Consider the following 57671-nt stretch of genomic DNA (forward strand, 5'->3'; position numbering starts at 1 on the left):
GCGGCGGATCCAACGCGATCGGCATGTTCGACGCGTTCCTGGACGACGAGGGCGTGCGCCTGTACGGCGTGGAGGCGGCCGGCGACGGCGTCGACACCGACAAGCACGCCGCCTCGATCGAGCGCGGCCGCCCCGGCGTGCTGCACGGCGCGAAGACGTACGTGCTGCAGGACGAAGACGGCCAGACCGTCGAATCGCACTCGATCTCCGCCGGTCTCGACTACCCGGGCGTGGGCCCCGAGCACTCGTGGCTGGCCGACATCGGCCGCGCCGAGTACATCCCGGCGACGGACGACGAGGCGATGCAGGCGCTGCGGCTGCTGAGCCGGACCGAGGGCATCATCCCCGCGATCGAGTCGGCTCATGCCCTCGCCGGCGCCCTGCGGATCGGCCGCGAGCTCGGCCCGGACGGCCTGATCGCCATCTGCCTCTCCGGCCGCGGGGATAAGGACATGGACACCGCCGCCCGCTACTTCGAGCTCTACGACGAGGACGCCCTCGCGCACGACGTGTCCGAGGAGAGCGCCGCCGAGGACGCGGCCTCGAAGGGAGAGCCGCAGCTGTGAGCCGCGTCGAACAGGCCATTCAGCGCGCGCACGACGCCGGCCGCAGCGCCTTCGTCGGCTACCTGCCCGTCGGCTTCCCCGACCTGGAGACGAGCATCCAGGCCGCGATCGCCCTCGCCGAGAACGGCGTGGACATCATCGAGCTCGGGCCGCCCTACAGCGATCCCGTCATGGACGGCGCCATCATCCAGGAGGCGACGACCAAGGCCCTCGCCGCGGGCTTCCGGATGAAGGACCTCTTCACCGCCATCCGCGCGATCACCGCCGCGACCGACGTCCCCGTCCTCGTGATGACCTACTGGAATCCCGTGCTGCAGCACGGGGTGGACCGGTATGCCGAGGACCTGCTCGCCGCGGGCGGCGCGGGTCTCATCACCCCGGACATCACCCCGGAGGCCGCCGGCGAGTGGATCGCGGCCAGCGAGCGGCTCGGTCTCGACCGGGTCTTCCTCGCAGCTCCGACCTCGTCGGACGAGCGCCTCGACCTCGTCGTGCGGTCCTCGACGGGCTTCGTCTACACCGTCTCGACCATGGGCATCACGGGGGAGCGGGCCGAGCTCGACCGTGCGGCACGCACCCTCGTGTCGCGGCTCCGCGACCACGGTGCCCATCGCGCCTGCGTGGGCATCGGCATCTCGACCCCGGAGCAGATCGCCGGCGTCTCCGAGTACGCCGACGGCGCCATCGTGGGCACCGCCCTCGTCCGCGCCCTCCGCGACGGCGGTGTGCCCGCTCTCGCCGAAGTCACCCGAACCCTGGCCGCCGGCACCGCGTCGGCGCGCTTCGCCTCAGAGAAGTAGGATCGCACTCATGTCCTCCGCGCTCCACAGCACCGCCGCCGGCGTGCTCGCCAGCATCCCGAGCCCGCCCGTGTCGTACGTCGACCTCGGTCCGCTCCGGATCCACTTCTACGCGCTCTGCATCATCGCCGGCATCATCGTCGCCGTCCTGATGACCAATCACCGCCTCACCAAGCGGGGCGCGGAGCCGTGGGTGGTCATCGACATCGCGATCCTCGCGGTGCCGCTCGCGATCATCGGCGCGCGCATCTTCCACGTCCTCACCCACCCGAACTTCTACTTCGGCGAGGGCAAGAACACCTGGAACCCCTTCGAGCCGGGCTCGGTCTGGGCGATCTGGGAGGGTGGCATCGCGATCTTCGGCGCCCTCATCGGCGGCGCCGTCGGCGCCTACCTCGGCTGCCGGTGGACCGGCATCCGCTTCTGGACGTTCGCGGACGCGCTCGCGCCAGGGCTGCTTCTCGCGCAGGCGATGGGACGTTTCGGCAACTGGTTCAACCACGAGCTCTTCGGCCTGCCGACTTCGCTCCCGTGGGGCCTGGAGATCGAGTCCACGAACTCGGCCTTCCCTCCCGGTCTCCCCGAGGGCACCCTCTTCCACCCGACCTTCCTGTACGAGGTCATCTGGAACGGCCTCGGCGTCCTCGTGCTGCTGTGGCTCGGACGCAAGCTGTTCTTCCAGTGGGGGCGCCTCTTCGCGATCTACCTCATCTGGTACAGCGCCGGACGCATCCTGTGGGAGTCGATCCGCATCGACCCGAGCGAGATCGTCCTCGGCCTGCGCAGCAACGTCTGGGCCGCCATCATCGGCGTCGTCCTCGGCCTCGTCATCCTCGTGGTGCAGACGCGCCGTCACCCCGGTCTCGAGCCCTCGCCGTACCAGCCGGGCCGCGGACGGAAGGACGTGGACGCTGATGTACAATCGCAGGACAATCCCTCTGATTTCGTGGACGTGAGCGAGCCTCCGGCCGAAGAAGTCGCCGCCGGAGCCACTGCCACAAGCGCTGCTCCCTCGAGCGGGGACGGCTCCCGATAACGCCGACTCGCGGCGGGAGAACCATTGCACTGAACGAGCGGGCCGACGACGTCCCCGGGTTTCACTGAAGATCTGAGGACGGTAACTGGTGTACTTCCAGCCCCCTTACGGCGCCTCCGGCGCATACCCCCCGAAGCAGGGCATGTACAACCCGGCGTTCGAGAAGGACGCCTGCGGCCTGGCCATGGTCGCAACGCTGCGCGGCGAAGCCGGGCACGACATCATCGCGCTGGCCCTCGAGGCCCTGCGCAACCTGGAGCACCGCGGGGCCATCGGGTCCGACGCGGGCACCGGGGACGGAGCCGGCATCCTCACCCAGATGCCGGACGAATTCCTCCGCGCGGTCACCGGCTTCGAACTGCCGCCCGTGGGGGAGTACGCGGCCGGGCTGGCCTTCCTGCCTCGCGATTCGAGCGAGCGCCGCCAGCAGAAGGCAGGGATCGAGAAGATCGCCCGCGCGGAGGGGCTCCGCGTCCTCGGCTGGCGCGAGGTCCCCACGGCCAACGAGAACCTCGGCAAGCTCGCCGACGAGGCCCGTCCCGCGTTCGAGCAGCTCTTCGTGAGCGCCGGCGGCGCCACTCTCGCCGATGCGCCGCTGACCGGCATCGCGCTCGACCGCGTCGCCTATCGCCTCCGCAAGCGCGCGGGCCACGAGCTCGGCGCCTACTTCGTCTCCCTGTCCAGCCGCACGCTCGGCTACAAGGGCATGGTCACCACGCTCCAGCTCGAGCCGTTCTACCCGGATCTCCAGGACGAGCGCTTCGCCTCCGAGCTCGCCGTCGTGCACTCGCGGTACTCGACGAACACGTTCCCCTCGTGGCCGCTCGCGCAGCCGCTGCGGATGCTGGCCCACAACGGCGAGATCAACACCGTCGGCGGCAACCGCAACTGGATGCGCGCCCGCCAGTCGCAGCTCGAGTCCGAGCTCCTCGGCGACATCTCGCCCCTGCTGCCCATCTGCACCGACGGCGCCAGCGACTCCGCCTCGTTCGACGAGGTGCTGGAGCTGCTCACCCTCACCGGCCGCAGCCTGCCGCACGCGATCATGATGATGGTGCCGGAGGCCTACGAGAAGCAGGCCGACATCTCGCCGGAGCTGCGCGCGTTCTACGAGTACCACTCCAACCAGATGGAGCCGTGGGACGGCCCGGCCGCCCTCATCTTCACCGACGGCACGCTCGTCGGCGCGACCCTGGACCGCAACGGCCTGCGCCCCGGACGCTGGACGGAGACCACCGACGGGCTCGTCGTCATCGGCTCCGAGACCGGCGTCCTGCACTTCGAGCCGGAGCGCATCAAGCGCCGCGGCCGGCTGCAGCCCGGCAAGATGTTCCTCGTCGACACAGCCCAGCGCCGGATCGTCGAGGATGAGGAGATCAAGCACGATCTCGCGACGATGCACCCGTGGCAGGAGTGGCTCGACGCCGGTTCCGTCCGCCTGGCCGACCTCCCCGAGCGCGAGCACATCGTGCACCCGCCGGCCTCGATCACCCGGCGGCAGCGCACCTTCGGGTACACGGAGGAGGAGGTCCGCATCCTCCTCACCCCGATGGGCCAGACGGGTGTCGAGCCGCTGGGCGCCATGGGATCGGACACCCCGATCGCCGTGCTCAGCAAGCGCCCGCGGCTGCTCTTCGACTACTTCACGCAGCAGTTCGCGCAGGTGACCAACCCGCCGCTCGACTCGATCCGCGAAGAGGTTGTCACGAGTCTCAAGCTCGGTCTGGGCCCTGAGGTCAATCTGCTGACCTGGGGTCCGGAGCACACCCGCACGGTGTCGCTCGACTTCCCGGTCATCGACAACGACGAGCTCGCGAAGATCCGGCACATCGACAAGGCCCTGCCCGGGCGTTCGAGCGCCACGATCCGCGGCCTGTACCACTTCGACGCGGGACCCCACACCCTCGCCGAGCGCCTCACCGAGATGTGCGCCGAGGTCGATCGGGCCATCGAGGACGGCGCGGAGTTCATCATCCTGTCCGACCGCGACTCGAACAAGGATCTCGTCCCGATCCCGTCGCTGCTCATGGTGTCGGCGATCCACCACCACCTCATCCGGCGCGAGAACCGGATGAAGGTCGGTCTGATCGTCGAGGCCGGCGACGTTCGCGAGGTGCACCACGTCGCGACGCTTATCGGCTACGGTGCCTCGGCGATCAACCCCTACCTGGCCATGGAGACGGTCGAGCACCTCGTGCGGACCGGCTACATCACGGGCATCTCCCCGGAGAAGGCCGTGAAGAACCTCATCTACGCGCTCGGCAAGGGCGTGCTGAAGATCATGTCGAAGATGGGCATCTCCACGGTGTCGTCCTATGCGGGCGCGCAGGTGTTCGAGGCGGTCGGCCTCAGCCAGGAGTTCATCGACGCCTACTTCACGCGTACCGAGTCGAAGCTGGGCGGCATCGGGATCGAGGAGATCTTCGCCGAGAACCAGGCCCGCCACGACTACGCCTACCCGGAGGATGCCGCGGCCCGTGCTCACGAGCGGCTGTGGACCGGAGGAGAGTACCAGTGGCGACGCGACGGCTCTCCGCACCTCTTCAACCCGGAGACGGTGTTCAAGCTCCAGCACTCCACGCGGACCCGCCGTTACGACATCTTCCGCGAGTACACGAAGCTCGTCGACGACCAGGCGGCTGAGCTGAAGACGCTGCGTGGCCTGTTCTCGCTGCGGACCGGCACGCGCAAGCCCGTGCCGCTGGACGAGGTCGAGCCCGTCTCGGCGATCGTCAAGCGCTTCTCCACGGGGGCGATGAGCTACGGCTCCATCTCCAAGGAGGCGCACGAGACGCTCGCGATCGCGATGAACCGGATCGGCGGCAAGTCGAACACGGGGGAGGGCGGGGAAGACCCCGACCGTCTCGTCGACCCCGAGCGGCGCAGTGCGATCAAGCAGGTGGCCTCGGGTCGATTCGGTGTCACGAGCCTCTACCTCACCGAGGCCGACGACATCCAGATCAAGCTCGCCCAGGGCGCCAAGCCCGGTGAGGGCGGTCAGCTCCCGCCGACCAAGGTGTACCCCTGGGTCGCGCGGACCCGCCACGCCACCGCGGGGGTCGGCCTCATCTCGCCGCCGCCGCATCACGACATCTACTCGATCGAAGACCTCAAGCAGCTCATCTTCGACCTGAAGCGGGCCAACCCCGAGGCGCGCATCCACACGAAGCTCGTCAGCCAGTCCGGCATCGGCGCGGTCTCGGCCGGTGTCGCCAAGGCGCTCAGCGATGTCATCCTCGTGTCCGGTCACGACGGCGGTACGGGCGCGAGCCCGCTGAACTCGCTGAAGCACGCGGGAACGCCGTGGGAGCTCGGCCTCGCGGAGACGCAGCAGACGCTCATGCTCAACGGCATGCGCGATCGCGTCGTCGTGCAGGTCGACGGGCAGCTCAAGACCGGACGGGACGTCATCATCGGCGCCCTGCTCGGTGCCGAGGAGTTCGGCTTCGCCACCGCGCCCCTCGTGGTCAGCGGCTGCATCATGATGCGCGTCTGCCACCTCGACACCTGTCCGGTGGGCGTCGCGACGCAGAACCCCGTCCTGCGCGACCGGTTCACCGGCAAGCCCGAGTTCGTCGTGAACTTCATGGAGTTCATCGCCGAGGAGGTGCGCGAGCTGCTCGCCGAACTCGGCTACCGCTCGATCGACGAGATCGTCGGTCGCACCGAGCTCCTGGAGACCAACGCGGCGATCGCGCACTGGAAGGCCGAGGGACTCGACCTCAGCCCGGTGCTGGAGGGACCGGCGTTCCCCGCGGGCGAGCCGCGTCGCAGCGGCCGCGCCCAGGACCACGAACTCGACAAGCACTTCGACGTGCAGCTCATCGACATCGCGAAGGGAGCGCTGCTGAACGGCGACCCCGTCGTGGTGGAGCTCCCGATCGCCAATACCGAGCGCGCGGTGGGCACGATGCTCGGACACCAGGTGACCTCGCGTCACGGCGCCACCGGTCTGCCGAAGGAGACCATCGACGTCACCCTCACCGGCACGGCGGGGCAGTCGCTCGGGGCGTTCCTTCCGCCGGGCATCATCCTCCGGCTGGAGGGCGACGCGAACGACTACGTCGGCAAGGGACTCTCCGGTGGGGACATCACGATCCGGCCGCCCCGCGGCTCCGCGATCGCCCCGCACGAGAACGTCATCGCGGGCAACGTGATCGGGTACGGCGCCACGTCCGGCACCATGTTCATCTCCGGTGTGGTGGGCGAGCGCTTCCTCGTCCGCAACTCCGGTGCGACCGCGGTGGTCGAGGGCGTGGGCGACCACGCGCTCGAGTACATGACCGGCGGCCTCGCGGTGATCCTCGGATCGACCGGCCGCAACTTCGGCGCCGGCATGTCCGGGGGAGTGGCCTACGTGCACGCTCTGGACACCGCGAAGGTCAACGCGGAGTCGCTCGGCAGCGGCGAGCTGCGGCTCGAGCCGCTGGACCGCGCCGACCTCGAAGTGCTGCGCGGGCTGCTCGTGGAGCATGTGGAGCGCACGGCGTCCCCGCGCGCCGCCGCCCTGCTGGAGGACTTCGACGCCAGCGCGGCGGAGTTCGTGAAGGTGCTCCCGCGCGACTTCGCCGCCGTGCGCAGCATGCGCGAGGAGGCACTGGCCGAGGGGATCGACCCCGACGGCGACATCGTCTGGAACCGCATCCTGGAGGTGACCGGTGGCTGACCCCAAAGGCTTTCTGAAGGTGACCGAGCGGGAACTTCCCGCTCGCCGTCCGGTGCCCGTGCGCATCATGGACTGGAAAGAGGTGTACGAGCCCGGCGACAAGGCGGTGCTCCGTCGCCAGGCCAGTCGCTGCATGGACTGCGGCGTGCCCTTCTGCCACTCCGGCTGCCCCCTGGGCAACCTCATCCCGGAGTGGAACGACCTCACCTGGCGCGGGGAGGGCCGCGCGGCGATCGAGCGGCTGCACGCGACGAACAACTTCCCGGAGTTCACCGGACGGCTCTGCCCGGCCCCGTGCGAGAGCTCGTGCGTCCTCGGCATCAACCAGCCGGCCGTGACCATCAAGCAGATCGAGGTCTCCATCATCGACGAGGCCTTCGCCAAGGGCTGGGTCGAGCCGGAGCCGCCGGAGCGTCTGACGGGCAAGACCGTTGCCGTCGTGGGCTCGGGCCCCGCCGGTCTCGCCGCCGCCCAGCAGCTCACCCGCGCCGGCCACACCGTCGCCGTCTTCGAGCGGGACGACCGCATCGGCGGCCTGCTGCGCTACGGCATCCCGGACTTCAAGATGGAGAAGAGCCAGCTCGAGGCCCGCCTGCGCCAGATGCAGGAGGAGGGCACGCGGTTCCGCGCCGGCGTCGAGATCGGCAAGGACATCTCCTGGGCCGACCTGCGCGCCCGGTACGACGCGGTCGTGATCGCCACCGGCGCCACGGTCCCGCGCGACCTGCCGATCCCCGGTCGCGACCTCGACGGCGTCCACTTCGCGATGGAGTACCTCGTCGAGTCGAACCACGCGGTCGCCGGCGACACCGTCCCGGACCAGATCACCGCCGAGGGCAAGCACGTCATCGTCATCGGCGGCGGCGACACGGGCGCCGACTGCATCGGCACCGCGCACCGCCAGGGCGCGCTCAGCGTCACCAACCTCGCCATCGGCAAGCAGCCGAGCGAGACGCGGCCGGATCACCAGCCGTGGCCGATGATGCCGACGATCTTCGAGGTGGCCTCGGCTCACGAGGAGGGCGGAGAGCGGGTCTTCCTCGCCTCGACCGTGGAGTTCCTGTCGAACGACGTCGGCGAGGTCCGCGCGCTGCGCGTGGCCGAGACCGAGTACATCGACGGCCGCCGCGTGCCCAAGAGCGGCACGGAGCGGGAGATCCCCGCCGATCTCGTGCTCATCGCGATGGGCTTCACCGGGCCGGAGCAGGACGGCTACACCGAGGACACCCGGCCGGAGGTGACCGAGCGCGGCGCCTTCCGTCGCGCCGCGAGCTACGAGTCGTCGATCCCCGGCGTGTTCGTCGCCGGGGACGCGGGGCGCGGGCAGTCGCTCATCGTCTGGGCGATCGCGGAGGGCCGGGCGGCGGCGGCGAACGTCGACCGCTTCCTCATGGGCACCACCGTGCTGCCGGAGCCGGTGCGCCCGAGCGATGTCGCGATCGGCCTCCAGCCCGCGTAGGCTGAGGCCGGCAGTGTCGCCTGTTTGTAATCCCCCACTTCTACCCTGGAGACATGTTGAGACGCGCGAAAATCGTCGCCACCCTGGGCCCCGCCACTTCCACGTATGAGACGGTGCGCGCACTGATCGATGCGGGTGTGGACGTCGCCCGACTGAACCTCAGCCACGGTGACTACTCCGTGCACGAGAACAACTACGCGAACGTGCGCCGTGCGGCGGAGGACTCCGGTCGTGCCGTCGCCATCCTCGTGGACCTCCAGGGTCCGAAGATCCGTCTGGGCCGCTTCGAGGACGGACCCTACGAGCTCGCCAAGGGCGACATCTTCAAGATCACCACCGAGGACATCATCGGCAACAAGGAGATCTGCGGCACGACGTTCAAGGGCCTTCCTCAGGACGTCAAGCCCGGCGACTTCCTGCTGATCGACGACGGCAAGGTGCGCGTCGAGGTCGTCGAGACCGACGGCGTGACCGTCACCACGCGTGTCGTCGTCGCCGGCGCCGTCTCGAACAACAAGGGCATCAACCTGCCCGGCGTCGCCGTCAACGTCCCCGCGCTCAGCGAGAAGGACGAGGAGGACCTCCGCTGGGGCCTCCGGACCGGTGCCGACCTCATCGCGCTGTCGTTCGTGCGCAACGCCTCGGACGTGACCCGCGTGCACGAGATCATGGCGGAGGAGGGCGTCCGCGTCCCGGTCATCGCCAAGATCGAGAAGCCGCAGGCCGTCGACGCGCTCGAAGAGATCGTCGACGCGTTCGACGGCATCATGGTCGCCCGTGGCGACCTCGGCGTGGAGCTGCCCCTCGAAGCCGTCCCGATCGTGCAGAAGCGCGCCGTCGAGCTGGCCCGTCGCAACGCGAAGCCCGTGATCGTGGCGACGCAGATGCTCGAGTCGATGATCAACAGCCCGGTGCCGACCCGTGCCGAGACCTCCGATGTCGCCAACGCCGTCCTCGACGGTGCCGACGCGGTCATGCTCTCCGGCGAGACCAGCGTGGGCGACTACCCGGTCGTCGTCGTCGAGACGATGGCCCGGATCATCGAGTCGACGGAGGAGCACGGTCTGGAGCGCATCCTGCCGCTCACGACGAAGCCCCGCACGCAGGGTGGTGCCATCACGCTCGCGGCCCTCGAGGTCGCGGAGTTCGTGGACGCGAAGTTCCTGTGCGTGTTCACGCAGTCGGGCGACTCGGCGCGCCGCCTGTCCCGTCTGCGCTCCCGCATCCCGATGCTGGCCTTCACGCCGGAGCCCGGCATCCGTCGTCGTATGGCGCTGACCTGGGGTCTCCGATCCACCCTCGTCGACATGGTGCAGCACACCGACCTCATGTACCACCAGGTCGACGAGTACCTCCTCGGGAACGGCCTCGCCGTCGAGGGGGACAAGGTCGTCGTCATCTCCGGGTCCCCTCCCGGGATCATCGGTTCCACGAACGACCTGCGCGTGCACAAGGTCGGCGATGCGCTCCGCGGCGCCGCGCCGATCTACAAGGCCGGCGTCTGACGCAGGGCGTTCCGGGAGGGGCGGGGCTTCGGCCTCGCCCCTCTCTGTCATCTCCGGGCCGGTGCGTCAAGCCTCTCGGCCGTGACGGCGGCCTCGGTTAGCGTGCTGCCATGGTCCTCCGTCGTCTCCTCGTCACCTCCGGGCTGACGTTCCGCATCCTGGAGAGTCCGCGGCCCGCCGGCAGCACCGCCCCGACCGTGGTCCTCGTGCACGGGATCGGGATGTCGCATCGGTACCTGTCGCGGCTGCACGCCGTGCTCGCCGACACCACCAGGGTGGTCTCCGTCGACCTCCCGGGCTTCGGCGGCCTGCCCAAGCCGCGGTTCGACGTCTCCATCCCGCAGATGGCGGCAGGCCTGGCTCAGGTGGTGGCGAGCCTCGACGACGATCGCGTCGTGCTCGTCGGGCACTCGATGGGCGTGCAGTGGGCCGTGGAGACGGCGCTGCGGCATCCCGAGTATGTCCGGACCGTCGTGACGATCGGACCCGTCACCGACGACGCCCACCGGACTCTCGGCGCGCAGGCCCGGGCCCTGGCCGTCGACACCGTCGGCGAGACCCCGGCGATCAACACGGTCGTCTTCACCGACTATCTGCGCTGCGGCGTGCGGTGGTATCTCCGCCAGGTCCGGCACATGCTCGCGTATCCCCTGGAGGAGAGGGTTGCGGCTCTGACCATGCCGGTGCTCGTCGTCCGGGGGAGCGACGATCCGATCGCAGGACGCGCGTGGTGCCGGCGGCTGCGCGACGCGGCGGCCGTCTCGCGATTGGTGGAGATCCCCGGTCACCATCATGTCGCGCAGCAGTCCGCGCCCCGGGCGGTGGCTTCCGCGATCCTGGCCCACACGACGGGAGCACGGCCGACGGCGGTGCCGGCCGCACCCATCCGACGGGGGAGGGCACGATCAGCGTCCTGAGGATCCTGGGCTGGTGGGCCGCGGACTACGCCTACGCGGGGTTCTGGCAGGTCCGCTCGTTCTTCGGCCGTGACCAGGCGGACGACTTCACCACCGGAGACCGCGCCCCGCTCGTGGTGCTCGCCGGTGTCTACGAGACCTGGCGCTTCCTGGAGCCGCTCATCGTCGCGCTGCACGAGCGGGGGCACCCGGTCCATGTCGTGGATGCGCTGCGCCGCAACCAGTTCCCGGTGCAGGATGAGGCCGATCAGGTGGCCGATTACCTGCGAACCCACGACCTCTCCGGCGTGTTCCTCGTCGCCCACAGCAAGGGCGGTCTCGCCGGGAAGCTGGTGATGACCGGCCCGGAGGGTGCGCGGATCCGCGGCATGCTCGCCATCGCGACGCCGTTCGGAGGCTCCCGCTACGCGCGGCTCCTGCCCGGACGGGTGCTGCGGGCCTTCGCGCCCGACGACCCCTCGATCGTCGCGCTGGGGCGGGAGCTCGACGTGAACGCGCGCATCGTCTCGATCTACGCCGCGTTCGATCCGCACATCCCCGAGGGGAGCGAGCTCGCCGGGGCCAAGAACGTCGTCCTGGAGACGGGCGGACACTTCCGCATCCTCGCCCACCCCCGCGTGATGGCCGAACTCGCCGCACTCGCCGAGTGACGGGGCGAGCGGTCCGCGATGCTGGTGCCGGCGGTGGGACTCGAACCCACACGCCCTATCGGACAAAGCATTTTGAGTGCTCCGCGTCTGCCATTCCGCCACGCCGGCCCGTGTCTCGCGACTTCGACTGTAGCGCAGACGACGGACGGTTCCCCGCGCGCCCGCCGTCTTCAGCCGGCGGTGGGGACCTCTCCGTTAGGATGGAGGGGTGACCGAGCAAGAACAGGCTGAGCAGCCCACGGCATCCGCACCCCGACGCGTCGTCGTCGCCGAAGACGAGTCGCTGATCCGTCTCGACATCGTCGAGATCCTCCGCGACAACGGCTTCGATGTCGTCGGCGAGGCCGGCGACGGCGAGACGGCGGTGGCCCTCGCCACCGAGCTGCGTCCCGACCTCGTCATCATGGACGTGAAGATGCCCCAGCTCGACGGCATCAGCGCTGCCGAGAAGCTCCACAAGGGCAACATCGCCCCGGTCGTGCTGCTGACCGCGTTCAGCCAGAAGGAGCTCGTGGAGCGCGCGAGCGAGGCCGGAGCCCTGGCCTACGTCGTGAAGCCCTTCACCCCGAACGATCTCCTCCCCGCGATCGAGATCGCCCTGGCCCGCCACGAGCAGATCATCACCCTCGAGGCTGAGGTCGCCGACATGGTCGAGCGCTTCGAGACCCGCAAGCTCGTCGACCGCGCGAAGGGCCTCCTCAACGAGAAGATGGGCCTGAGCGAGCCCGAGGCGTTCCGCTGGATCCAGAAGGCATCGATGGATCGCCGCCTGACGATGCAGGACGTCGCCAAGGCGATCATCGAGCAGCTCGCTCCCAAGAAGTAAGGCACTCCGGTGCTCCGGCTGGACGCAGAGCACGTTCTGCGGCCGGTCCGCGCCGGCGACGGTGCGGCGCTCGCGCACGCGTATCTCGCGAACAGAGAGCACCTCGCCCCGTGGGAGCCGGAGCGCTCCGAGGCGTTCTTCACCGAGGACTGGCAGGAGCAGAACGCGCAGCAGTGCGTCGCGGAGGCCGCCCTCGGCCGGAGCTCCCGGTTCGTGATCCTCTCGGACGACGGCGAGATCCGCGGCCGGGTCAACCTCAACACCATCGTGCGCGGTGCGTTCTGGAGCGCCGATCTCGGGTACTGGATCGATTCCACCCGGCTGCGCCGCGGGCTCGCCGGGCGCGCGGTCGCCCTCGTGGCGGAGCACGCGCGGGACGAGCTGCGGCTGCACCGCCTCCAGGCGTCGACGCTGCTCCACAACGTCGCCTCGCAGCGGGTCCTCGCCGCCACCGGCTTCGAGCGCATCGGCATCGCCCCGAAGTACCTGCGGATCGCGGGGGAGTGGCAGGACCACATCCTGTTCCAGCTGCTGCTGGAGGAGCCGCTCAGTCCGCGGCGGGAGCGTCCTTGATCATGTTGGTGATGCGGATCGTCGAGCAGCGCCGGCCCTGATCGTCGGTCACGACGATCTCGTGCACCGTGATGCTGCGCCCCAGGTGCACGGGCGTGCAGACTCCGGTGACCACGCCCGAGGTGGCCGACCGGGTGTGCGTGGCGTTGATGTCGACGCCGACAGCGAGGCGGCCGGCGCCCGCGTGCAGGTTGGCCGCCATGGAGCCGAGCGATTCGCCGAGCACGACGTAGGCGCCGCCGTGCATGAGACCGACCGGCTGGGTGTTGCCCTCCACCGGCATCGTCGCCACACAGCGGTCGATGCCGAACTCGACGAACTCCATGCCCATCTTCTCGGCCAGCGCTCCCATGCCGCGGGCGGCCGCCCACTCGAGTCCCTCGCTGGTGGCGACCTCGCTCATGCATCCTCCTCTGCGGGTGTCCGTGCTCCTCGTTAGGCTGACAGGGTGACGGACTCCGCAAAGCCTACCCTCATGGTCGTCGACGGCCACTCGCTCGCCTACCGGGCCTTCTTCGCCCTCCCGGTCGACAACTTCACCACCAAGGACAACCAGCACACGAACGCCATCTACGGCTTCCTGTCCATGCTGGTCAACCTGATCAAGGCCGAGCAGCCCACGCATCTCGCGATCGCCTTCGACACCTCCCGCCACTCGTTCCGCACCGACGAGTACCCGGAGTACAAGGCCACCCGGTCCGAGACGCCACAGGAGTTCAAGGGCCAGATCCCGCTGCTGCAGGACTGCCTCGCGGCGATGTCGATCCCGGTGCTGACGCAGGAGGGCATCGAGGCCGACGACATCCTCGCCACCCTCTCCACGCAGGGGGCGGCCCAGGGCTACGACGTGCTCGTGGTCTCGGGAGACCGCGACACCATCCAGCTCGTCACCGACGACGTCACGCTGCTGTATCCGTCCGTCCAGGGGGTCTCACAGCTCAAGCGCTACGACCCGGCGACCGTGCAGGAGCGCTACGGCGTCCGTCCCGAGCAGTACCCCGACATCGCCGCCCTCGTGGGTGAGACCAGCGACAACCTCCCCGGCGTGCCGAAGGTGGGGGAGAAGACGGCCGTCAAGTGGCTCACGCAGTTCGGCTCCCTCGACGAGCTGCTCGAGCGTGCCGGTGAGATCAAGGGCGTGGTCGGCGGCAACCTCCGCGACCACATCGAAGACGTCCGCCGCAACCGCAAGCTCAACCGCCTGCTGACCGACGTGGAGCTGCCGGTCGCCCCGGCCGACCTCGCCGTCGCCCCGATCGACGCCGAGGCCGTCCGCGACATCTTCGCCCGGCTGGAGTTCCGCACGCTGCTGCCCCGGGTCTTCGAGGCCGTCGGAGCGGGCGAGGTCGCCGACGACCCGGCCTCCGTCGTCGAGATGCCCACGCCGGCACAGGTGTCCGCCCCGGATCTGGCCGCCTGGGCCGCGGCGCAGGACGGAGACGTCGCTCTCCGGGTCGTGGTGCAGTCGGGCGCACCTGTGCGCGTCGGCGTCGCCACCGGGAGCGAGCTGCGCGAGCTCGACTGGTCGGAGGAGGCGTCCGCGGCGCTGCGCCCGTGGCTGGAGTCCGACGCGCCGAAGGTGCTGCACGATGCCAAGCCGCAGGTGAAGGCGTTGCTCCGTCAGGGCATCCGTCTGGACGGGCTCGCCTACGACACGAGCCTCGCGGGCTGGCTGCTGCGCCCCAGCTTCCCCGACAAGACGCTGTCCGACCTCGTGCAGCGCTACCTGGGGGAGAAGCTCCCCGAGGCCGATCCGTCGCAGCTCGTGCCGGAGACCGAGGGCGCCACCCCCTCACAGGAGGCATGGTTCATCCTCCGGGTGGCCGAGGCGCTGCGGAACGATCTGCCGGAGCCGGTCGACGCCGTGCTCCGCGACATCGAGCTGCCGACGCTCCGCACGCTCGCCGACATGGAGCTCGCCGGTGTCGCCGTGTCGCACGAGGTGCTGTCGACGTTCTCGGCCGAACTCGCGACGCGGGCGGACGCCCTGGCCCAGGAAGCTTTCTCGGTCGTCGGTCGCGAGTTCAATCTCGGGTCGCCGAAGCAGCTCCAGGAGGTGCTGTTCGAAGACCTGCAGCTCCCGAAGACGCGCAAGACGAAGACCGGGTACTCGACCGATGCCGCGGTGCTCGCCGACCTGCAGGAGTCGCACCCGCACCCGTTCCTCAGCCTGCTGCTGCAGCACCGCGAGGCGACGAAGCTGCGGCAGATCATCGAGTCCCTCGACACTGCCATCCGCGAGGACCACCGGGTCCACACGACCTATGTGCAGACGGGCAGCCAGACCGGGCGCCTGTCCAGCACCGATCCGAACCTGCAGAACATCCCCGTCCGCACCGAGGAGTCGCGGCGCATCCGCAGCGCCTTCGAGGTCGGCGAGGGGTACGAGACCCTGCTCACCGCCGACTACTCGCAGATCGAGATGCGGATCATGGCGCACCTCTCGGGCGACGAGGGGCTGATCGAGGCGTTCAACAGTGGTGAAGACCTCCACCGCTTCGTCGGCGCCCGCGTGTTCGGCGTCGATCCGTCCGAGGTCACGCCGGCGATGCGCACCAAGGTGAAGGCGATGTCGTACGGACTCGTCTACGGCCTCTCCGCATTCGGGCTCTCGAAGCAGCTGCGCATCGAGCAGTCCGAGGCCAAGCAGCTCATGGTCGAGTACTTCGCACGGTTCGGCGCGGTCCGCGACTACCTGCGGGCCTCGGTGATGAAGGCCAAGGAGGTCGGCTACACCGAGACGATCTTCGGGCGTCGGCGGCCGTTCCCCGATCTCGCGAGCCCCAACCGGGTGCTGCGGGAGAACGCCGAGCGGGCGGCGCTCAACGCCCCGATCCAGGGCAGCGCGGCCGACATCATGAAGATCGCGCTGTTCCACATCCACGACGACCTCCACGCCGCCAAGCTCGAGTCGCGCGTGCTGCTGCAGATCCACGACGAACTCGTCGTCGAGGTCGCAGCAGGGGAATGGGATGCGGTGGAGCAGATCGTCCGCACACGGATGGGGGATGCCGCGCAGCTCTCCGTGCCGCTCGACGTGCAGGTGGGCCGCGGTCGGGACTGGAACGAAGCCGCGCACTGATCCCGGTGGCGGACGGGGGCGGGGATTAGGCTGGAAGGTATGACTTCAGCACCCCGCACCCCCTCCGCCATCGACAAGGTCGCCGATGAATGGGTCGACACGATCGCCGTTCTGGCGCCGACTCTCGGCACCTACATCGGCCGGTCCGAGGTCAACGACCGGTTCGGCGATCTGAGCCCGGAAGGTCATGAGGAGATCGCCGCGGCGACGCGGGCCACGCTCGACACGCTCTCCGCGCTGGAGCCCGTCGATGCGATCGACGAGGTGACCAAGACCGACCTCAGTGCGGAGCTGCGCCTCGACCTGGAGCTGCACGAGGCGAAGTGGCACCTGCGAGATCTGAACGTCATCGCCTCCGCCGCGCAGGACGTCCGCTCCGCCTTCGACCTGATGCCCACCGCGACGGTCGAGGACTGGGAAGTCATCTCCACCCGGCTCTCCGCGGTTCCCGCGGCGCTGCGCGGATACGTCGAGACGCTGCGCCTGGGCATCGCCGAGGGTGTGACGCCCGCACGACGCCAGGTCGCGGAGGTCGCGACGCAGATCGACCGCTACATCGCCGACGACGGCTTCTTCGCGGCCTTCGTCGCGCACGCCGATCCCGAGGAAGGCCAGCTTCCCGCCTCTCTCGCCCGCACCCTCGCGGACAACTCCGCGGCTGCGCGGGTCGCGTACGGGGAGCTGCGGCGCTTCCTCGCCGAGGAGCTCGCGCCCGAGGCCGGTGAGACGGACGCCGTGGGGCGCGACCTCTACGCCCTCAACTCCCGTCGATTCCTCGGCGCCACCATCGACCTCGACGAGACCTACGAGTGGGGTCGCGAAGAGCTCGCTCGCATGGTGGCCGAGCAGACGGCGATCGCGAACGAGATCCTCCCCGGCGCCTCCGTGGAGGAGGCCGTCGCGCATCTGGAATCGGACCCCGCCCGCAAGCTCGTCGGCACCGAGGCGCTCCAGCGGTGGATGCAGGAGACCAGCGACCGCGCGGTCGCCGAGCTCGGCGCCTCGCACTTCGACATCCCGGAGGCCATCCGCACCCTGGAGTGCATGATCGCGCCGACGCAGGAGGGCGGGATCTACTACACCGGCCCCACCGACGACTTCTCGCGCCCCGGCCGCATGTGGTGGTCGGTCCCGGAGGGCGTCACCGAGTTCGACACGTGGCGCGAGCTCACCACCGTGTACCACGAGGGTGTGCCGGGGCATCACCTGCAGATCGCCCAGGCCGTGTACAACCGCGCCGAGCTCAACTCGTGGCGACGGCTGCTGGCCGGCACCTCCGGTCACGCGGAGGGCTGGGCGCTGTATGCGGAGCGACTGATGGAGCAGCTCGGTTACCTGGACGACCCGGCGGATCGCCTCGGCATGCTGGACGGGCAGCGGATGCGGGCGGCGCGCGTGGTCCTCGACATCGGCGTGCACCTCGGCAAGCCCCGTCTCGACGGTGACGGCGTCTGGGATGCCGACTACGCGCTCGATTTCCTCCGTCGCAACGTCAACATGTCGGACCAGTTCGTGCAGTTCGAGGTCAACCGGTACCTCGGCTGGCCGGGTCAGGCGCCGTCGTACAAGGTCGGTCAGCGCATCTGGGAGCAGGTCCGCGACGCCGTCCAGCAGGCGGAGGGCGACGCGTTCAGCTTCAAGGGCTTCCACAAGCGCGCCCTGGATCTGGGCGGCGTCGGGCTGGACACCCTGCGGAGCGCTCTGCTGCCTCGGTGATGGGAATGCCCGCCTCCCGCCGCGCGTTCCATTCACCTGAATAGGAAGGTGTGACATGGACATCGAGTTCGGGCTGGACACGTTCGGCGACATCACCCGGGATCGGGACGGCGAGCTGCTCAGCGGCGCGCAGACCATCCGGAACGTCGTCGCCCAGGCGAAGCTGGCCGATACGGTCGGCGTGGACTTCTTCGGCGTGGGGGAGCACCATCGTCGCGAGTTCGCGGTCTCATCTCCGGAGATCGTGCTCGCGGCGATCGCCGCCCGTACCGAACGGATCCGGCTGGGAACCGCCGTGACCGTGCTGTCCTCGGACGACCCGGTGCGCGTGTTCGAGCGCTTCTCGACTCTCGACGCCCTGTCCGGAGGGCGGGCGGAGGTCGTGCTCGGGCGCGGTTCGTTCATCGAGTCCTTCCCGCTGTTCGGCTACGACCTGCGCGATTACGACCGGCTCTTCGAGGAGAAGCTGGAGCTGTTCGTCGAGCTCCTCAAGGAGGAGCCCGTGACGTGGTCCGGGTCGCTGCGGCCGTCGCTCGACAACGCGGACGTCTTCCCGAAGACCGAGAAGGGTCTGCGCACGTGGGTCGGCGTGGGCGGTAGCCCCGAGTCCGTCGTGCGTGTCGCGCGTCACGGTCTCGGTCTCATGCTGGCGATCATCGGCGGCCCGGCCGGGCGATTCAAGCCGTTCGTCGACCTGTACCACCGCTCGGTCGCCTCCTTCGGGACGACCCCTCACCCGGTGGCCGTGCACTCGCCGGGACACATTGCGCCCACCGACGCGGAGGCATGGGACGAGGCCTACCCGGGCTTCGAGGCGATGAACAACACCATCGGTCGCGAGCGCGGCTGGCCGCCCTACAGCCGCGCGCGTTTCCAGAACGACATCGGTCCCGAGGGCTCCCTCTATGCTGGCTCGCCGGAGCGCGTCGCCGCGAAGATCGCCGACACGATCACGACCCTCGGGCTCGGCCGCTTCGACCTCAAGTACGCGACGGGAACCCTCTCGCACGAGTCGATGATGCGCAGCATCGAGCTGTACGGCACCGAGGTGATCCCTCGGGTGCGGAAGCTCCTCGCCGACCGGAACTGAGCGGGCGTCATCTCGCGGCTCGGCGGGACGGGCGGCCCTACGATGAGAATCATGGCCGATACCGCCCTGCCGAGCCGCACCTCGCTCGCCGAGCGCCTCGACGTCCTCCCGTTCACCCGCCGGCACCTGCGCCTGCTCACGGGCTCCGGCGTCGGCTGGGCGCTCGACGCGATGGACGTCGGACTCATCTCCTTCATCATCGCGGCGCTCTCACAGCAGTGGGATCTCACGAAGGGGGAGGCCGGCTGGATCGCCTCGCTCGGCTTCGTCGGCATGGCGGTCGGCGCGACCCTCGGCGGTCTTCTTGCGGACCGCTTCGGCCGTCGGCAGGTGTTCGCCCTCACGCTGCTCATCTACGGTGTGGCCACCGGAGCGAGTGCTCTGGTCGGGGGAGTGGCGGCCCTGCTCGTGCTGCGTTTCTTCGTCGGCCTCGGTCTCGGCGCGGAGCTGCCGGTCGCATCGACCTACGTAAGCGAGTTCGCTCCCGCGCGCATCCGCGGACGGCTGATCGTCATCCTGGAAGCGTTCTGGGCCGTCGGCTGGACGGCCTCCGCGCTCATCGGGTTCTTCGTCATCCCCGCCTCCGAGGCGGGCTGGCGATGGGCCTTCGCGCTCGGCGCGATCCCCGCGGTCTACGCCCTCGTCGTGCGGTGGGGTCTGCCCGAGTCGCCGCGCTGGCTGGCGTCCCGCGGACGCATCGCGGAAGCGGATCGCATCGTGGCGGCCTTCGAGGCCGATGCGGGAGTCGAGTACACCCCGCCCCTCCGGAAGGAACCGGCGTCGCGGGCCATCGCGAAGACGGCACGGGCACGGCTCGCGACCCTCTGGAACGCGGAGTTCCGCGTGCGGACGGCGTGTCTCTGGCTCGTGTGGCTGGCCGTGAACTTCGCCTACTACGGGGCCTTCATCTGGATCCCCAGCATTCTCGTGGATGCCGGATTCGACCTCGTCCGTTCGTTCGGGTTCACCCTCGTCATCACGCTCGCGCAGCTCCCGGGCTACGCCGTGGCGGCCTGGCTCATCGAGGTGTGGGGACGCCGCATCACTCTGTCGGTCTTCCTGCTGGGGGCGACCGCGTCGGCCGTCGTCTTCGGCACCGCTACGACCGTGCCGATGATCATCGGCGCCGGCATGGCCCTGTCGTTCTTCACCCTCGGCGCGTGGGGCGCGCTGTACGCGGTGACGCCCGAGATCTACCCGACCTCGCTGCGCGGCACCGGGGCGGGCTGGGCCGCGGGGGTCGGACGCATCGCCTCCATCGTGGCGCCCCTCGCCGTTCCTGTCCTCCTCGTCGCCGGCGGCGCTCCTCTGCTGTTCGTCGTGTTCGCGGCCTGCTTCCTCGTCGCGGCGGCCGCCGCCTGGGGACTCGTCGACCGGAGCGGAGCGGCGCTGGACGACCGGTGACGTCCGGGACCGGGAATAGGCTGGGCGCGTGGCTGATGTACGTTTCGTCGCGATAGGCGACTCCTTCACCGAAGGCGTGGGCGATGTGCTCCCCGATGGGCGCGAGCGCGGCTGGGCCGACATCGCCGCGCAGGGATGGGCGGATGCCGCGAGGCACCCCATCCAGTACGCGAACCTGGCGATCCGAGGGAAGCTGGCCTGGCCGATCGTCGAGGAGCAGCTCGAACCCGCGCTGGCCCTCCGTCCCACGCACCTGTCGTTCAACGGCGGCGGCAACGACATGCTGCGGCCACGGACCGACGTGGAGCACATCGCCGATGCGTTCAGCCGAGTGCTGCGACGGTGTGACGAGGAGGGCGTGACGATGATCCTGCTCTCCGGTGCCAACCCCAGCGGGCAGCTTCCGATGGGCTCTCTCGTGCAGCGCCGAGGCGACCTGCTCTCCGAGGCGGTCCTGCGGCGGATCGAGGATCGCCCCGACGTGATCCGCGCCCTCAACTGGCCGGACACGGAGCTCTCGAAGCCCGCGTACTGGTCGGAGGACCGGCTTCATATGAACGCGGCCGGACACCATCGTGTCGCGGCCCGCGTGCTGCATGGACTCGGCTTCGAGCCGCCGGCAGCCTGGTGGGCGCCGCTCGATCGCTGGACCGCCGGCCCCGCGGGTCTGGCCTACTACCGGGAGTTCGTCGGGCCCTGGGTGCGTCGACGCGTGACGAGGACCTCGTCCGGAGACGGCCGCGCAGCGAAGTACCCCACCTGGGTCGAACGGTCTCCGGCGTGAGCGTCGCCGTACCCCGCGCATGAGCGATATCGAGCTCGTCCGTCTCGCCGCCGGCACGGTGACGCTGCACGACGCCCGGCGACGCACGCGCCGCACCGTGGAACTCGAACCCTTCGCCCTCGGTGTCTTCCCGGTGACCGAAGAACAGGTCACCGAGGTCCTGGGCACCCCGTCACGGCATCCTCGTCGCCCGGTCGCCGACGTGAGCTGGCTGCGGGCCGTCCACTTCTGCAACGCCGCCTCGGAGTGGGAGGGGCTCGATCCCGTCTACCACTTCGAGGGTGAGGATGTGGCCTGGGACACCACGGCGGACGGCTACCGCCTGCCGACCGAGGCCGAGTGGGAGTACGCCTGCCGCGCCGGTTCCACCGGGCCGCACTACGCCCCGCTGGCCGAGGCCGCGTGGACCGCCGCCGACGGAGTCGGTACGCCGCAGGACGTGGGCGGGAAGCTCCCGAACCTGCACGGGCTGTTCGACACGCTCGGGAACGTGTGGGAATGGTGCTGGGACCTCCTCGACCCCGCGCGGTACGACGACTACCGGGTCTTCCGCGGCGGCGGGTTCGCCGACGACGCCTGGAGCGTCCGCGCCTCGGTCCGCCGTGGGGGAGCGCCGCGCATGCACCACGAGGACGTCGGCTTCCGCGTGGCCCGCGGCGCCTTCGACACCGAGGAGGAGGCGCAGGGCTGGTCGGCGGCGGCAGACCGGGACCGCGCCTTCGTCGACGGAGGGCTCCCGTCGGGATGGACGCCGCGCCGGCGTTAGTGCAGGCCGGGTGCGGCGGTTTTGGCCGTGGTCTGTGCCGGGTGGGTGCGGCGGTTTTGGCCGTGGTCTGTGCCGGGTGGGAGACTGAGCGGATGACCAGGCCCTTCGCGCTCATCCTCAACCAGGGTCGCGTCGCCGACCGCACGGACGGAGCCCTCGTCGGGGCGCGCCGCGTCGCCGACGCCCTGTCCTCGCTTCTCCGGCGGGAGCCCGTCGTGGTCGGCACTCCGGAGCCCGGTCGGCTCGACGACTGGTCGGTTGCGCTCCCCGAGGCCTCGGACACGCTCGCGGGCCTCCGTGCCGCGGTGCAGGAGGCGATCACGGGGGAGACGACGCCGCTCCTCGTGACGAACACGTGTGCGGCGAGCCTCGGAACGCTGCCGAGCGTCGCCGAGCACCACCCCGACGCGGTGGTGCTCTGGATCGATGCGCATGGCGACTTCAACACGCCGGACACCACCGACTCCGGCTACCTCGGCGGCATGGTCCTCGCCGCCGCCTGCGGGCTGTGGGACAGCGGCCACGGGGCGGGCATCGACCCGCGGCAGGTCATCGTCGTCGGCGGCCGCGACATCGACCCCGCCGAGGGAGAGCTCCTCGCCGGCGCGGGAGTGACCGTCCTCAGCCCCGCGGAGAGCACGCCGGAGCGGCTGAGCGCTCTCATCGCCGGGCGACCGGTGTGGATCCATGTCGACTGGGACGTCCTGGAGCCCGGCTACATCCCCGCGGCCTATCGGGTCGGCGACGGTCTGCTGCCGCACCAGGTGGCCGCGCTGTTCGCCGCCATTCCGGTCGCCGACGTCCGCGGCGTGGAGCTCGCCGAGTTCGAGGCGGGCGACGCGGAGGTGCCGGAGCGCGTCAGCGTCGAGTTGATCGTGGAGACGGTCCAGCACCTGCTGCGCTGACGGCGCGGAGTGCCGTCACGGCGCGGCGGGTGCGGCGCCGAGGTGCCATGCGGTGATCTCGACCTCGGAGCCCGAGACGATGTCGAGCTCGACCGGCCACGAGCCGCGGTCGAGTCCGGGGAGCACGGCGGCATGCAGGGCGCGGGCGACGAGAGCGCCGTCCGTGGCATTGGCATCCCAGCCGATCACCGCGGTCGCCTCGCCGCCGGGCGGTACCGTGACGGGCGCGATACCGGGGTCGGTCGCCAGGAATGAGGAACCGGGGCGCACCTCGACGTCGAGCGCATGGCCGTTCTGGTCCGCGAACGCGATGTCGGGATACCCCTCGACCACGCAGGGCTCCTCACCGACGTTCATCAGCCGGATGCTCTGGGCGCGGTGCCCCGTGGCCCCGTCGGCGGTTCCGAGCAGCAGTGTGGCTCGGTCGAGTGTGCAGGCGCCCGCGGGAAGCTGGGGTGTCGAGACCCCCGGGGCGCGCTCCGGCACAGGGTCGCCCACAGCCGCCGGATCGACGAAGGCTCCCGTCTCGTCGGTGGCGCGCTGCAGCGCGGCGTTCTCCTCGACGATCTGGCGCTGCCACGCGGCATCGGCCAGGCTCCCGACCACGACGAGAGCGACCACGCTCGCGAGGGTGACACCGAGAAGGCCCGGGGACCACTGCCGCGCAGATTCCTCACCGGCCCTGCGCGAGAACGCCCAGGCGGGGATCCAGCCCCAGGCGAGTCCCCAGTAGGCAGTGTCCGGCGCGGACTCGACGACCGCAGCCGTGAGACCGTGCAGGCCCGAGAGAGGGAGGAAGGACAGGACCCGGGTGACGTCGTCGCACAGCCCGACGACCGTTCCGGCGAGGACGGCACCGAACCAGAGCACGAGGAACGCGGGAGCCCGGCCGACGCCCCGTGCTCCGCGTGCCACGATCCAGACGACGCTGCAGAGCACGGCGGCCGTCACCGTCAGCACGAGGACGCCCCACGCACCGGGGAGCAGCCAGGCATGACTCTGCAGGGGTCCGATACCGGCGAAGCTCAGCAACCGCGTCAGAACGATGTCGGAACCGGTCAGTCGAGCGATGGCGCCGGAGACGATCCAGAGTGCGCCGAGGAGCAGTCCGGCGAGCAGCCCCGCAGGTAACGGTGCTCTCGTGCGACCGTCCCGGTCGCTCGGGAGGGCGGCGGTCGACGGGGGAGCAGAGGCCATGCCTCATCCTATGGGCGCTCAGCGACGCCGCTCGGGGTCCAGCCCCATGCGGATGCGCGTCCGTTTGCGTTCGATGAGGATGAAGACGACCCCGAGGATCCAGAGGGGGATCGGGGTGAGGAACGCGACACGGAAGGCGTCGAGCGTGTAGGTGTCCGGGGTGCCGGCGCCCTGGGCGTCGAGGAGGAGGCCGATCACGAAGACCGCGATCAGGGCTGCGATAAAGCCCCCCGCGTTCGTGACTCCGGTCGCCGTGCTGAGGCGGTGCGCGGGGTTGTGCGTGCGGGCGTGGTCGAAGGCGATCATCGACGCGGGCCCCCCGGTCGCGAGAGCGATCGCCAGGACCCAGAGGAGCCAGTCCGGGGCGGGGCCGGGGAGGGCGATGACCGCGATCCACGCGGCCATCTGCACGCCGACGGCGGGGAGGACGAGGGCGAGCGAGCGGTGATTCGGGAGGCGGCGGGAGAGATCGCCGATGATCGGACCGAGGATCATGCCCGCGACCACGTAGATCGAGATGATCCCCGCCGCGTGGGCGGTGGTCAGGCCCTCGCCTGCCGTGAGGAACGGCATGCCCCACAGCAGCACGAACACCGTGCCGGCGAACGGAGTCGTGAAGTGCGACCAGAACGCGAGCCGCGTGCCGGGATGCGCCCACGCCGCCCGGATGCCGACGCCCGTGTCGATCGCCGACGTCACGACACGCACGACTCCGGTGTCCGTGTTCACCGACACGTCGGGGCCGCTCTCCGCGGGGTTGTTGCGCACGATGAGCCACACGAGGATCGTGAAGAGCAGGCCGAGACCGGCGATGCTGCCGAACGTGATCGACCAGGTGGTGGCGTGCAGCAGGGCGGCGACCGGCACCAGCGCGATCAGCTGCCCGGCCTGCCCGATGATTCCGGTGAACTGGACCATGACGGGCCCCCGTTGCGCGGGGAACCACGTGGCCACCAGTCGCAGCACGGCAGGGAAGACGGCGGCGTCGCCGGCTCCGAGGAGGACACGCGCGACGATCGCGATGCCGATGCTGGGGGAGAGGGCCATGGTGAGCTGTCCGGCTGCCATGAGCAGCATCCCCGCCGTGATGATCGGACGGGATCCGTAGCGGTCGAGGAGGACGCCCACCGGGATCTGCATCCCCCCGTAGACGGCGAGCTGCACGACCGCGAACAGCGCGAGCGTCGAGGCGTCCGCCTGGAAGCGGTCGGCGGCCTCGACACCGACGGCGCCGAGAGAGGTGCGGTTGGTGATGGCGAGCACGTAGGCCGCGACGCCGACGGACCAGATCGCCCAGGCCCGCCACCCCGGTGTGGAGACGGGGGAGTGGGAGACCTGAGGCACCCTTCCACGCTACTCCTGACCGACGATGTCCGACGCCGTGGCTAGAGTGCCCGCATGACAGCCTCCTCGCAGCACCACGCCCTCGACTATGTCGAGCTCGTCGTCACGGATCTCGACGTGGCGAAACGCTTCTTCACCACCGCCTTCGGGTGGAGCTTCCAGGACTACGGCCCTGGCTATGCAGGCATCCTCTCGCCCCGCGGAGACGGGAGCGAGGTCGGCGGGCTCCTGCTCGCGGACGCACCGCGCCCCGTCGGCGGTCCGCTCGTGCTGCTCTACTCCGATGACCTCGATGCGACGAAGGCTGCGATCCAGGACGCGGGCGGTCGGATCCTGCGGGAGCCGTACGCGTTCCCCGGTGGCCGGCGCCTCCACTTCGCCGACCCGAGCGGCAACGAGCTCGGCGTCTGGTCCTCCCACTAGGCGCTGCAGATCACAGCGGTAGGGACGGACGAGTGCCAGACTGCGAGGATGAGTCAGCCACCCCGCATCCCCGAGTTGGCGACGTCGCGCCTCCGCCTGCGTAGGCAGGCGATCGAGGACGCGACCGTCTTCCGGCACTTGTGGACCGAACGCGACGAACGAGTCCCGGCGCACCGGCGCCTCGACGCGGACGGCCGCCCCGACACGGACGACATCCGAGCGCATATCCGCGATGCCGAGGAGTCGTCGCTGCTCACCGTGGAACGCATCGACACCGGCGATCCGATCGGGTACTGCGGTCTCGTCTACGGAGGCGAGGGGGTGGGCACCGAACCGGAGCTCGCGTTCGAGCTGCTGCACACCGAGCACAACCGGGGGTATGCCACCGAAGCTGCCCAGGCCGTCGTGGCATGGGCAGACGGGGCGGGCTTCGACCGCGTCTGGGCCGGCGTCTGGGAATGGAACCTCCCGTCCCGGCGAGTGCTCGAAAAGCTCGGCTTCGTCGAGTCCGGGCAGGAACGCCCGTCCTCCGTCCACGGTCGGAACATCCTGACCGTCAGGGCTCTCTTCGCGACGTGAGAGCGGGCTCCGAGCCGGCTCTCTGGCTCACGTGACTGAGGACCCCACCGGCAGCGCCTCGCCGTCACCCGGGGGCTCCTGCACGAGGTGAAGGGCCTCCGATTTCGTCAGATGGTTGGGGTACAGCGTCCGTGAGAACCTTCCGCGCGGATCGTCTTTGTCGCGGGGGAGATCGATGTGGGCTCGCTCGATCGCCGCGACGAGGAGTTCCGTCTGCTCATCGGTCAACACGAGGAGCCCTCGTTCTCGCAAGCCGACCACTGCTCGCGAGCGATCCGATGCCGTGAGGACGATCGCGATACTCCGGGCTGTGGCGTCCGGCTCCCAGGGGTGCACGACAACCATGGCCGTCGTGAGGGTCGCGGTCGGGATCTCCTTCGTGCCGACGAGCAGACGGGTGGCGTCGCGTGAGATGCGCGGCGGTCGCGAACGTCGCCGCACGACGGCGCTGACGGTGATCGCCACGGCCGCCAGCAGCGCAGCCCCGAGGGGCCATATCCATGCGCCGAGCGGTCCCGACGCCACCGGGATGAGGAACGCGCCGATCATCATCGCAAGGAGAAGCGGCTGTCCTGAGAAGACGTGAACAGCCCACCAGGGGAAGAGAGTCCGCGAACGAGAGCGTCCCAACGGCATCCACTCCTGCACGTCGACGTTCGGCTCGGTCTCCGGGCGATCGGACGAGTGCACCGGTTGAGGCTGCCGCCGCACTCCTCTGACGATCGACGTCACGCCCAGCACACCGAGCACGGCGGACAGCACCCATCCGCGCAGCGGGTCGTCGGCCTCGTTCTGATCGGTCCCCGCCAGTGTGACCACCCCACCCACGGAGATGAGGACAAGGAACACCCCGTAGAGCAAGAAGATCCGACGGGTGCGGCGGGCCGTCCAGGGCTTCGGATCCGTGCCTGGAGGCCACGAGGGGTCGCCCCAGGTCCTTCGCCTCGTGAGCAGGAGGCCGGCCGCCACTCCGACGCATCCGAAAGACAGCGTCACTGCCGCCAGAACGCCGATTCGAGGATCGGCGATCAGGAATGTCGAGGCCACCGCCACCGCTGCGCTGAACATCGCCAGCGCCAGGCCCACCACGGCGGGCCTCAGCGGCCCTTCGCCCCTGTCATCGTGCGCGTCCATCCGCCCGCCCCACATCTCCCCAGTCAGCAGGCGGAAGTTCAGGCCCCTCGATCCTGCCGAGGCCGAAATGTGCCTGTTCCTGAGGATGAACCTACCGTTCCGCAGGACCTGTTGCGACCGCACTCCATGCCCTCCGGAGAGCGTGTACCCCGCCTCGCAGATCGCGAGATGGGGGGAACACAGGCCCGTCGGCCATGCCCACGTTCGGATGAGGGTAGCGCGAGTATGCTCCCAGCGAAGGTGTACGACTCGTAGGATCACGATATGACCTCGCCTCGCCGTGTCCCTGCAGACCTACGGAAGCGCGGGGGCTTCCGGGGAGCCGACGACTCGACCGCCTCGCTCATCCTCGGCCAGTTCTTCGTCGGTGGCTTTTTCCTGTTCATCGTGGCTTTCTTCCTCGCGCTCGGAGCTGCGGAAGAGTACGACGGGGTGACGTCCTTCATCGGGGCGAGCATCATCGCCGTCGTCCTGTCCGTCGTGTCGATGATCACCGCCCTGGTGATCGGCCTGCCCCTTCGCCTCGTCTCGGCGCTTCGCGCGCGGTGGCTCGCGCACGGCGAGATCACCGTCGTCGGGGTCGTCGTCGGACTCAGCGCCTGCATCGTGTCGGTCATGCTGGCGGGCGGAAGCGGGGGAGCGGCGCTCCCGTGGTGGGCGTTCGTCGTCTCTTGGACGGTCCTCGCCTTCTCGGTCGCGCATTTCGTCTGGCCAGGACGACGCCGGCCGCGTGAGTTCCGAGCACCCCGAGACGGCGACCAGCCCGCGTGAGTACGCGCGGGGAGGGTCAGCAGCCGGAGGACCCGGGAGCACGGGACGCCGATGAGCACGTGCCGGCGCACACGCGGCGGGGATACCTCATCGCCGCCGGAACCGGCATCGCGGTGACCGGTGTCGGCATCTGGCTCTCCGCGAACTCCGGGGGAGAGGCAGACGACACCGGACGCAGCCCGGACAACCCCCGAGGGCTACCCGAGTACGAGCCGGTCTACGGCCGCGCGGTCGCGGGTCTCGAGGTCCCGCTCGGCTTCGAGGACTGCGCCCACCCGACGGTGCATGCTGACCGGAGCATCGCGGGCAGCGAACGTCGAACTGTGAGCCCGGTCATCGACCGCTTCATCATCCACCACACCGGCACGACATCGGACCAGTTGGACTTCTTCTCCCGCTGCAACAGGAGATCATCGGCTCCCACCTTCTATCTTCGGCACGACGGCTCGGTCATCGAGACGATCCGCCCGGGAGCGAAGCCGTCGTCGACCGGCGCGGACTGGAACTGGCGCTCCGTGGCGGTGGAGACGCTGGATTTCACCGGAGCCCCGGAGTACACGGTGACCACCGCGCAGGTGGAGGAGATCGCGCAGATGATCGCGTGGCTCGCAGGCTTCGACGGCCGGACGCTGGACGGCGTTCCGGTGCGCTTCCGGATCGACCGAGAGCACGTCATCACCCACCAGGAGACGTGGTCGGGAACGGAGTGTCCCGGCCCGTTCCTCCAATCGCGAGTGGATGACATCGTGGCGCGAGCACAGGTTATCTTCACGACGTCATGAGGCTGGAGCCGTCCGCGACAATAGGGGAGTGCGCCACCTTCTCTCATTGACCGAACTCACCGGGGACGATCTGAGGGAGATCTTCGCGCGCGCCGCGCGGATCGAAGCGGGAACCCTGGCGAGGAGGGACGGCGCGGCCGCCCTGTTCTTCCCTTCCTCGAGCCTGCGGACGCGTGCCTCGTTCGAACGCGGCGCCGCGGAGATGGGTTTGCAGCCGATCGTCTTCCCTCCGGAGGCGCTCGACACCGTCGAGGACGCGGTCGACATCGTCGGATACCTGTCGGCGTGGGTCGAACTCCTCGTCGTCCGGCATGCCGATCTCCACGTGCTTCGTGAGCTCGCTGCCCCTGGGATTCTCCCGGTGGTCAACGCGATGACCAACGCGAACCACCCGTGCGAGGTGCTATCCGATCTCTTCGCGCTCTCGCGCGAGACGGATGTCCGCTCACTCCGAGTCCTCGTGGTGGGACCAGACGGCAACATCGCTCGAGCCTGGGAGGAAGCCCATCGGTCTTTCGGAATCGATGTCGTGCAGGCCTGCCCGGAGGAGGTCCGCACACCCGCGCTGCCGTGGAAGGAGGATCTCAGCGATGCCGTGCAGGAGGCCGACGTGATCATCACGGATGGGCCGGGGGAGCACACCGCGGCCATGGCGCCCTATCGGATCACTGCGGATCTCCTCGACAGCGCCCCTGACGGTGTCCGTTTCGCGCCGTGCCCGCCGTTCGTCCGCGGGCATGAGGTTTCGGTCGCTGCCGCCAACCATCCCGCGTTCGTGGGCTACGAGTTCAAACGTCACCTGAAGAGCGTGCAGCAGGCGATCATGGGGTGGGCGATCGAGGGATGACGGGGAGATGGTCGGGGTGGCGCTCTTTCCTCTACTGGGGAGGAGCATTACCAGGATGAGCATTATTCGTTGCACACCTGAGGACTGCTTGTCCGGGTTCGCGCCGCCGGTCCCTTCCACAAGCGTTCCCATGGGGCTCGCGCGGGGCTGATGCTCCGGGGACCAAGAAAGCGGTCACCGCGGCTGTACGGAAGTCATCGAGTTCGCGTGAGTCGACGGCATCAACATTGATCAGCGCTGGGGCGGCTCGCCCGCGTGGACAACAGTGGCGATGACTTCTACGAGTGATCCTCAGCTCGGCGGCGGGGCGTGTGTAGAGTCGACAGCCAGCAGGTCGCGGAGGATCTTCAGGTTTGCGAGGACCTCGTCGAACGTGATGATGCTCACGCTGCTCGAGTTCCCTCGAAAGAGCTCTAGTGACTTGAGCTTGTCGGGCTCTTGCGGCGTTGGAAGGCGTCCTGCGATCACGAAGCAGCCGATGGAGTAGGCCTCAATGTCGTACTGCCGCGAGTCGGACTTCACGTTGGCGAAATGTAGCTTCAGCTGATGCGCCTGATCCAGAACTTGCGTCACAGCCTCCGATAGCTCAGACGAGATCCCGAATACTCCTTCGCGGTACGCCCGCGACTTGACTATCTGGGTTTTCGGCTTCTTGATCTCAACGAGAGCGATGTTCGCCGTGAGGGGGTTCTTGACAAGGTAGTCAGCGATCTTATTGCCAGACCCGTCGAGTTTGGTTCCCCCGACTGACGCCCCGGACGCCACGCTTACCACCGGCGCCCCGAAAACCTGCTGAAGCGCGAAGGCGTTGGTTTCAAAAAAGCGCTGCCAGTGCTCTTCGTCGTGGTTCTTCTCGATATCGCTCTCGAAGCGCTCGATGAGGCGATCCAGATTCACAAGCTCGATATCGCGTTGAAGCGCGACCATGGTCTCCGGGGCAGCTTCGGCTGCCGCTTTTGCCTGAACCTTCATTGCGTCTACGAGGTCGCGATGTTCTTCGTCCGTCAGTGTCTCTTCGTCATTCGCCGCTCTGGTGAGGAGCTTGCTCATCGCGAGTCTCCCCATCACAGGGGTCGTCTTTTCGATACCGAGCACGCTAGACAGCTCATTGTGGACGAACGCGTCCTTGACTCGGCTCGCTGCGACGTTGCCACGGCCATTGATGCGGACGATCTCGGACCAGATGTTATCCCATGCGTTCAAACCAATGACGAAGATGTCGCCGTCGATTTTCAGCGCCGACCCGAGTTGTTCGATCCTTATCTCTGCGCACGCAGTGTGCTTCTCGATGAGGCGAACCAGACGGTTGCAGTCCTTGAGGAGCCCTAGCCCGAACTGGGGATCCTTCACGAACCCGGCGGGCAGTACGTCCAAGAAGTCAAAGACATCGAAAGTGTCTGGTCCGAACGGCGAAGCGTCCGGCCCTTCTTCAAACGGATTGTCGACGGTTCCCGCGCTGGCATCTGTGAATGAGATACGTCGGATCTGAGAGTATTTCGGGTCGAAGAACCGCTCCGTTCCCTCCAGAGTGTTCAAAGGGAAAGTTGTGACCAACCCGTCGGAAAGTGCGCGCTCGACGAGGACATGTCGGTGGGTCTTGGCCGAGGCGTCCGTCTTTGATATCCGCGGCTGGCGCAATGGTGTGGCAATAAATTGAAACTGCCCTTCAGGTCCAGTTGCAACATTGAGATCGAGTCGGTCGACAGCGTTTCCACCGAATCGTGCCATTGATGTGTTCCCTTCGTCGGTCCTGCTCACGCTACTGGCGATCCGACTGGTTCGTGGTGACGTCCGCGTGGGTCACGATGGACGGGTTCGGTGGTGAACTCGAGCGACCCGCGCAGCGAGGGTTTCGGTGGCCTGCCGATACGTCATCATCGCAGCGAGGAGCGCGTTCGTCGTGTGTGCGACGTTCATGGTTGCGACGAGGTATAGGGTGCCGTCTTCGTTGTCGACGGCGTCTCCGTGCTTGCTCGTGCTCATCATTCGGAGCGGGGAGGGATGGGTGAGGCCCGAGATCAGGCGCCAGACGGTGGCCGCATACCTGCCGTTCAGGTCTGGGTAGTCGGTCGCCTTCTCCACGATCACGCCGTACCCGGGCGCGCCGCCGGTGTAATCGTCGACACTGATGCCTTCAGTTTCGGCGATCTTGGTCATCTGCTCCATGTGGCGCTTCCGGCGAGCAACGCCTCCGCGGATGGCGGCTTGTGAGGCTGATCTTCCCTGGGGTGTGGTGAGGTCAGCGATCTTGGCTGCGGCCTTGATGAGGGTCAAGTCGTAGTCGATGTCGGTCATGCGGAGTTGGAGGAGTCGGATGATGCGGTCGCGTTGAGCATCTGGTCGAAGCAGCCACAGCGCCGTGGAGGCGGACTCGAGCGCGGCACGCAATAGAGGGAAGTGCGCGGTGACGCGGTGCTCGAGCTGTTCGCCGTCGGGAAGGAGCAGCTGTTTGGTGGCAGCCAGGTTGTCGGTGGCCATCGACATGCAGGACGCCACGTAGTGGCTCAGTTGGAGCCAGCTCGTGCGTCGGTCGTCGTCGCCGAGTTCCGAGGTGGGCTTCGCTCGAAGCTGAGCGATAGTCGCGTAGCGCTCAAGGAGCGAGTCCACTTGTCGCAGCCTCTCGGTGAGAACTCGTGAGGCGTTGAGCTCGTCGGCGTCCGTAACCGGAACGCGGATGAGACCTCTTTCGGGCCGAGGCTGGGGTTGCATGGCTCGACCCTATCGGCGCGGAGCCGTCGCGGTCGCTTCGTCGTATATCTCGTGCGCTACGTTGAGCAAGTGACCGAACAGACAGCGCAGCCCGGTTGGCATCCAGACCCGTCTGGGCAGTTCGAGCAACGGTACTGGGATGGCGCCGCGTGGACGGACCATGTGTTCGCCGGCGGCGCGCAGTCCGTCGCTCCGTTGGCGCGAACCCGCGCCGAGGCCCGCGCACTCACAGCACAGACCGCAGCCGACCAGCGCCCTGAGCAGATCGCCGCGCCTGTGGCTTCGGCGACCCAGGCCTCCTCGTCTGTCGGCACCCACAACCCGCTGGTCCTGGAGAACATCCCGCTGGTCGGCGCTCGCAAGCACGCCGAGAAGCTGCGCTCCGAGGTCGCGCGACTTCAGGGACTAATCGACCAGTACGGGCTCCAGGAAGTGGCGGCGCTCGACGACCTGAAGCGTCACTTGAATCAGGAAGTCGATGATGTGCGCGGGCAGGTAGCCGCCGTTGCGGCGGAGCTGTCGTCTCGTCAGGCCGACATCGCGGCGACGGAGGCATCACTCCTCGATCTGCGTGGCGCCGTCGAGATCCAGGAGCTCGGTCTCTACGACTACGAGCATCCTGCTGAGGACTCGGTCGCTCTGGCAACGCAGCTCGAAGCGCTGCGTGCAGACATCAAGACGGCAGTCCGCACCGGTCGTGCGACGCAGGCATCGAGCAACTTCACCTTCAACAACAGCACGGCCAAGGGTGCGAAGTTCGTCCGCGACATGTCGAAGCTCATGCTCCGCTCCTACAACGCGGAGGCCGAGAACTGCGTCAAGGCCGTCCGGGCCGGTAACCTCGCCACTGCTCAGAAGCGACTCACGACCGCCATGGAGCAGATCGCCCGTCTGGGCACCATGATCGACCTGAGCATCACGTCGTACTTCCACCAGCTGCGTCTGCGTGAGCTCGAGCTGGCCAACCGGCACCTCCGCGCCGTTCAAGAGGAAAAGGAAGCGGACCGCGCCCATCGTGAGGAACTTCGGGAGCAGCGCAAGGCGGAGAAAGAACTCGCCGCCGAGAAAGCGCGACTCGAGAAGGAACGAGGGCACTACGCCAACACCATCGCGGCACTCGAAGCCAACGGCGACCACGAAGGCGCAGAGCGGATGCGGGCGCGCCTCGCCGATGTCGATCACGCCATCGAGAACGTCGACTACCGTGCGGCGAACATTCGAGCCGGGTATGTGTACGTCATCAGCAACGTCGGATCATTCGGACCAGATGTGGTGAAGATCGGGCTCACTCGCCGGCTCGAACCGATGGACCGCGTCAACGAACTCGGCGACGCGTCCGTACCGTTCCGTTTCGACGTCCACGCACTGTTCTTCGCCGACGACGCCGTCAGCATCGAGGCGATGCTGCATCAGCACTTCGCCGACCGCCGCATCAACCGGATCAACTTGCGCCGCGAGTACTTCCGCGCCACGCCTACCGAGGTGCGCGAGGTGCTGAAGGCGCACTCCGTCGAGCTACTCGACTTCAAGCTGGAGCCCGCTGCGGAGGAGTACATGGCGACGCGGGCTCTTCAAGGCGTCTAGCCCCTTGCGCAATACGCGACGTGGCACAGAAGACTGGCAGGATCGACTGAATTGAGTCGAAGGAGAGCGCCGTGGGAGAGAAGGGGTTTCGGCCGACAAGCCCGCGCTTGCACCGTAAATCCGGTAAGTGCGCGCTCTGCGGACAGTTCATGCCGCTGACCCTCGCGCACGTGCCACCGAGGGCGGCGTTCAATGACGGCGCTGGTTCGTTGGGCGGAGTCGATGGCGATGATGCGTTGGCGTACGGTCGCCCACGAACTGGTGGGCTCCGGATCCCGGCTCACTGTGAGAGCTGCCGCGCACAGACGTCGCCATGGGATGACGAGTACATTCTTTGGGCGCGCGAGTTCGCCGGGATTCTCGTCCAGTCCGAGTGGAAGGGGCAACGGACGGAGGTCAGCGGCAAGCTGCGGAACGTGAGGCCAGGGAGATTCATCAGGGCAGCACTTGCAGGGATGACTGCGCTCGCGTCGAACCTCATCGACACTCATCCTGCGCTTGTCCGGACTGTTAGAGAGGGAGTCGCGGACGTGATGCCTCCTGATCTCAGGTTCCTCGTGGGTATCGCACCGGATCGCACGACAGCGCATATTGAGGGCGCGCACGGGGGCATAGTGGCTTCAGTTTCGGCTGGACGAGAGCTTTCTTGGCCGACGTTGTCAGCGGTGATCCACTTTCCGCCATTCAGCTTGTTGTTGGCCGACGAAGCGCTAACGGGTGATCTCCCGCACGCGGATGCGTCGCAGTGGCTGGAATTCGATGTGAACGAGATAGTGGCCGAGATCGAGTTCGTCGCGATCCCTGTCGTGGTCTTTTCGGAGACCCCAACTGGGAGGCCGGTCCCTCTGTCGATGCTTAGGTTTCAGAGCGCCACAGTGTGATCGCCTCGACGGCTCCCCGGCCGCGCTGGGAGGTCCTTGCTGATTGCGGAGATTCTGATGGCGAGGTCCATGCCGGATGCGACTCCCGCGGCGGTCGTGACGCGTTCATCGATGACGACTGGCTCGTTCACGAGCTCCGGCGCCGTACCCGGGGACCAGGTGTAGGCTCGCGCTCCGCGAGCTAGTGTTCGTCCTACTGGCAGCCACCCGAGAGGCAGCATGACGAAGCCCTCCATGGTCGAGGATGATGTCGAGGTCCCGCGACGCTTTGTCAAATTTCGGCTAGAGTTTTCCCCTCATTGCGGGGTCTTCAGATATCAGGGCGTCTGGGGACCTGCGCTCTCCTGGGAGCGCACGTGGTTGGGAAGTCGCGCAAATCCTGGGTGCTCGGGTAGGCCTGGGATTCCCCATGGCTGGGCGAGGACCGTCGTGTGACCGGCGCGTTCGATATGAGTCGGAGAATAGATGACCCAGGGGAGTCCGTCCGCAGGACGGACAGTAATCGTCTTTCCTTCCGCAGTATCGTCGACGAAGGCTTGCCGAAGAGACTCGGCGTCGTCCACCAGTGCATGGTGCGTGTAGTAGGCAAGGCCGTCGATCTCCAGAAGTTCTCCGAAGAATTCGATACCGAACCCGCTCTGCCGAATGACCGCTGCACGGTCACCGGCGAGTAGACCTTCGATCCCTGGGTCGGAGGTGCCGTCGAGTATGCCCCCGAAGGTTCCGTTGCGCGGGTGCGCCGTTGCTGAGCCTTCGACGAGCCTGCGCATGATTCGCGCCCAGATCAAGTCGGTGCTGTCGATGTTCGACGGCAGTCGCAGGTCCACTTCGAAATAGTCCTCCAGCGTGCACACGTCGTTGATGAAGCTCGTGAAGGTGTCATCCCGGCCAGCCGCTTCTGGGGCATCGAAGTTCAGAAGAATCGGGGGCATCCCGTCGAAGGTGAGAGCGATGATTGGCGCTTGATGAGTTTCCTCGATGAAGCGCAGTGCGCGCCGTATCTCCCGCGCCCGGAACCCTAGGAAGTCGGCGCTGAACGTGATTGCACCGCTTTCGTTTCGGTCAAGAGGGAGGGTCCATCGCTGTGTGATCCCACCTTCGAGTTTGGCGTCGAAGGTGTACCCACCGTACCCGTGGGCGAGCGCGGTAGTTCGACCGCGCACCGCGGCCAGGATTCGACCCGAGGCGTCCCGCGCCTCGACGCGGATGGATCGCGGCTCGTGCGCTTCGCCCGCTGGTCCGAAATGAACTTCAACATCGTCGAGGACTTCGCGAAACCAATCCGGACCGGTCTTCTCGAAGTGCCGGATCACATGGGTGGGAAGAACGACAGGCTCAATGGCGCCGAACTTCATGGCCGATTCCCACCGAGCCTTGAGGTGTCCGTCATCGGGAGTGAACTGCAGAGTGAAGTTGGCGCCGAGCGGTTCCCGGTCGGGGGCGTCTGCACGTTTGGGGAAGTACGTTTCGAGGTATGAGCCGTCGGGCTCCATCGCGAAGGATGTGCCCCAGTACTCGCTGCGGCCGTGGAGTCGGTCCGACATCCTGGCCACTTCAGATCGGAGGTCACCCGGGCGCTCGAGGGCTGCCTCTTCTCGGTGGACGGCTCGCAGGAGTTCAAGCGAGCGGTCCATGGTGAATCGTTCCTCGATGTCGGGGTGCTTCGCCAACAAGCCGTCCATCTCAGCCGGCCCGAGGAACGAGACCCTGACGTCATATCCCTTTCGCATGGCCCGAACGGCTTGGCGCTCCTTCGCCGTTACGTTACGCGGGACGACTAGCGTCCAGGCTGGCGGATTGTGCTTCAAAGCCTCGAGAAGCGACCTCTTGATCTGTGTGCGTCGGTTCACGAAGCCACCTGAGAATCCCTCGGGGAAATGCTTCAGCTGGTAGATCCGTAACAGTTCGTCTGTGCGCCTAGACCGTACGTCGACGTCTATCCCGCCGTCGCCCCCTCGTCCGTCGATGGCCATAGCAACTTGGCCATCGCTGGTGAACTCTCGTACGAGCAGACTTTCGACGAGCGCGTTGAAGGTTGACTCGTCGAGCGTCGACCAATTGATCCTGCTCTGGTTCATCAGTCTCCTTATTCACCTCAGACCAAGGTAAGGCTGAACAGGTAACTCATCCGGACGGCTCTCCGGATGCCCTATTCGGCGATGGTGGTGACCGCGACCGCTAGAAGATCTAGTCGTAGCTCCGATGGACATGCCAGCTGTCATCGGCCCTGAAGACGTCGAACACCATCGCGTAGCCGTCCTCGTTTGTTCCCTGAAACCGTCATCCGTACAGACCGCGATGGGGCGTTTGCGGCGTGAGCCAGATCTCGTCACGCAGTCGGGTCGGGGTATCTGACACCCGCCAGCGGTGCCCGGCGAACAGCATCCTCGTGGGGATGTCGTCGACCATCCATATGGTGGCGGGAGGGGCGGTGACGGGAAGCATGGACCAAGAATAGAACATGTGTTCGAATGTTGCTAGCGTGTGTTTAGGCCGGAGAGAGGAGCCGGCGTGGGGTCGAGCAAGCGTCTGGCGGCGCACTACGACATGCGGGCGCAGCACCGCGCGATCCTTGCCGCCGCCCGTGCGGGCCCGCTCCAGTCGTTGACCGACCGCGAGCTCGGTCTTCGCGACCATCCCGTCACGATCTATCCCTATCCGTTCGTCGCTGTTCGGGCGTGGGTGCGGTTCGGGCCGGAAGCGATTCGTGTCGATGCGAAGCTCCTCAGGTCCACCCCGCTGGCTGCCGGCGTGGGGTTCCGGGCGGAGGAGCAGGTGTTCCGCTGCTGGGTGTGGGGGAACGCTGTCGAGTCGATCCCGGGCGACGACGAGTAGGCGTCGCGCGGGACGAGCATCAAGAGGTCTGGGCGGCCACCGGAGCTCCGGGCCGCCCAAGGCGCCCTTCGTCGAGCAGCGTTATGGCGCGGGGAGGATCCACCTCGGGCAACGCGACGTTGACCATTGCGCGCCTATGTCCTTCCCCGCGCGATCCCGGTCTCGAAGACTCGAGGAACGGGAGTATCGGGATCGAATCACTCCTAGACGTTGTCGGCCCTGAGGCGGATGGCGAAGGTCGGGAGGAGACGGTGTGGCTGCAATAGAATCGCGACGTGACCGACCTGCACGGCTATGAGCCTCAAGCGCGACTCGAACGCGCCGAAAAGGTCAAGGATTGGTCCGAGAATCTTCGTCGAGATCGTCGGTTAGTCGACAGGCTCACGACAGGCATCGGAGCGAGTCTGGTTGCATTTGGAATCGTGCTCGCCGCCGCAATATGGTTGCGAAGCCTGGACGGCACGGTGCTCAGCGCGATGCTGATGGTCTTCGCGGCTCTACTCCTTGTCGCGTTGCTGACGCGCGCCATCGCGCTGAGATGGTACTCATACAGGGCAGAACGAGCGGCGCGCCGAGTTGACGGAATGCTTCGCGAACTGGATGAGATGGAGGCTCTCGCGAGCACAGCAAAACAGGCAGCCCAGGACGCAGACGAAGTCTTGCGGACTGCTCGGCAGAACTCGGACGACTTGCTTGCGCGATCCCGAGAGGTCACGTCAGATCTTCTGCACTGGGCGCTCTCCGACAGCGAGGCCCCCGATGATGGCCAGTCCCTCGATGAAGAGCCTGTGGCGCCGAGCGATCTCGTGCAGCGCACCGCGGCGGAGCTCCTCCTCGCTCTGGATCGCGCCCGGGAGGATGCGGCCAGTTACCTACGTCACACGCGCAGGGTCGCGGCTCGCGAGCTTGCGAGCGTGGACCGCCAGGAGAGCTGGCGGCTCGCGCGAGAGCAGGGCGAACCCTCGATGGAGAATGCGCGGCGGATTGCAGACACACTCCGGGAGCGAACGCGCGAGGAGGTGAGGACGTTCCTGGCCGCTGCGCAACTCTCGGCTGAGGAGAATCTCGAGCGCGTATACGAGGAAGCGGTCGCGCGGCTTGAAGCTGCCAATGAGTCCTCGAACCTTTCCGGCTCCACGCCAGGAGAGTCTGAGGGCGACGGTGAGTAAGAAGCACAAGTCACTCGACCGCGTCGCGAAGGATCTGCGGGCTGAGCGCAAGAACTTTGAACGAGTTGCGCGAGAGTTCCGTCACGACAGTGCAAGCTCCAGCAAGGAGTCGAATCGGACGCTACTTGTCGTCGCCGCGATTGGCACTGTCGGGGTGATCGCCGCGGCGGTCATCGATAAGTTCCCGGAGATCGCACCCTCCGACCCGCCCGCAGCTCCCGAATACATCTGTTCTGAAAGCTATAACCGCGCCATCGAGATGTATACGCAGGATGGTGTCTGGATGATGCTTCCCGAAGAGTCGGAAGAGGAAGCGTACTGCGACGTGAACGGGCGCATGATCGATGCGTTCGACCTGCCGCCGGGTGAGACGGTGTATCTCAACCCCGCTCCCTAACTCGTTGTTCGGGAACAGGTAGACGTTCTCGTCGTCGGCGGGCAGCATGAGGAGGGTGAGATCCTTCCCGCCCTCCAGGACGTCGGTCTCTGTCCATCCCAGTGCCCTGGCCATGCCCGCTGCCGTGTAGCACGGGCCCAGGTGCTCAGCCCACGCGGTCGGCTCCTCGCCATTCACGACTGCTCCTGGTCGGGATTCCGGGTGTGACGTCGGCGGACCTCTTCGAGGATTTCCTCGAGGCTGCGGAGCCCGTCGATGTAGTCCTGGGCATCGCGGAGGGCATCTCGTGTCGGGGCAAGGCCGTCGAGCCGGCAGGAGTGGAACGCTTCGAGGACTCCGTCCAGCCGCTCCTCCCGCGTTCGGACGTGGTCGTCACTACCCATCGGGGAACGCTGCCGCTCTCATCTGTTGAACCGTCGGGACCTCTAGGCGCAGCGTCCGCAGGTCGAGGAACGCGAGGCTGCCCTGCATCGTGTCCCTTCCGAAACTCGCCACGCGGCGCCCGTCCTCGGTCGCACCGCCGCCAGCGACATGCATATGGCCATGCATCAAGAGTTCGGGTCGGACCGCGTCCCAGACCTGGGCGACTCGCTCGCGTGACTGCGCAGACTCCGCGAGAGTTTCGTCAGGGAATCCCATCGGATTCGACCGCAGCATCTCTTGTACGGCGCGAACGGGCGTGCGGGCAGGCGACTCGTGCGTCAGCATCAGGTCCGCAGGCCCACCGGCGATGGCCGCGGCAACGCTTTCGTCGGAGATGCGCTCATCAGGCCACCAGCCGGCGCCTTCTCTTCGCCAGAGCCGGTCGACGGAGGCCGCACCGCCCAGCGACACGACCGACCGTCCGCCGATGGTGAGCCTCGCGGGCCGCGCCAAGAGCCAGGTGAGCTCCGAGACGCGCACGGCGGAGCCGGCGCTCGCATCGACAATCGGGGTGACCTGATCCCAGGGTTCATGGTTACCGAGAGTGACGTAGATGCGGTCGATGTCCGTGTCGGCGAGGGTCTCGTCGACGACATCGGGATCGATCCACCAGTCCCCGAGCTGGAGGATCGTCGTGACGTCCGGCGCAAGGGCCGGCAAGATCCGAGAGAGTGTTCGGACCCAGCCGACGTTGCCGTGCCAGTCACCGCACACCGCCACACGTTGGTCGGGCAGCGTGATGTCCGAGGCGTACTCGAAGGCCTTCATCGCGCCCTCGCTGCCTGTCGTGCGCGCGAGCGCTCGCGGAACGTCGGACCTACCCGAAGACTTCGTTCGATACCGGGATCCCAGCTGATCCATCCGCCTCGCTTCCACTGGATCGCGACATGGAGGCGGAACGCGTGATGGATCGTGGCGCGAACCGGGTAGGTCAGACCCACAGGCCACTCGGGGTGCAGCTGGTCGCGCGGGAAAAGCTCCGAGAACAGCTCGGAGAACGTCGGTCCGCGGCCGGTGCGTCGCCGCACGCGGGCGATGAAGATGGCCGCGGTCAGGCCCATTTCGTTGGCTCGCTCCTCATCGGTGAGCGCTCTGAACGCCGCGATCCAAGCGTCAGGAGCCTCGACCCCTGTGGCGCTCCACCAAATCGGTCGGGAATCAGTCACTGCTACTCAACAATCGGGGTCGACCTGAACGGGACCTACGCACCGAGGCGACCCGGAGCCGATGCGCAGCGGCACACGTGCAGGTCGAGACGCGGAGAGCGTCAGTCGATGGAGTGAATGTTTCGTATGGCTTTGAGAATTATGCCACATGAACAAGGCCATGAGTCTGCGCCTTCGGGCAAGGCTGAGAAGGTGAGCGGGTCGGATACGGATGCCAACGACGGATGGCGAGTTTTCGCCGCCGAACTCGGTTTGCGGATCCATCGCCTCCGCGTTGAGAAGGGCTTGTCGCAGGAAGCCGTTGCCTACCGCGCCGGAATCACCAGGTTCACGTACCAGCGGTATGAACGGGGCAAGGCGCAGTCCGAATCCCCGGCGAACCCGACCTTGAAGACTCTACTTGCCTTGTCACAGGTCCTGGAGGTCACACTTCAGGAGCTAGTTCCGTCTCCGGTGCCGGATTTAACCGCCAAGTAGGCGTGTGGCCGTATCGCGCGGATCGGCGGGGGAGTGGTGGTGCTCCAGGCACGCAGGCTCATCGCAGAGTCATTCATCGACACGACCGTGAACGTACCCGCGGTATCTCACATTTGTGTAATGCTCGTGCGCTCCCATCGCTGTGTAACTGAACCCGAAGCTATCCGCGACCACGGGCCCGGGAATCGATGCAACGAGTTCGTCGAGAGCGGTGTTCTTCCCGGCGAGGATGTTCACTCCGAGGTCGTTGAGCTCCTTCTTCAGTTGTTCACGCGTTACGTGACCACCTGCGCGCGCTCCCGGGAAGAGGTAAGGGTTGGTATCAACGGGCGCTGTGCGGGTGCGCGCGCGGGATTCAAGATGGTGGCGCATGATCGCGTCGAATGGTTGCGGCACGTCGACGGTTTCCTCGTGGCCGAGACGGAGACTCATCGCTCCGGACGTATCCAAGATGACGTTCTCGACTCGCATGCGGGCGATCCGCGACAGCGGCTGCCCGAAAGCCAACAGGAGTATCGCCACGCATCGGGTCGACGGAGCCAGGCTCGCTTCGGTCAAGTAGAAGTTGAGCCAGGCCAAGCGGTCGCTCTGTGTCATTCGTCGGGTTTGGGCCCGAACGTGTCGCGTTGGCACGTCCAGCAGGGCGGAAAGGCGCATCTTCCCGGAGAACTTTACGAAGTCGCGCACCGTGTATCGACTGGTATTGCCAGTAGTCAGCCAAACTTCGATGTCACCTTGCGTGCAGAGCGACAGTGTAGTGCCGTGTGCTTCCAGCCATTGCAGGAAGGTGGCCGCCGCGGTGATCAGCTGCTTCGCGTTGTGGGCGGCTGCGTGCGTATCTTGCCCTGCCGAGTGCATGTCGCGTATACGACGCAACTGACTCCAACTTATGTATCTCTCAATCGCTTGCCGGTGTTCTCCCGCGAAAGGGGTCACTTTGACGCGGCACCATTTCTCAAACCTCTCGAAAGACTCGTCTCGAGACTCCAGCATCCCGCAGTCAATCAGAAGTGCGCGTAGGTGATTGACGGCACCGCTTTGGGGGAGGCGGTCAAGTTCTTCGTGGTCCAGTGGCATCTCGCCCACCGCGATGGTCTTCAAGAGTGATTGGACTTGTGCTGAGCGAAGCCATGTCAGGATGCTGGTCGGACGATCCGCGCGAAGTAGGTACTGCTGAAGAGGGGCAAGTCGCGCCTCCTCTGCGGGCGTTCCCAGAATCGCGTCAAGATCGTCGGCAAGTGAACAGCGCTCGCAAAGTCCAGCTCGAAAGATCGCCGCCTCAGAGGCGCAACGCACACACCGGAAGCTCTTCCCCAGTCCCGCACAGTCGCTACAGATCGCTGCACCCAGTCTGTCAACGCCTGGAAGCAGGCGGCTGGCCCGGCATTCCGGGCACACGCCGTGGGTGTGCATGGCGCGGTCGTAGCATCGGCCACAGATGAGGCCTTCGGGGAACCGGTACTTCGTGGTTGATGCAGGCGATAGTTCACGGCATCGAGCACAGAACGTGGTGCCCGCCGAGCGCGGTCGCCCCTTTGGCCGACGAGGACCGTTACTTGGGATCATCACGGAGCACTCGGGCTCGGCGCGGTCGCGCGCGCGACGTCGGCGCACTGAGATCAAGCGACTCCCCGACAGCGCGCTTGATAGGGGCAACGGCGTCGTTAGCTGTCACGGAGATCAGGTCCGCGGGCGTGCAATTGAATATGTCGCACAGAGCCGCAAGCAGTGGGAGAGACAGCCGCTCCGGACGCTGGGTCACGAGACGCCAAATCTGAGCGGCGGAAAGTTCGATTCCACGGCTGACAAGATGCGGGGATAGATCCGTCGAGTTATGCATGGCGTTACGGGCCATCAGCTCAGCGAGGTTCCAAGAATAGTCTGCGGTCCGGCGCATCTCATTCATCCAATCCGTGCTTGAGCGCGTCAGACATCATCCCGTCTAGAGCACTCCTGATCGTGCGCACGCGGAAGTCGCTCGACACGCCGGTGTAAAGGGCGGTAGTCGAAGCGTACTCGTGTCCGACTTGTTGCTGGACGAACAGCGGGTCGAGCCCCATCTCGATGAGGTGCGTGATGTATGAATGGCGGAGTGAGTGAAAGGTGAGGTCCTTTCCAAAGCCGAGATCGTCCCTGTACTGGCGAAAGCGTGTGTTCAAGGCAGACTCCGATACCAGCGAGCGACGTTCACTGGAGAAGAGACTCGTCCCACCGTCAAACAGGGGGAGTCCACGTTCGATCCACTCCTCGATGATGTCCGAGCCCCAGGGGAAGACTGCAAGCACGTTGCGCTGCTTGTAATCGGAACCCCGCATCGCTTTTCCGAAGCGAACGTTCAGGTGCCCGAAGCGGCCAAACTCCGTCGCGTACGGGTTGCGCGTGAAATCGAATGTCTCGAGATGCCGCACCTCATTGCGCCTGAGACCGAAACAGTACGTGAGCTTGAAGAGCGTGCTGTCTCGGAACGCGTGGGCCCATCCTTTCCGCTCGCGTCGAGCAATGATGTCGACCTCATCATCTGCGCGGTCGAAGAACTGTTGAAGCTCATGATGCCGAAAGGGTCGGCGCCGGCCACCGTGCTCAGCCTCCTGGATGTGACGAGCCATGTTCCACTGGTCGAGGACCCGCACCGGATGTGTGCCGAACAGTTCCATGCACCGTGAGACCCAGGGGTACGCGGGGGAGGAGATGTAGTCCGTGAACATGCTGAGCGCGTCCTGATACTTCCGAATTGTGGGGCGCTTGTTCCCGTGGACCTCCCGACGGTCCGCGAAGAACTCATCAACGTGCTCAAGGGTCCACTGCCACGGATAGAGGTTGGTGGTCTCCATGAACCGTCGCACCACACGCTCTCGGCCTTCGATGGTCCCGATTGACAGATTCCTGGAAAGCTGCTGCCGACGATGGCCGAGAAGCATCTGCTCGAAGGTCTGTTCCTCGGGGTGCAGAAGCGGTACATCGGTGGGCGGGCGTGAGCCGAATAGATCGATGGGCATGTCTACTCGCTTTCATGGAGTGCAAGTATTATGCATCCAACGCAAGATCATTGCAATAGAGCGAGCGCGGCGGCCCTCAACTGGCGCCGGCGGAGCTGCGCGTTGCTCCTCCGTCACGCGCATCGGAGGTCAGGAGTGCGCCACTAGCGCCAACTGGCGCCGCGCACTACCGTGAGGTTCAAGAGCTCGTCGGGGAGCGGTTGAATTGCATCCGATGGAATAATGACTACTTAAGCTGACATAATGTGCATTATCGGATAATCCGTATGAAGGGTAGGGAGCGCGAGAGCGGGCCCGGATCGCTCGACTTTCCCCTCACCGACCGACGTACGCCGCGAGATGTTCGCCCGTCAGCGTCGACCCGTCAGCGACGAGCTCGGCAGGCGTTCCCTCGAACACGATGCGGCCGCCGTCGTGGCCGGCTCTCGGTCCGACGTCGATGATCCAATCGGCGTGTGCCATGACGGCCTGGTGATGCTCGATGACGACCACCGTCTTGCCGGCGTCGACGAGTCGATCCAACAGGCCGAGGATCGTGTCGACGTCAGCGAGATGCAGACCCGTCGTCGGCTCGTCCAGCACGTACACGTCGCCCTTCTCGCCCATCTGGATCGCGAGCTTGATGCGCTGTCGTTCACCGCCCGACAGAGTCGACAACGGCTGGCCGAGCGACAGGTACCCGAGCCCCACGTCCTCCAGGCGTCCGAGGATGGCAGCCGCGGCCGGGAGCTTGGCCTCGCCCTCGCTGAAGAACACACGAGCCTCGGAGACCGGAAGGTCGAGCACCTCTGTGATGTCCTTGCCGCCGAGCTTGTACTCCAGCACCGCCGCCTGGAAGCGCTTACCGCTGCAGTCCTCACAGGGGGTCTCGATCGTGTCCATGAACCCGAGCTCGGTGATGATGACACCCGCGCCCTTACACGTAGGACAGGCGCCCTCGGAGTTCGCACTGAACAGGGCGGGCTTCACGCCGTTCGCCTTCGCGAAGGCTTTCCGGATGGGTTCGAGCAGCCCCGTGTACGTCGCGGGGTTGCTGCGACGCGAGCCCTTGATGGCGGATTGATCGATCGCCACCACGCCCTCGCGTCCGGTCACCGAACCGTGGATGAGCGAGCTCTTACCGGAGCCGGCGACACCGGTGACGACGGTCAGGACGCCGGTCGGGATGTCGACGTCGACGTTCTGGAGGTTGTTCGTGGATGCGCCGCGCACCTCGATCGCGCCGGTGCGGTCACGTACGGCGTCCTTCAGCTGTGCACGGTCGTCGAGGTGCTGCCCCGTCAGTGTTCCACTGGCTGTGAGACCCTCGGCGCTCCCCTGATAGCAGATCTCTCCCCCGGCGCTTCCCGCACCCGGCCCCAGGTCCACGACGTGATCGCCGATCGCGATGGTCTCCGGCTTGTGCTCGACGACGAGTACCGTGTTCCCCTTGTCGCGGAGCCGGAGCAGCAGGCCGTTCATCCTCTGGATGTCGTGCGGATGCAGCCCGATCGTCGGCTCGTCGAACACATAGGTGACGTCGGTCAACGAGGACCCCAGGTGCCGCAGCATCTTGATCCGCTGCGCCTCTCCCCCGGACAGCGTCCCCGAGGGCCGGTCCAGGCTCAGGTACCCCAGGCCGAGGGTCACGAAGGCGTCGAGGTTGGCACTCAGCGCCTGGAGCAGCGGCCCGGCTCCCGGGAGATCCAGGCCGCGGACCCACGCGGCGAGATCCGTCACCTGCATACGGCACGCGTCGGCGATGCTCACGCCGTCGATCTTCGAGGATCGCGCGCCCTCGGTGAGACGAGTACCGTCGCACTCCGGGCACACCGCGAAGGTGGCCACGCGCTCGACGAAGGCACGGATGTGCGGCTGGAGCGCATCGAGGTCTTTCGAGAGCATGGACTTCGTGATCTTCGGGATCAGACCCTCGTAGGTCATGTTGATACCCGAGATCTTGACCTTCGTGACCTCTCCGTAGAGGAAGAGGTGGCGTTGCTTGTCGGTGAAGGACGAGATGGGCTTGTCCCCCGGGTAGAACCCGGACTGCGAGAACCCCTTCACCATCCAGCCGTCGGCGGTGTAGCCGGGCACCATGATCGCGCCCTCGTCGAGGGACTTCGACTCATCGACGATCTGGGACAGGTCGAGGTCCGACACCACTCCTCTGCCTTCACATCGCGGGCACATGCCGCCGAGGTAGATCGCGTCCTTCACGATCTTCTTCTCGCCACCCGGCCCGGTCATGACGCCGCTGGCCTTCTGCGTCGGGATGTTGAACGAGAACGCCGTCGGACCGCCGATGTAGGGCTGGCCCAGCTTGCTGAACAGGATGCGGAGCATGGCGTTGGCATCCGTCACGGTGCCGACGGTCGACCGCGGGTTCGCGCCGAGACGCTCCTGGTCCACGATGATCGCCGTGGTGAGTCCTTCCAGCACGTCGACGTCGGGGCGCGGCACCGATGGCATGAAGCCCTGCACGAAGGCGCTGTACGTCTCGTCGATCATCCGACGCGATTCGGCGGCGATCGTGTCGAAGACGAGAGAGCTCTTCCCCGACCCCGAGACACCGGTGAACACCGTGAGGCGTCGCTTCGGGATGTCGACGCTCACGTCCTTGAGGTTGTTCTCGCGCGCGCCCTGCACGCGGATGAGGTCGTGGGTGTCCGCGGGGTGCTCGGCAGCGGTCATGCGGCGTCCTTCGTGGTGGTGGCGCCGTCAGGCGGCCTGGTTGATACGGAGCAGGTTGCCGGCGGGATCGCGGAAAGCGCAGTCGCGGACGCCGTAGGGCTGGTCCATCGGCTCCTGGACGACATCGGCGCCGACAGCGACCAGCCGCTCGAACAGGGCGTCCAGGTCATCGCTCGCGAGGGTGAGAGCGCCATAGCTGCCCTTCGCGATGAGTTCCAGGATGGTCTGCCGCTCCGCCTCGGTGATGCCGGGGTCGGTGGCCGGCGGGTGGAGGACGATCGAGGTCTCGGGCTGGCCGACCGGGCCGACCGTGAGCCAGCGCAGGCCGTCGTATCCGACGTCGTTGCGCACCTCGAAGCCGAGGGCGTCGCGATAGAAGCCGAGGGCGGCGTCGGCGTCGGTGTGCGGGAGGAAGGCGTAGTGGATGCTGATCTTCATGATGCTCACGTTAGGTGCGCCTCGGGGCGCGGCGCTTCTCGATTCCTGATCGGTCGGGTGACCTGCTTGGCGTGGAACGACGGGATGCCCTCGACGTTCGCGGCGCGTTCACGGTACACGCTGGGTGGGACACCGACCAGCTCCGAGAACCGGGTGCTGAACGTGCCCAGCGAGGAGCAGCCCACCGCGAAGCACACCTCGGTGACGCTGAGGTCGCCGCGACGCAGCAGCGCCATGGCACGCTCGATGCGGCGGGTCATCAGATAGGAGTACGGAGATTCGCCGTACGTCTCGCGAAACCGCCGGCTGAGATGGCCGGCCGACAGGTGCACGCCCCGCGCCAGAGCCTCGACGTCCAAGGGCTTCGCGTACTCGCGATCGATGCGGTCGCGGACCTTCCTCATCACGACAAGCTCCCGCAGGCGAGCATCATCCACCGGTGTCACGTCATGATCCTGCCATGACGCCGGAAGACGCGGAATGACCATCCGCGACGCGCGGAGGCCCTCCTCCCCCGCTGCCGGAGATCCGGCGCTACCCTGGGGGCATCCTCACAGGATTCTCTCAGAAGGGGTTCCCCGCCATGTCTGAAGCACTCGCTGAAACGAAGTCGTTCTTCAAATCCATCCGCGTCGCTCTCGCGGTCTCCGGCGTTCTCGCGCTGCTCGCGGGCATCGCGCTGCTGGTCTGGCCGGTGAAGTCGGCCGTCATCGTGACGGCGATCTTCGCGTCCTACCTGATCGTCGCGGGAGTCGTGTACATCGGCCTCGGCATCTTCTCCCGCGCGAAGGGCGGCTGGTCGCGCGTCGGACACATCGTGCTCGGCCTGCTCTACATCGTCGCCGGCGTCATCGCGTTCTTCAACCTGAACGTCGCCGCCGCCACCCTCGCGCTGGTCGTCGTGATCTTCATCGGCGTGAGCTGGATCGTCGACGGCGTCGTGGCGCTCTCGCTGCTCGGCAGCGACGGATCGCGGGTCTGGACGCTGATCTACGCGATCCTCAGCATCATCGCCGGAATCATCGTCCTCTTCTCGCCGGTCATCGCCGGCTTCGCGCTCTGGCTGCTCCTGGGCATCTCGCTCGTCGTGCTCGGCATCGTGCAGATCATCCGCGCGATCACCCTCGGCAAGGACGAGAAGGCCTTCACCACGGGCGCTGCCGCCGTCTGATCCGCAGACGCGAGACGCCCCGGACCTGCAGCAGCGGGTCCGGGGCGTTTGGCGTCTGACGACTACTCCGCGGCGAAGGCGCTCACGTCGCCGACGAGGCGGGTGTTGTCCGCGGGGACGGGATCGATCACGGCCCTGGCGACCTCCGCGGCGAACTCGGACACGTTGTAGAGGCGGCCGGCGGACTCGCGGCGCTCGGCGATGGCACCCGGGTTCGCGCGCTCGAGCAGCGTCGCGGTGATCGTGCCCTCGATCATGTCGCCGGAGACGACCGTGAAGCCGATCCCCTTCTCCGCGAGACCGGGGATGAGCTCCCGCAGCGCGTCCTCACCGGCGCGCTTGGAGAGCGCGACGGGCTCGTACTCGGGCATCGTCGGCGTCGTGCGGATGAAGTGCGCCTGGTGGCTGGTGACGAACACGACGCGTGCGCCGTCCGACAGCAGCGGCGTCGCGGCGTCGAGCACATTGAGCTGCGCGTCACGGTTGAGCTTCAGGGCGTAGTCCTCGGCCATGCCCGACTCCATGCCTCCCGACGCGTTCAGGACGAGCACATCGAGGCGCCCGTACTCGGCGCGGACGGCGTCGAACATCTCGGCGACCGATGCGGGGTCGGTGAGGTCCGCACCGACGACCAGCGCCCGACGGCCGAGCTCGCGCAGCTGCGCCGCGAGCTTCTCCGCGCGCGGCGCCTTGTTCCGGTAGTTGATCACGACGTCGGCGCCGGCCTCGGCGAGGTACCGCACGGTGTCGGCGCCGATCCCCCGCGATGAGCCGGTGACGAGGGCCACCTTGCCGTCGAGGGATCCTGCGGGAAGAACGTCGGTCACGGGTGACTCCTCATGGTGCGTGGAACGCCGTGAGCGCACGGCTCTCACAGATTACCAAGGGGGCGCGGTGGCGGCCGGTCGGCTGTCGCCGCGCGTGGTACGTTGACGGCAAAGGAGGCCGCATGGACAACTTCTCGACGTTCGTCACGTTCATCGACCACTGGGCATGGATCGGGTGGCTGGTCCTCATCGCCGTCTTCCTCGTCATCGAGATGCTCTCCCTCGACTTCACCTTCCTGATGCTGAGCTTCGGGAGCGTGATCGGTCTCGTCACCGACTTCGTCGGCCTCCCGGTCTGGATCCAGATCCTCATCGCCGCCTTGGCATCCGCCCTCTTCATCCTCTTCCTGCGGCCACCCCTCCTGCGCCGCCTGCACCGCGGAGCCGATCCCACGCGCTCGAACGTCGAGGCGCTGGTCGACCTCCGCGGCATCGCGCTCAGTGAGATCACGCAGATCTCCGGCCAGGCGAAGCTCGCGAACGGCGACACCTGGACCGCCAGGACGACCACCCCGATGGCCATCCCCGCGGGGGCGCCTGTCGCCGTCAGTGCGATCAACGGCGCGACCGCCATCGTCCGACCCCTCAACGACTAGGAGCACGCGTGGACGACGCATCGATCATCCCGACCGTGATCATCTGGATCCTGGTGATCGCGGTCATCATCTTCGTGATCGTCACGATCGCGCGGGCGATCCGCATCATCCCGCAGGCGACCGCCGGCGTGGTGGAACGGCTCGGCCGGTACCACAAGACCCTCTCCCCCGGCCTCAACATCCTCGTGCCGTTCATCGACCGCCTGCGGCCGCTGATCGACATGCGCGAGCAGGTGGTGTCCTTCCCGCCGCAGCCCGTGATCACCGAGGACAACCTCGTCGTCTCCATCGACACCGTCGTTTACTTCCAGGTGACGGATGCCCGCGCCGCGACCTACGAGATCGCGAACTACCTCGGCGCCGTGGAGCAGCTCACCACCACGACTCTCCGCAACGTCGTCGGTGGCCTGAACCTCGAAGAGGCGCTGACGAGCCGCGACAACATCAACGGGCAGCTCCGCGTGGTCCTCGACGAGGCGACCGGCAAGTGGGGCATCCGCGTGGGCCGGGTCGAGCTCAAGGCCATCGACCCGCCCGTGTCCATCCAGGACTCCATGGAGAAGCAGATGCGCGCCGAGCGGGACCGCCGCGCCGCGATCCTCACCGCCGAGGGGACGAAACAGTCCGCGATCCTCGAAGCGGAGGGCCTTCGTCAGGCGGAGATCCTCCGCGCCGAGGGTGACAAGCAGGCGGCCGTCCTGCGCGCCCAGGGCGAGGCGGAGGCGATCCAGAGCGTCTTCACCGCGATCCACCAGGGCGCGCCGGACGACAAGCTCCTCGCGTACCAGTATCTGCAGATGCTCCCGAAGATCAGCGAGAGCCCGTCCAGCAAGCTCTGGATCATCCCGAGCGAGCTGACCGAGGCACTCAAGGGCATCGGCACGGCCTTCACTCCCAAGACGGGCCCGGGCTCGGCCACTCCCCCCGCCGGCGCGTGACGCACCCATACTTCGTCAAGGCCGAGCAGCCCCGCATCCTGGCCCATCGGGGCCTGGTGACCGCCGAGGGGCGGGAATCCGGCGTCTGGGAGAACACCGCGGCCGCCTTCGCCGCGGCGCATGCCGCCGGGGCCGAGTACATCGAGACGGACTGCCAGGTCACCGCCGACGGTGACGTCGTGCTCTTCCACGATCACGATCTGCGCCGTCTCGTGGACGATCCGCGCGCCGTCCACGAGGTCAGGACGCGGGAGCTGAGCGCGCTGTTCGCCGAGCACGGCGGTCTGCTCACGGTGGCCGAGGCGCTCTCCGCATTCCCGGAGACCCGGTTCAACATCGACGTGAAGACACCGGCCGCCGCGGCGCCGCTGGGCCCCATCCTCGCCGCGCACACGCATCGTGTCCTCGTGACCAGCTTCTCGGATGCCAACCGGCGGGCGACTCTGGAGGCCGTACGGCAGACCGGCACGGCGCTCCGTCCCGCCACCTCCGGCGGGAGTCGGACGATCGCGGCCCTGCGTTCGCTCTCCGCGGTGCGCCTCTCCCCCGGCAGACTGCTCCGGGAGATCGACGCCCTGCAGATCCCCGAGCGTCACGGCGCGATCAGGGTGCTGACGCCCGCACTCCTCCGCGCCGCCCACCGGGCCGACACCGAGGTCCACGTCTGGACCGTGAACGACGCGGACGAGATGCGGCGCCTCATCGACGCGGGTGTGGACGGCGTCGTGACCGACCGCGCCGACCTCGCCGTCGCCACGTTCCGGAAGCCCTGAGCGCCCCATATCCTCCGGCGCTGGGATTCCCCTGTGAATACCGCGCAGAACGCCCCGACGTGGATGAAGCGCACAGGCTCGAACGTTATACCTGACAGCGACGAGAGGACCACACAATGGCAGATCGCAGCCTGCGCGGCATCCGACTCGGCGCCCAGAGCCTACAGAGCGAAGAGGGCGTCGTTTTCATGGAGCGCCGTGAAACCACCTACACCTGTGACACCTGCGGACACGACACCACGCTCATGTTCGCCGCCGATGCCGAACCGCCTCAGACCTGGGAGTGCCGTTCCTGCGGAGCGGAAGCCCGCCTGAAGGTCGACGGCGAGGCCGTCACCCTCGAGGTCACCGACGAGAAGGCCGCCCGCACCCACTGGGACATGCTCATGGAGCGCCGTACCCGTGCGGAGCTGGAGGAGCTTCTCGAAGAGCGCCTCGCGTACATCCGAGCCCGGCGCGGTGCCGGCGAGGACCCCACCCGAGAGAAGATCGGCGCCTAGCGCCGACGGGCGCGCCACCACCCGAGACCGAGCGCGCCCAGACCGCCCCAGAGCAGCACCTGCTGCAGCCAGGGGCCCAGGACGATTCCCGCCGTGAGGCCGGAGCGGAGCTCGACATCCTCGAGCATCGCTCCGGCCTCATCCGCGTCCAGGCTCGTGACCGTCCGCCCGTCCGGGAGGATGACCTGGCTCGTGCCGACCGTGGAGATGTTGACGACGCTCCGGCCCGTCTCGATCGCGCGCATCCGTGCGAACGCGAGCTGCTGGAGATTCTCGTCCGTGCCGCGGAAATCGGCGTTGTTCGTCTGGAAGACCAGGACCTCGGCGCCGCCGTTCAACCCCTCCGTGATCACGTCGTCGTAGATCACGTCGAAGCAGATCGCCAGACCGACGCGGACATCGCCCACCTCGACGATCGGCGGGTTGGTGCCGGGGGTGTATTCGCGCTGGATCAGCCCGATGAGATCCGGGACCAGGGCGTTGAAGAAGGCCCGATCCGGCACGTACTCGCCGAAGGGCACGGGATGACGCTTGTCGTGCTTCTGCGGCGCTGTGCCGTCCGGCAGCCAGAGCATCGAGGTGTTGTAGTAGAGGTTCCCGCGGCCGGTGGCGGCGTTGGCGAGCAGCGGCGCATCGATGCGGTTCGACACCAGGGTCATCCGTCGCGCGATGACGGAGTTCGCGAAGGGATCCGTATCGAGCCCGCCCTCCGGCCACACGAGCAGGTCGACGTCCTCGCCGTACAGCGGCTCGGTCGCCTCCGTCTGCGCCTGGATCACGGCGAAGGGCTCGCGCTCGTCGAAGTAGCCGGTCGGCCCGTTCCCCTGCACCGCAGCGATGCGCATCGAGCCCGACGGCGTGGTCGGGAACAGCGGCGTGAAGAAGAGGATCAGGACGAGGGCGGCCGGCGCGAGCAGGGTGATCGGTCGCCGCCAGAGCCCCATCCGGATGATCTCGATCACCATCGCGACGAGGAAGACCATGAGGAAGCTCAGCCCGCTCACGCCGATCCAGGAGGAGAGCGCGGCGAGGGGGCTCTCGGCCTGGCTCATCCCGAGACGAGCCCAGGGGAAGCCGCCGTACGGCAACCAGCCGAGGAACAGCTCCCGCCCTACCCACAGCGCCGCGACGACGGCCGGGAGGGTCAGCAGACGTCCCGCCACGCCCGGCCAGGCTCGGGGCAGCCACCCGTACGCGAGGGTCACGGGGATGAGCCCGACGGCCGTGAGGACGCCCTCGACGACGCTCAGAGCCGCCCAGGGCAGCGGCCCGAGGTATCGAGACGTCCACGACACGAGCAGCGCGAAGAACACGACGCCGTACACGAGACCCACGAGCAGCGCTCCCCCGGCCCGACGGCCGATCAGCGCGAGCAGAAGCAGGGCGGTGGCAGGGAAGGCCAGGATCCAGATCGCCGCCTCGGGGAACGCGAGGTCCATGAGCAGCGCAGCCAGGCCGGCCAGGGGAACGGCGGCCCAGAGGGGCAGGAGGGCGCGTCGACGGACGGAGGCTTCGGTCATGCGGGCGGATCTCACATCGAGGAGTAGGCGACGATGCCACGGCGCACACCGTCGAGGGCAGCCCGGGCGGTGCGTGCGAGCGCGGCGTCTTCCGCGACGATGGACAGCTGATCCAGGAGGTCGATGGTCTGCTTCGCCCACCGCACGAAGTCGCCGGCCGCCATGTCGGCATCGATGAGGACGCGGTCGAGCATCCCGCCGCGCGCCCAGGCGTGCATCGCACCCGCGAGCCCGGCGGCCAGCGGCTCGCTTCCCGGGAGCTGATGGTCCTGCTCCAGGTCGTCGAGCTCGGCCCAGAGAGCGGTCGTCTTCTCGTATGCCGCTCGGAAGGCGCCCCTCGGGAGGCCCCGCTCCCCCGCATTCGCTTCGTCGCGGCGCGGTTCGTACACGAGGCAGCATGCCATCGCGGCCAGCGACGGCGCGTCCAGCCCCTTCCAGAGGCCTTGACGCAGCGATTCGGCCACGAGCAGGTCGCGCTCACCGTAGATCCGCCGCATCGTGCGCCCGGCGTCGGTCAGGTGCATCCCGTCCTCGTCGCGACGGACGTAGTCCAGTGTCTCCAGCACCTCGACGACACGGTCGAAGACGCGGGCCACCGTGCCGGTCCTGGTCTCGATCTGACGGCGCGTGCGATCGGTCTGGCGCTTGAGCTTCCAGTAGCGCTCGGCCCACCGGGCGTGCTTCTCGCGGTCAGGACAGCGGTGGCAGGGGTGGCGCTGCATCCGCGTGCGGAGCGTCTGGATCCGCTTCATCCGCTTGTCCCGAGCATCGCGCGGGGCCTGGGTGTCCTGCCGGTTCTTCTTCTCGAGGTCGCTCAGCTCGCGGCGGATGGCGGCGTACTCCGGGAAGTCGCCGTGCTCGCACGCCATCGCCGACTGATAGCCGGCCAGCGACTCCTCGGCCTCCCGCACCTGTCTGGCCAGCCCGACCACGGCGCGGTCCGCCTGGAACTGGGCGAACGACGACTCAAGGATCTCCCGGGCTCTCGCCTGGCCGAACAGGTCGATGAGGTTGACGGCCATGTTGTACGTCGGCCGGAAGCTGGAGTTGAGCGGATAGGTCCGCCGCGACGCGAGGGCGGCGACGGCCTGCGGGTCCATGCCCTCGCTCCACTGCACGACCGCGTGCCCCTCGACGTCGATGCCGCGGCGCCCGGCGCGGCCCGTGAGCTGTGTGTACTCACCGGAGGTGATCGCGACGCGAGCCTCTCCGTTGAACTTCTCCATCTTCTCGAGCACCACCGTCCGCGCCGGCATGTTGATGCCGAGGGCCAGCGTCTCGGTCGCGAAGACGACCTTGAGCAGCTTGCGCTGGAACAGCTCCTCGACGACCTCTTTGAAGGCCGGCAGGAGGCCGGCGTGGTGGGCGGCCACGCCCCGTTCGAGGTTGTCCAGCCATTCCCAGTAGCCCAGCACCCCGAGATCCTCGTCCTGCAGAGTGCGCGTGCGCTCCTCGACGATGGCCCGGATCTCGGCGCGCTCCTCCGCCGAGGTCAGGCGGAGCCCGGAGCGCCGTACCTGCTGCACCGCGGCGTCGCAGCCCACGCGGCTGAAGATGAAGAAGATGGCGGGGAGCAGGTTCGAGCGTTCCAGTAGCTCGACCACGTCCGGGCGGTCCATGCGCTCGATCCGGCGCGCGTTCGCCGCGCGCACGGGGCGACGCCCGCCCCGCGGCGGTCGGGGGGCCTGCCGCCCGGCGTGCCGGTTGCTGCGATACGACTGCGCCTGACGGTTGCTCTCGTAGGTGGAGCCGGTGAACGACCGGATGCGCATGAGCTCCTGGTTCACCTGGGCCGTGGCGATGCCGGCACGGTCGTCGAAGAGCGGCAGCAGGTCGTCGCGCACGAGCACGTGCTGCTCCAACGGCACCGGACGGATCTCGGAGACGATGACCTCGGTGTCACCGCGAACCGTGTCGAGCCAGTCGCCGAACTCCTCGGCGTTCGACACCGTCGCGCTCAGCGAGACCAGGCGCACGCGGGGCGGGAGGTGGATGATGACCTCTTCCCACACGGCACCCCGGAAGCGGTCGGCCAGATAGTGCACCTCGTCCATCACGACGTAGCGCAGGTCGCGCAGAGCCGCGGAGTCGGCATAGATCATGTTCCGCAGGACCTCCGTGGTCATGACCACGATGCGTGCGTTGCCGTTGATGTTGGTGTCGCCCGTCAGCAGACCGACGTCGTCCGCACCGTACACATCGACGAGTTCGCGGAACTTCTGGTTGGACAGCGCCTTCATTGGCGTGGTGTAGAACGCCTTGTCCGTCGCGGTCTGCATCGCCAAGTGGATGGCGAACTCCCCCACGATGGTCTTCCCGGCACCCGTGGGGGCGGCCACGAGAACGCTGCGTCCGTTCTCCAGGGCGTGGCAGCCGGCGAGCTGGAACGGATCGAGCTGGAAGCGCTGGCGCGCGGCGAACGCCGCCGTCTCCGGGTGCGCCGCACTCTCCTGAGCCTGCGCGTACCGCTCGGACGGCGAACTCATGTGGCGTCCGGGACGAGTCCGGCGGCGGTGTCCCGCTTGCGCTTGCGTCGGTCGAAGAGGAGGGAGAGTCCTGCCGCTGCGAAGAAGAGGACGATGAGGATACCGGCCAGCATGAGCATGCTCACCACATCCGCTGCCGGGGTCGCCAGCGCGGCGAAGATCGTCGCGATGAGGATCGCCACCCGCCACCCTTTGAGGATGGCCCGTCCCGACATCACGCCGGCGAGGTTGAGCGCGACGAGGAAGACGGGGAGGACGAACGAGATGCCGATGACGATCATCAGCTTGAACACGAAGTCGTAGTACTCCTGCGCGGAGTAGAAGTTGGTGCCGCCCTCCGGCGTGAAGCTCCACATGAGCTCGATGACGTGCGGCATGATCTGCACCCCGAGATAGCACCCCGCGAAGAACAGCGGCACCGCGGCGACGACGAAGCCGACGGTGTAGCGGATCTCCTTGCGGGTGAGGCCGGGCATGATGAAGGCCCAGATCTGCCACAGCCAGACGGGTGCGGAGAGGAACAGGCCGATCGTGAAGGCGATGCGCATACGCATGTCGAACGCGGACGTCACTGTCGCGAAGTTCAGGGCGCTGAAGTCATCACCTCGCTGTTCCGAGATGATGCGGATCGGACCGGTGATGAAGTGGATGACCGGGTCCGCGATGATGAACGCCACGACCATGCCGACGACCAGAGCGATCGCCGCGTACATGAGGCGCTTGCGCAGTTCGACGAGATGTGCGCCCAGCGACATCCGCCGATCCCGATCCGCCGTCGGCATCACGGTCGGTTCGATGGCTGCCACGACCGGTCAGGCGCGAGGCGGAGTCTCAGGGTCGGTGCCCGAGTCCTTCACCGTCGTCGGCTCCGCGGGAGCCGACTCGGCACGAACCGCGTCTTCTTCCTTCATGGCCTTCATCTCACCCTTGAAGACGCGGGCCGACTGGCCCATGCTCTTCGCGAGAGCCGGCAGCTTGGCAGCGCCGAAGAGGAGGAGGATAACGGCCAGCACGATGAGCAGGTGCCAGCCTTGCATTCCAGCGAACATATCGACAATCCCGTCGTAGGGGGGCTTTCCGCCCCAGTCTACAGATCAAACCTCGGCATCAGGCCGTGGTAGAGCGCGAGTCCCGCGGCGGCCCACTCCCGGGTGGCGGTCCGCGCGATCCCCGGATCCGTGACCTCCATCGCACCGCCGAAACGGGCCGCGAGCCGTTTGATGCCGCGGGGGTCCGCGAGGTGGAGCTGCGTCGTCACCATCCCGTCGCCGGCGCGGAGCGTCTCCGTGG

Annotated in this window: 54 protein-coding genes and 1 tRNA gene (2 of these 55 cut by a window edge); 33 read left to right on the forward strand and 22 right to left on the reverse strand. The window is 67.5% G+C overall.

What is annotated here, in order from left to right; all coding sequences use genetic code 11:
* From trpB to AB0300_RS05490, 8 genes are all read left to right on the forward strand, one after another.
* Nucleotides 1-566, forward strand: the end of a protein-coding gene (trpB, locus tag AB0300_RS05455; protein ID WP_025103477.1) for a tryptophan synthase subunit beta. It extends 703 nt beyond the left edge of the window; the window shows 566 of its 1269 coding nt (coding positions 704-1269); its start codon lies off the left edge, out of view; its stop codon occupies nt 564-566.
* Complete coding sequence (trpA, locus tag AB0300_RS05460; RefSeq protein WP_366215592.1) at nt 563-1366, forward strand: tryptophan synthase subunit alpha; 804 nt, start codon at nt 563-565, stop codon at nt 1364-1366. Before trpB ends, trpA begins: the two co-directional genes overlap by 4 nt.
* A 10-nt stretch (nt 1367-1376) precedes the next feature.
* Nucleotides 1377-2402, forward strand: a complete 1026-nt coding sequence (gene lgt / locus AB0300_RS05465; RefSeq protein ID WP_366215593.1) for a prolipoprotein diacylglyceryl transferase — start codon at nt 1377-1379, stop codon at nt 2400-2402.
* Nucleotides 2403-2544: 142 nt separating this feature from the next.
* Complete coding sequence (gene gltB, locus AB0300_RS05470; protein ID WP_366215660.1) at nt 2545-7068, forward strand: glutamate synthase large subunit; 4524 nt, start codon at nt 2545-2547, stop codon at nt 7066-7068.
* Nucleotides 7061-8527 carry a glutamate synthase subunit beta gene (locus AB0300_RS05475; protein WP_025103473.1) on the forward strand — a complete coding sequence of 489 codons (1467 nt, stop codon included), beginning with the start codon at nt 7061-7063 and terminating at the stop codon, nt 8525-8527. The genes gltB and AB0300_RS05475 overlap by 8 nt, the downstream gene beginning before the upstream one ends.
* Nucleotides 8528-8583: 56 nt before the next feature.
* Nucleotides 8584-10032 (forward strand): pyruvate kinase, encoded by a 1449-nt coding sequence (pyk, locus tag AB0300_RS05480; RefSeq protein ID WP_025103472.1) that lies wholly within the window; start codon nt 8584-8586, stop codon nt 10030-10032.
* Between the two features lie 110 nt (nt 10033-10142).
* Nucleotides 10143-10949, forward strand: a complete 807-nt coding sequence (locus tag AB0300_RS05485; RefSeq protein WP_366215594.1) for an alpha/beta hydrolase — start codon at nt 10143-10145, stop codon at nt 10947-10949.
* 113 nt (nt 10950-11062) lie between these two features.
* Nucleotides 11063-11599 carry an alpha/beta hydrolase gene (locus AB0300_RS05490; protein ID WP_366215595.1) on the forward strand — a complete coding sequence of 179 codons (537 nt, stop codon included), beginning with the start codon at nt 11063-11065 and terminating at the stop codon, nt 11597-11599.
* Between the two features lie 22 nt (nt 11600-11621).
* On the opposite strand, the gene AB0300_RS05495 is transcribed toward AB0300_RS05490, so the two are convergent.
* Nucleotides 11622-11707 (reverse strand) — tRNA-Leu (locus AB0300_RS05495).
* A gap of 100 nt (nt 11708-11807) precedes the next feature.
* Between AB0300_RS05495 and AB0300_RS05500 the strand changes: the two genes are divergently transcribed.
* Together AB0300_RS05500 and AB0300_RS05505 are read left to right on the forward strand one after the other, a co-directional pair.
* On the forward strand, nt 11808-12425 hold the full coding sequence (locus AB0300_RS05500) for a response regulator (RefSeq protein WP_025103469.1): 618 nt from the start codon (nt 11808-11810) through the stop codon (nt 12423-12425).
* A gap of 9 nt (nt 12426-12434) precedes the next feature.
* Nucleotides 12435-12998, forward strand: coding sequence for a GNAT family protein (locus AB0300_RS05505; RefSeq protein ID WP_126893180.1), 564 nt, complete (start codon nt 12435-12437; stop codon nt 12996-12998).
* On the opposite strand, the gene AB0300_RS05510 is transcribed toward AB0300_RS05505, so the two are convergent.
* A complete protein-coding gene (locus AB0300_RS05510) occupies nt 12973-13401 on the reverse strand; it encodes a hotdog fold thioesterase (protein WP_025103467.1) in 429 nt (142 codons plus the stop codon). The two genes, AB0300_RS05505 and AB0300_RS05510, sit on opposite strands and share 26 nt — an antisense overlap.
* 45 nt (nt 13402-13446) lie before the next feature.
* Between AB0300_RS05510 and polA the strand changes: the two genes are divergently transcribed.
* From polA to AB0300_RS05545, 7 genes are all read left to right on the forward strand, one after another.
* Nucleotides 13447-16080 (forward strand): DNA polymerase I, encoded by a 2634-nt coding sequence (polA, locus tag AB0300_RS05515; protein ID WP_366215596.1) that lies wholly within the window; start codon nt 13447-13449, stop codon nt 16078-16080.
* A gap of 39 nt (nt 16081-16119) precedes the next feature.
* Complete coding sequence (locus tag AB0300_RS05520) at nt 16120-17796, forward strand: DUF885 domain-containing protein (RefSeq protein WP_085607518.1); 1677 nt, start codon at nt 16120-16122, stop codon at nt 17794-17796.
* 55 nt (nt 17797-17851) lie between these two features.
* Nucleotides 17852-18886 carry an LLM class flavin-dependent oxidoreductase gene (locus AB0300_RS05525; protein WP_366215597.1) on the forward strand — a complete coding sequence of 345 codons (1035 nt, stop codon included), beginning with the start codon at nt 17852-17854 and terminating at the stop codon, nt 18884-18886.
* Between the two features lie 51 nt (nt 18887-18937).
* Nucleotides 18938-20290: an MFS transporter gene (locus AB0300_RS05530; protein ID WP_366215598.1), complete on the forward strand. Its 1353-nt coding sequence runs from the start codon at nt 18938-18940 to the stop codon at nt 20288-20290.
* Between the two features lie 28 nt (nt 20291-20318).
* Entirely contained in the window at nt 20319-21074 is a 756-nt protein-coding gene (locus AB0300_RS05535) for an SGNH/GDSL hydrolase family protein (protein WP_366215599.1), read from the forward strand.
* A 19-nt stretch (nt 21075-21093) separates the two neighbouring features.
* The gene (locus AB0300_RS05540; protein ID WP_025103461.1) at nt 21094-21840 is read left to right on the forward strand and encodes an SUMF1/EgtB/PvdO family nonheme iron enzyme; all 747 of its coding nucleotides are present in this window, start codon (nt 21094-21096) and stop codon (nt 21838-21840) included.
* A gap of 92 nt (nt 21841-21932) precedes the next feature.
* A complete protein-coding gene (locus tag AB0300_RS05545; protein ID WP_085607511.1) occupies nt 21933-22745 on the forward strand; it encodes an arginase family protein in 813 nt (270 codons plus the stop codon).
* Nucleotides 22746-22760: 15 nt separating this feature from the next.
* Here the strand turns inward: AB0300_RS05545 and AB0300_RS05550 are convergent, their stop codons facing one another.
* Both AB0300_RS05550 and AB0300_RS05555 read right to left on the reverse strand, forming a co-directional pair.
* Nucleotides 22761-23942, reverse strand: a complete 1182-nt coding sequence (locus tag AB0300_RS05550) for a DUF4232 domain-containing protein (protein WP_366215600.1) — start codon at nt 23940-23942, stop codon at nt 22761-22763.
* Nucleotides 23943-23960: 18 nt separating this feature from the next.
* The gene (locus tag AB0300_RS05555) at nt 23961-25286 is read right to left on the reverse strand and encodes an MFS transporter (RefSeq protein WP_025103458.1); all 1326 of its coding nucleotides are present in this window, start codon (nt 25284-25286) and stop codon (nt 23961-23963) included.
* A gap of 54 nt (nt 25287-25340) precedes the next feature.
* Between AB0300_RS05555 and AB0300_RS05560 the strand changes: the two genes are divergently transcribed.
* Together AB0300_RS05560 and AB0300_RS05565 are read left to right on the forward strand one after the other, a co-directional pair.
* Nucleotides 25341-25709: a VOC family protein gene (locus AB0300_RS05560; protein WP_366215601.1), complete on the forward strand. Its 369-nt coding sequence runs from the start codon at nt 25341-25343 to the stop codon at nt 25707-25709.
* 48 nt (nt 25710-25757) lie between these two features.
* On the forward strand, nt 25758-26288 hold the full coding sequence (locus AB0300_RS05565) for a GNAT family N-acetyltransferase (RefSeq protein WP_366215602.1): 531 nt from the start codon (nt 25758-25760) through the stop codon (nt 26286-26288).
* Between the two features lie 27 nt (nt 26289-26315).
* Here the strand turns inward: AB0300_RS05565 and AB0300_RS05570 are convergent, their stop codons facing one another.
* Nucleotides 26316-27422 carry a hypothetical protein gene (locus AB0300_RS05570; protein WP_366215603.1) on the reverse strand — a complete coding sequence of 369 codons (1107 nt, stop codon included), beginning with the start codon at nt 27420-27422 and terminating at the stop codon, nt 26316-26318.
* Between the two features lie 264 nt (nt 27423-27686).
* Here AB0300_RS05570 and AB0300_RS05575 point away from each other — a divergent pair, with 264 nt between their 5' ends.
* From AB0300_RS05575 to AB0300_RS05585, 3 genes are read left to right on the forward strand one after another with little or no spacing between them, the layout of a single operon-like run.
* A complete protein-coding gene (locus AB0300_RS05575; protein ID WP_085607501.1) occupies nt 27687-28193 on the forward strand; it encodes a hypothetical protein in 507 nt (168 codons plus the stop codon).
* Nucleotides 28190-28975: an N-acetylmuramoyl-L-alanine amidase gene (locus tag AB0300_RS05580; protein ID WP_126893191.1), complete on the forward strand. Its 786-nt coding sequence runs from the start codon at nt 28190-28192 to the stop codon at nt 28973-28975. The genes AB0300_RS05575 and AB0300_RS05580 overlap by 4 nt, the downstream gene beginning before the upstream one ends.
* A 28-nt stretch (nt 28976-29003) precedes the next feature.
* Nucleotides 29004-29822 carry an ornithine carbamoyltransferase gene (locus AB0300_RS05585; protein WP_366215604.1) on the forward strand — a complete coding sequence of 273 codons (819 nt, stop codon included), beginning with the start codon at nt 29004-29006 and terminating at the stop codon, nt 29820-29822.
* A 291-nt stretch (nt 29823-30113) separates the two neighbouring features.
* On the opposite strand, the gene AB0300_RS05590 is transcribed toward AB0300_RS05585, so the two are convergent.
* The gene (locus AB0300_RS05590; protein WP_366215605.1) at nt 30114-31580 is read right to left on the reverse strand and encodes a Shedu immune nuclease family protein; all 1467 of its coding nucleotides are present in this window, start codon (nt 31578-31580) and stop codon (nt 30114-30116) included.
* Between the two features lie 42 nt (nt 31581-31622).
* Nucleotides 31623-32429, reverse strand: a complete 807-nt coding sequence (locus AB0300_RS05595; RefSeq protein WP_366215606.1) for a hypothetical protein — start codon at nt 32427-32429, stop codon at nt 31623-31625.
* A 96-nt stretch (nt 32430-32525) separates the two neighbouring features.
* Here AB0300_RS05595 and AB0300_RS05600 point away from each other — a divergent pair, with 96 nt between their 5' ends.
* Together AB0300_RS05600 and AB0300_RS05605 are read left to right on the forward strand one after the other, a co-directional pair.
* On the forward strand, nt 32526-34115 hold the full coding sequence (locus AB0300_RS05600; protein WP_366215607.1) for a DUF4041 domain-containing protein: 1590 nt from the start codon (nt 32526-32528) through the stop codon (nt 34113-34115).
* A 149-nt stretch (nt 34116-34264) separates the two neighbouring features.
* Complete coding sequence (locus AB0300_RS05605; protein WP_366215608.1) at nt 34265-34996, forward strand: hypothetical protein; 732 nt, start codon at nt 34265-34267, stop codon at nt 34994-34996.
* 317 nt (nt 34997-35313) lie between these two features.
* Here the strand turns inward: AB0300_RS05605 and AB0300_RS05610 are convergent, their stop codons facing one another.
* On the reverse strand, nt 35314-37074 hold the full coding sequence (locus AB0300_RS05610; RefSeq protein ID WP_366215609.1) for a hypothetical protein: 1761 nt from the start codon (nt 37072-37074) through the stop codon (nt 35314-35316).
* Between the two features lie 433 nt (nt 37075-37507).
* Between AB0300_RS05610 and AB0300_RS05615 the strand changes: the two genes are divergently transcribed.
* The 3 genes from AB0300_RS05615 to AB0300_RS05625 all read left to right on the forward strand — a co-directional run bounded on the left by AB0300_RS05615 (nt 37508) and on the right by AB0300_RS05625 (nt 39397).
* Complete coding sequence (locus AB0300_RS05615) at nt 37508-37831, forward strand: hypothetical protein (protein ID WP_366215610.1); 324 nt, start codon at nt 37508-37510, stop codon at nt 37829-37831.
* Nucleotides 37832-38106: 275 nt separating this feature from the next.
* Entirely contained in the window at nt 38107-39000 is an 894-nt protein-coding gene (locus AB0300_RS05620) for a hypothetical protein (protein WP_366215611.1), read from the forward strand.
* Nucleotides 38993-39397: a hypothetical protein gene (locus AB0300_RS05625; RefSeq protein ID WP_366215612.1), complete on the forward strand. Its 405-nt coding sequence runs from the start codon at nt 38993-38995 to the stop codon at nt 39395-39397. The genes AB0300_RS05620 and AB0300_RS05625 overlap by 8 nt, the downstream gene beginning before the upstream one ends.
* Nucleotides 39398-39570: 173 nt before the next feature.
* Here the strand turns inward: AB0300_RS05625 and AB0300_RS05630 are convergent, their stop codons facing one another.
* A complete protein-coding gene (locus AB0300_RS05630) occupies nt 39571-39780 on the reverse strand; it encodes an antitoxin VbhA family protein (RefSeq protein ID WP_366215613.1) in 210 nt (69 codons plus the stop codon).
* Nucleotides 39773-40588 carry a metallophosphoesterase gene (locus AB0300_RS05635; RefSeq protein ID WP_366215614.1) on the reverse strand — a complete coding sequence of 272 codons (816 nt, stop codon included), beginning with the start codon at nt 40586-40588 and terminating at the stop codon, nt 39773-39775. Before AB0300_RS05635 ends, AB0300_RS05630 begins: the two co-directional genes overlap by 8 nt.
* Before the next feature lie 539 nt (nt 40589-41127).
* On the opposite strand from AB0300_RS05635, the gene AB0300_RS05640 reads away from it, so the two are divergent.
* On the forward strand, nt 41128-41463 hold the full coding sequence (locus AB0300_RS05640) for a helix-turn-helix transcriptional regulator (protein ID WP_366215661.1): 336 nt from the start codon (nt 41128-41130) through the stop codon (nt 41461-41463).
* Nucleotides 41464-41532: 69 nt separating this feature from the next.
* On the opposite strand, the gene AB0300_RS05645 is transcribed toward AB0300_RS05640, so the two are convergent.
* The 6 genes from AB0300_RS05645 to AB0300_RS05670 form a co-directional block, all read right to left on the reverse strand.
* Nucleotides 41533-42564, reverse strand: a complete 1032-nt coding sequence (locus AB0300_RS05645; protein ID WP_366215615.1) for a hypothetical protein — start codon at nt 42562-42564, stop codon at nt 41533-41535.
* 451 nt (nt 42565-43015) lie between these two features.
* Nucleotides 43016-43369, reverse strand: a complete 354-nt coding sequence (locus AB0300_RS05650; protein ID WP_366215616.1) for a helix-turn-helix transcriptional regulator — start codon at nt 43367-43369, stop codon at nt 43016-43018.
* Nucleotides 43362-44459 (reverse strand): tyrosine-type recombinase/integrase, encoded by a 1098-nt coding sequence (locus tag AB0300_RS05655; RefSeq protein ID WP_366215617.1) that lies wholly within the window; start codon nt 44457-44459, stop codon nt 43362-43364. Before AB0300_RS05655 ends, AB0300_RS05650 begins: the two co-directional genes overlap by 8 nt.
* A 315-nt stretch (nt 44460-44774) precedes the next feature.
* A complete protein-coding gene (locus tag AB0300_RS05660; protein WP_366215618.1) occupies nt 44775-47132 on the reverse strand; it encodes an excinuclease ABC subunit UvrA in 2358 nt (785 codons plus the stop codon).
* 27 nt (nt 47133-47159) lie between these two features.
* The gene (locus AB0300_RS05665) at nt 47160-47579 is read right to left on the reverse strand and encodes a VOC family protein (RefSeq protein ID WP_197426451.1); all 420 of its coding nucleotides are present in this window, start codon (nt 47577-47579) and stop codon (nt 47160-47162) included.
* Nucleotides 47576-47974: a helix-turn-helix transcriptional regulator gene (locus tag AB0300_RS05670; RefSeq protein ID WP_051582213.1), complete on the reverse strand. Its 399-nt coding sequence runs from the start codon at nt 47972-47974 to the stop codon at nt 47576-47578. The genes AB0300_RS05665 and AB0300_RS05670 overlap by 4 nt, the downstream gene beginning before the upstream one ends.
* A 179-nt stretch (nt 47975-48153) precedes the next feature.
* On the opposite strand from AB0300_RS05670, the gene AB0300_RS05675 reads away from it, so the two are divergent.
* Complete coding sequence (locus tag AB0300_RS05675; protein WP_025103447.1) at nt 48154-48741, forward strand: DUF308 domain-containing protein; 588 nt, start codon at nt 48154-48156, stop codon at nt 48739-48741.
* Between the two features lie 62 nt (nt 48742-48803).
* Here AB0300_RS05675 and AB0300_RS05680 read toward each other — a convergent pair whose 3' ends face one another.
* Nucleotides 48804-49568, reverse strand: coding sequence for an SDR family oxidoreductase (locus AB0300_RS05680; RefSeq protein WP_025103446.1), 765 nt, complete (start codon nt 49566-49568; stop codon nt 48804-48806).
* A 122-nt stretch (nt 49569-49690) separates the two neighbouring features.
* Between AB0300_RS05680 and AB0300_RS05685 the strand changes: the two genes are divergently transcribed.
* The 4 genes from AB0300_RS05685 to AB0300_RS05700 all read left to right on the forward strand — a co-directional run bounded on the left by AB0300_RS05685 (nt 49691) and on the right by AB0300_RS05700 (nt 52375).
* The gene (locus AB0300_RS05685) at nt 49691-50164 is read left to right on the forward strand and encodes an NfeD family protein (protein ID WP_025103445.1); all 474 of its coding nucleotides are present in this window, start codon (nt 49691-49693) and stop codon (nt 50162-50164) included.
* An 8-nt stretch (nt 50165-50172) separates the two neighbouring features.
* Nucleotides 50173-51102 carry an SPFH domain-containing protein gene (locus AB0300_RS05690; protein WP_303709103.1) on the forward strand — a complete coding sequence of 310 codons (930 nt, stop codon included), beginning with the start codon at nt 50173-50175 and terminating at the stop codon, nt 51100-51102.
* Nucleotides 51099-51875, forward strand: a complete 777-nt coding sequence (locus AB0300_RS05695) for a glycerophosphodiester phosphodiesterase family protein (RefSeq protein ID WP_025103443.1) — start codon at nt 51099-51101, stop codon at nt 51873-51875. Before AB0300_RS05690 ends, AB0300_RS05695 begins: the two co-directional genes overlap by 4 nt.
* A gap of 116 nt (nt 51876-51991) precedes the next feature.
* On the forward strand, nt 51992-52375 hold the full coding sequence (locus AB0300_RS05700; protein ID WP_025103442.1) for an RNA polymerase-binding protein RbpA: 384 nt from the start codon (nt 51992-51994) through the stop codon (nt 52373-52375).
* Here AB0300_RS05700 and lnt read toward each other — a convergent pair.
* The 5 genes in view from lnt to AB0300_RS05725 are tightly spaced (at most 57 nt apart) and all read right to left on the reverse strand, a layout consistent with a single transcriptional unit that may run on beyond the window.
* Entirely contained in the window at nt 52372-53895 is a 1524-nt protein-coding gene (gene lnt / locus AB0300_RS05705; protein ID WP_366215619.1) for an apolipoprotein N-acyltransferase, read from the reverse strand. The genes AB0300_RS05700 and lnt overlap by 4 nt on opposite strands.
* An 11-nt stretch (nt 53896-53906) precedes the next feature.
* Nucleotides 53907-56381: a DEAD/DEAH box helicase gene (locus AB0300_RS05710; RefSeq protein ID WP_366215620.1), complete on the reverse strand. Its 2475-nt coding sequence runs from the start codon at nt 56379-56381 to the stop codon at nt 53907-53909.
* Nucleotides 56378-57136 carry a twin-arginine translocase subunit TatC gene (tatC, locus tag AB0300_RS05715; protein WP_025103439.1) on the reverse strand — a complete coding sequence of 253 codons (759 nt, stop codon included), beginning with the start codon at nt 57134-57136 and terminating at the stop codon, nt 56378-56380. The genes AB0300_RS05710 and tatC overlap by 4 nt, the downstream gene beginning before the upstream one ends.
* A gap of 57 nt (nt 57137-57193) precedes the next feature.
* On the reverse strand, nt 57194-57430 hold the full coding sequence (gene tatA / locus AB0300_RS05720; RefSeq protein WP_025103438.1) for a twin-arginine translocase TatA/TatE family subunit: 237 nt from the start codon (nt 57428-57430) through the stop codon (nt 57194-57196).
* Nucleotides 57431-57468: 38 nt separating this feature from the next.
* Nucleotides 57469-57671 carry the 3' end of a WYL domain-containing protein gene (locus AB0300_RS05725; protein ID WP_366215621.1) on the reverse strand. 787 nt of this gene lie beyond the right edge of the window, so 203 of the gene's 990 nt are visible here — the last part of the coding sequence; its start codon lies beyond the right edge, outside the window; it ends in the stop codon at nt 57469-57471.

Origin of the sequence: Microbacterium sp. NPDC078814 (assembly GCF_040702645.1) — a bacterium.
Classification (GTDB): domain Bacteria; phylum Actinomycetota; class Actinomycetes; order Actinomycetales; family Microbacteriaceae; genus Microbacterium.

Coding starts and splice junctions, on each gene's coding strand:
- lgt (WP_366215593.1), top strand. CDS start 1,377: ATGTCCTCCGCGCTCCACAGCACCGCCGCCGGCGTGCTCGCCAGCATC.
- gltB (WP_366215660.1), top strand. CDS start 2,545: ATGTACAACCCGGCGTTCGAGAAGGACGCCTGCGGCCTGGCCATGGTC.
- AB0300_RS05485 (WP_366215594.1), top strand. CDS start 10,143: ATGGTCCTCCGTCGTCTCCTCGTCACCTCCGGGCTGACGTTCCGCATC.
- AB0300_RS05510 (WP_025103467.1), bottom strand. CDS start 13,401: ATGAGCGAGGTCGCCACCAGCGAGGGACTCGAGTGGGCGGCCGCCCGC.
- AB0300_RS05520 (WP_085607518.1), top strand. CDS start 16,120: ATGACTTCAGCACCCCGCACCCCCTCCGCCATCGACAAGGTCGCCGAT.
- AB0300_RS05525 (WP_366215597.1), top strand. CDS start 17,852: ATGGACATCGAGTTCGGGCTGGACACGTTCGGCGACATCACCCGGGAT.
- AB0300_RS05530 (WP_366215598.1), top strand. CDS start 18,938: ATGGCCGATACCGCCCTGCCGAGCCGCACCTCGCTCGCCGAGCGCCTC.
- AB0300_RS05540 (WP_025103461.1), top strand. CDS start 21,094: ATGAGCGATATCGAGCTCGTCCGTCTCGCCGCCGGCACGGTGACGCTG.
- AB0300_RS05545 (WP_085607511.1), top strand. CDS start 21,933: ATGACCAGGCCCTTCGCGCTCATCCTCAACCAGGGTCGCGTCGCCGAC.
- AB0300_RS05550 (WP_366215600.1), bottom strand. CDS start 23,942: ATGGCCTCTGCTCCCCCGTCGACCGCCGCCCTCCCGAGCGACCGGGAC.
- AB0300_RS05560 (WP_366215601.1), top strand. CDS start 25,341: ATGACAGCCTCCTCGCAGCACCACGCCCTCGACTATGTCGAGCTCGTC.
- AB0300_RS05565 (WP_366215602.1), top strand. CDS start 25,758: ATGAGTCAGCCACCCCGCATCCCCGAGTTGGCGACGTCGCGCCTCCGC.
- AB0300_RS05570 (WP_366215603.1), bottom strand. CDS start 27,422: ATGGACGCGCACGATGACAGGGGCGAAGGGCCGCTGAGGCCCGCCGTG.
- AB0300_RS05575 (WP_085607501.1), top strand. CDS start 27,687: ATGACCTCGCCTCGCCGTGTCCCTGCAGACCTACGGAAGCGCGGGGGC.
- AB0300_RS05605 (WP_366215608.1), top strand. CDS start 34,265: ATGCCGCTGACCCTCGCGCACGTGCCACCGAGGGCGGCGTTCAATGAC.
- AB0300_RS05610 (WP_366215609.1), bottom strand. CDS start 37,074: ATGAACCAGAGCAGGATCAATTGGTCGACGCTCGACGAGTCAACCTTC.
- AB0300_RS05630 (WP_366215613.1), bottom strand. CDS start 39,780: ATGGGTAGTGACGACCACGTCCGAACGCGGGAGGAGCGGCTGGACGGA.
- AB0300_RS05635 (WP_366215614.1), bottom strand. CDS start 40,588: ATGAAGGCCTTCGAGTACGCCTCGGACATCACGCTGCCCGACCAACGT.
- AB0300_RS05640 (WP_366215661.1), top strand. CDS start 41,128: ATGCCACATGAACAAGGCCATGAGTCTGCGCCTTCGGGCAAGGCTGAG.
- AB0300_RS05650 (WP_366215616.1), bottom strand. CDS start 43,369: ATGAATGAGATGCGCCGGACCGCAGACTATTCTTGGAACCTCGCTGAG.
- AB0300_RS05655 (WP_366215617.1), bottom strand. CDS start 44,459: ATGCCCATCGATCTATTCGGCTCACGCCCGCCCACCGATGTACCGCTT.
- AB0300_RS05660 (WP_366215618.1), bottom strand. CDS start 47,132: ATGACCGCTGCCGAGCACCCCGCGGACACCCACGACCTCATCCGCGTG.
- AB0300_RS05670 (WP_051582213.1), bottom strand. CDS start 47,974: ATGAGGAAGGTCCGCGACCGCATCGATCGCGAGTACGCGAAGCCCTTG.
- AB0300_RS05675 (WP_025103447.1), top strand. CDS start 48,154: ATGTCTGAAGCACTCGCTGAAACGAAGTCGTTCTTCAAATCCATCCGC.
- AB0300_RS05685 (WP_025103445.1), top strand. CDS start 49,691: ATGGACAACTTCTCGACGTTCGTCACGTTCATCGACCACTGGGCATGG.
- AB0300_RS05700 (WP_025103442.1), top strand. CDS start 51,992: ATGGCAGATCGCAGCCTGCGCGGCATCCGACTCGGCGCCCAGAGCCTA.
- lnt (WP_366215619.1), bottom strand. CDS start 53,895: ATGACCGAAGCCTCCGTCCGTCGACGCGCCCTCCTGCCCCTCTGGGCC.
- AB0300_RS05710 (WP_366215620.1), bottom strand. CDS start 56,381: ATGAGTTCGCCGTCCGAGCGGTACGCGCAGGCTCAGGAGAGTGCGGCG.
- tatC (WP_025103439.1), bottom strand. CDS start 57,136: ATGTCGCTGGGCGCACATCTCGTCGAACTGCGCAAGCGCCTCATGTAC.
- tatA (WP_025103438.1), bottom strand. CDS start 57,430: ATGTTCGCTGGAATGCAAGGCTGGCACCTGCTCATCGTGCTGGCCGTT.